Below are 57,122 nucleotides of genomic sequence, written 5' to 3'. Positions count from 1 at the left end.
TTGCGCCCCTATCTTGTGCCGCGCGTAAAACAGGGAATTGTAGGGAGTAGCCGCTATGCCGTGCGCTTACGCCAAGGGATTAAAGAGGCCGCGAGCGATCGCCAGCCGGTATTGATTTTTGGTGAACCGGGTCTGGAAAAGGACAATATTGCTGCGCTAATTCATTATGGCTCGCGCGATCGCCGTCAACCTTTGATTCGTTTTAACTGTGGCACCCTATCCGCCAATGGGGCAGAACTCTTTGGCAAAGCCACGAAACCGGGTCTCCTTGACTGGGTCGCAGAGGGCACCCTGATCCTCAACAATGTCCATGAATGGCCTGCCCACCTCTATCCGCAACTGCGCCGCCTTGTGGCCGAACAGACCTATGAACCCGTCGCCGACCCCCCCATATCCTCCCGCCGCTTTCCGGGGCGATTGATCTTGATTGCCGAAAAGAAAGGCTGCGATTGCCAAAATCTGGTGCACCACCAAATTAAGGTACCCCCACTGCGGGTGACAAAAGCAGATATTGAAGCCTTGGTGAATTACTATATTGCCCTCTACTGCCGGCAACGGGGCATTCCTAAGCCTCAGATTACCCCCGAAGCCCTACGCCGGCTGCAAAGTTATGATTTTCCCGGCAATTTGCGGGAGTTAGCGAGTCTGGTGGAGCGTGCCCTTGTGCAAGCAGACGGGGCGGAGTTACTCACTGAAGAAGTCTTTTGGCCGGAGCGATCGCGCCAACGGCGATTTCGTTGGAACCTACTCAATGCCTATCCCCAATTGCGTGCTTTTCTACGCAGTCCGTGGTGGCCCGATCGCCTCAACTATGGCCTGACCCTTTGGCTTTTTCCGCTGATTGTCGCCATTGGCCTCTGGGGACCCCAAGATCGCCCACACAACTTTACCCTGAACCTCTTCTGGGCGTGGTGGTGGCCGGTCTCATTGCTGATCTTTCCCTTTTTGGGGCGCATTTGGTGTGCGGTCTGCCCCTTTATGATCTACGGCGAAGTCCTGCAAAGGCTATCCCTCAAGATTTGGCCGCGCAAGCTGCGCCCTTGGCCGCGTCAACTGGCGGAACGCTGGGGGGGCTGGGTGCTCTTTGGCCTCTTTGCCGTGATTCTCCTGTGGGAAGAATTGTGGGATTTACCCAATACGGCCTATCTCTCCAGTTGGCTACTGATCTTGATTACAGCGGGAGCCGTGATTTTTTCTCAGCTCTATGAACGTCGCTTTTGGTGTCGCTATCTCTGCCCCATTGGTGGCATGAATGGCCTCTTTGGCAAACTCTCCATTCTTGAATTGCGGGCACAGCAGGGGGTGTGCGCTGCCAGTTGCCAGACCTACCAATGCTACAAAGGCGGTCCCGCCCTTGGGGAAGGTCAAGAAACGGGGGGCTGTCCCGTCTATTCCCATCCCGCTCAATTGACGGATAACCGCAATTGCGTTTTGTGTATGACCTGTCTCAAGGCTTGCCCGCATCGCTCGGTGGAAGTGAATCTGCGTCCGCCGGCTATTGATCTCTGGACTAGTCATGAGGCCACGGCGGCTGAAGTTTGCCTGCTGTTTTTGCTCTTGGGGGCGGTGGTATTGCACCGTTTACCGCTGCTTTTGGAACGGCTAGGACTGACGGAAGCTCATTTTTGGTTACAGGGGATGATTGCAGTGGTGGCGCTAGCTCTGCCGGGACTCTTGGCATGGGGTTGGCATCAGATACACCGACAAGGCTTGGTTCCCTTTGTGCGCTTGGCCTATGGGTATCTACCTTTGGTGCTGGGTGCCAATTTGGCCTATTATTTGCCCCTTGGTCTAGGGGAGGCAGGGCAGTTGTTGCCCGTAACCTTTGCAACCTTTGGTCTTGATGGCACGAGTTTGCCCAGTTGGCAAGCCCATCCAGCGGTGATCGGGTTCCTGCAAACGACCACACTTGTCGTCAGTACCCTTGCCAGTTTGCTCCTCAGTCAAAAGATTGCGCGATCGCCCCTACGACAGATGTGGCACCCTTGGCTAGGCATTCTCGCTCTCGCTTGGGGAATTGCCTATTTACTTTGATGGGCTGGGCTGGATTCGCAAAACTGCATCAAAGGCGTGGCGTGTCAAAAAACAGCAGCTTAGTGATTAAGCCAGCAGCCAGCACTAGCAGCGTCACCAAGAATCCCCACAAACGAGCATCGGTTCCATCCTGCCGTTTGACAATTTGCTGCAATGTGGTCTCTACTGTGTCAATGCGCTGCCCCAATTGTGTCTCTACGGCACTAATACGCTGCGACAATTGCGCCTCGACGGCACTGATGCGCTGTTCCAGCTTGGCCTCAACAGCATTGATACGCTGCTCTAGCTTCGCCTCAACAGCATTGATACGCTGCTCTAGCTTCGCCTCGACGGCATCAATTTTGTTCTCAAGTCGTTGGAACCTCTCGCCACTGGTGGCAATGTGAATATCTAGCTTTTTCTCTATGGCCTGAAGACTAGCCTGCATCCCTTGGATGGCATCCAACACTTGACTCAATTCCGATCGCGTTACAGGTTCACTCATGATTGCCCCTTTGCATCAATTCCTTTCCTGAACGTCCTAAGCGACCATCGCCCGCCTTTGAAAACTTTGGACCAAAATATGACCAGTTCTGCCCCTTTATTAAGCAAGCAACAGCAACAAATAGTTCACTTACGAAAAACATAGCAAACCTGAAACCCCTGATATTCTTTGGCTTCAGGCTTTTTTATCTGTATGGGCCGGGCTGGATTCGAACCAGCGTAGGCGTAGCCAACGGATTTACAGTCCGCCCCCATTAACCACTCGGGCACCGACCCTTTCATCGCGATTTTTTAATATACCACATCAGGGGGGAGACTTGAGCTTCCCGTTTTGAGAAAACAATTCCCTACTCGTCGAGGGTGTAGCTTTGCAGGTTTTCTAGGGGTTGCACTTTGAGGAGACGTTCGGCGCGGCGAATCTCGCTGTCGCTACCTTGAATTAGGATCAGGTATTTGCCCCGCTGCAATCGCTTTTCAAAGGGGATGCCCGACTTACCCGTAATCACCACTTGGAGACCACCACCTACGGTGAGACTACCGAGAGCGCCAGCGATCGCCCCAAAGATGCCCCCCAAAAGACTATTGTTGAGGCGATCCAGCATCGGCAAAATGTCAATTTGAGTCGCTTGGTTAAAGGTAAAACCGGCAAAGAAGCCAAAAGGAACAAGCCAGATCAACATCCGTTGCATTTGCTGCCGTGCCACTTGAAAGGGATCGGTGAGTCCCAACTCTGACCACTGTTTGTAACCTCGACCCAGCAGAGCTACTTTTTCCATCGGGAAGCCGTCCTTTTCCAGCTGGGTATAAACGGCCTCGGCCTGGAGGCGATCGCCCAAGGTGGCAACCAAGTAATTTTTCATAGGAATTAGGATAAAAGAAATCTCTCGCTTGTTAGCGAACCTATGTTGCCCCTATTGTCCCATTTTCGCCGCACCTTTGCCGATCTCGGCCTGATTCTGGCGGCCAGTGCCATCGCCAGCACGGTGGTGATTGGGATTCGTCAAATGGGTTGGCTACAACCACTGGAATTGGGTGCCTACGACCGCCTGATGCAATTGCGCCCCATGCCCGGCCCCGATCCGCGACTATTGGTGGTGGCAGTCACCGAAGCCGATATTCAACGTTACCGCTCCCTATCGCTGCCGGATCAGATCTACGCCCAAGCTCTAAAACAACTCCTCAAACATGAACCCCGTGCCATTGGCTTGGATATTTACCGCGATTTTGCTGTACCGCCGGGGCATGAAGCGCTAAACCGCCTTTGGCTGAATTCTGATCGCCTCTTTGCGGTCACGAAACTAGGGGATGCTACTCACCCAACCATTCGTCCGCCGGCTGCCCTCAGTGCCGATCAGGTGGGATTTAATGATGTCACGGTTGATGCCGGTGGCATTGTCCGTCGCAGTTTACTCTTTTTGCCGGACGATCAGGGGAATACACTGTACTCCTTCTCATTGCGGCTAGCGCTGCGGTATCTGGCGGATGAGGGAATTGAGCCTCGCAGCAGTGATGCCGATCCCAATGTAATGCAGTTAGGACAAAGCATTTTCACACCCCTGCAACCCAATGATGGTGGCTATGTGGGGGCAGATACAGCGGGCTATCAGGTTATGCTCAACTATCGCGGTGATCAGCGGGCAGTGACGTGGGTACCTTTGGAGGATGTGCTTAATGGGCGGGTTGCTCCTGCATTGATTCGCGATCGCGTGGTTCTCATTGGCAACATTGCCGAAAGTGGCAAAGACTTTTTCTATACCCCCTTTAGTTCCGGCCTGCGGGACAATCAGCGCATGGCAGGGGTGTTTATCCACGCCCAAATGGTGGGGCAATTCATTGATGCGGGTTTGGGCGATCGCGCCGTCATTTGGTTTTGGCCCAACAGTGTCGAGAATGTTTGGATTGTTCTTTGGGCATTGATTGGTGCCATCCTTGCTTGGCGAGTGCGCCATCCTCTAGCCTTAGCAACGGCAGTGGCAACGGCTCTACTACTTCTTTTGCTCACCTGTTACGGCCTATTTCTCAAGTTGGGCTGGGTGCCCCTTGTACCGCCGGCATTGACCCTCCTCCTTGGCAGTGGCGGGGTAGTCAGCTATACCGCACAGCAAGCCCAACAGCAACGGCAAATGGTGATGCGCCTCTTGGGTCAAAGTATCTCCCCAGAAATTGCCGCCGCCATGTGGGAACGGCGCGATGAACTCCTCAAGGATGGTAAGTTGCCCGGCCAACGCCTGATTGCCACACTGCTTTTTACTGATTTGAAGGGGTTTAGCACCATTTCTGAAGGTATGGAACCGGAGGAACTCTTTAACTGGCTCAATGCCTATCTAGAAAAAGTGGCGGATGTGGTACAAAGCTACCACGGCGTGATTAATAAGTTCACCGGTGATGGCATTATGGCCGTGTTTGGCGTGCCCATTAAACGAACCAGCCGCGAAGGAATTGCCATTGATGCCCGCAATGCCGTGGATTGTGCCTTGGCCTTGGGACAACTGCTAGAGGAACTGAATCGTGAATGGGCGGCTCAAGGGCTACCGCAGGTGATGATGCGGGCGGGGATCTACACAGGTCCGATTGTGGTCGGCAGTCTCGGTAGTAAAAATCGCCTCGAGTACGGTGTGATTGGCGACAGTGTGAATACCGCCTCGCGCCTTGAGAGTGTGGACAAGCACCGCCAGCCTAGCCCCTGTCGGATTTTAGTGGCACAGGAAACCCTGGAGTATCTCGGCGATCGCTACGAGGTCGAGGCATGGGGACCTTTGGAACTCAAGGGCAAAGAGCGCAAAATTCAGGTCTTTCGGATTCTTGGCCTACGCAAGGGACTGGCGATCGCCCCCAATCAGCCCACCGCCATTGAAGTGGAGATCTAACGTCCGGGAATCAGGGAACTACTGAGCCGTTGGATGGCACGGCCGGCAATATCGCGATAGCGCAACTCACCACAGAGGACTTGACCCAGCCGCTGGGTAGCGGAGGGGCGTTTCATGGCAAGGTGGTAGCCGACCTTCGGCATGCGATGGAAGAGTGCTGCGAGGCGTTGCGCCCACACTAAATCCGCTCCCCATTCCTCCTGCAAGGTTTTGCTGTAGGTGGCCAAGGCATCCACTTCACCAGCAAGAGCCGCATCAATGGCTTCAGCAGCCCGCATGCCACTGTAGAGAGCCGGACGAATGCCTTCGGCGGAAAAGGGATCCACAAGACCAGCGGCTTCACCCGCAAGGAGGGCATGGGGGGTATGGAGTGGTTGCTGACCCTCCCATACCCGCAGGGGATGGTATTGAATGGCATAATCGGCCAACTGCAGCCCATGGGCAGCACAATACTGTTGCAAAATCGGTTCCCAATTGGGGCGATCGCTCCCCCGTACAACAGCAACCCCCACCGTTCGCTGATCTCCCTTGGGAAAACTCCAGAGGTAGCCATTTTTCACGAGGCCAAATTCAAAATGCGCCGCGCGATCCCCCCCTAGATTGGGAATGGTCAGCACCGCCGCAGTGCGCACCACTTTGGGCTTAAACCCCAGCCACTGAGCCACTTGACTATTGGCACCATCGGCAGCAATGAGATACCGCCCGCCATAGGTCGTGGTTGCCGTGTGGATCTGCCAGTGATCTGCTTGGAAGGTAATCCCAGTAACCTCGGTCTGATCTGTAACAACCGCACCCTTTTGTTGTGCCTGCTGCAACAGGTACTGATCAAACACCGTGCGATCAACAATCCAGATGGGTTCGGGAATGCTTAACTCGGCTTCAATGGCATCCCTGAGCTGCCAACTGTAGCGCACAGTGCGGGTGGTATCGGCAATGGCGGGCTGAAAATCAAAATCAAACCACTGGGCAATGGCGGGTGAAACCCCTCCAGTGCAGGGCTTTGAGCGGGACAAGGCCAATTTTTCTAGAACCAAAACCTGACGTCCGCGGCAAGCGAGATGATAGGCGGCTGACCCGCCGGCAGCACCCCCACCCACCACAATACAGTCGTAGATTGCCTGCATACAGTTACTCACGGGAGGCAAAAGCGCCCCCACGATAGCGGTTTCCTCAGGGGATAGCAACCCCCAATTCTAGCGATCGCCAGTGTGTTCCAGCTGCCGCGATGGACAAGGAACCGTGCCATAGCTACAGAAGACACAACAGTCCCCCGCCTTGGGTTTGAGGTGGGCATGACATTGGGGACACTCCCAGAGCACGACACAGGCATCGCTGGGCATCCATTCCGCTTGCTTCGTGTGACAATGGGGACAGACCAAGGTGCTGGAAAACACAACTGACGGTTGACTCATCTTCCTCAGCAGAGACTCAAAGGGTAATGACTTGATCGAGTCCGCTTCCTGCAAGGCTAGCATAAAACTGCGGAAAGCAGCCACACACTACCCCTTCAACCATCCCCTTGGCTTTGACAGAACCGGTGCCACATTCGTCAAATGTTCCTTCGGCCAAACCACGGCGCACCGCACACTGATCACAGGCCATGAGTAAAATCCCCTGTTCCTTGGCAATGCGGGCTAAGCGCTCACCAACGGGATCCCCTAAACGCAAACAAAAGAGATTATCATCAAAAAACATCATACCCACCACTTCAGCGCCATGATCGCCCCGCTCCAGCTGCGGTAAAACCATGGTTGCCAACTTAAAGGTGCTGGCCATGTCAGTGGCAAAAATATAGGCAACTTTCATAGAACCATTCCTTTTGATTCAGCAAAAGCACATTAACTTTGGGCTTGGGAGCGCCGCCGCCGACAGCGCTCAGAACAGTACTTGACCTCCGGCCAGCAATTTGCCCATTTTTTGCGCCATTGGAAAGGCCGCCCACAGACCAGACAAATTTTGCTAGGAAGGTCTCCCTTGCGCCGTTGCTTGGCCATGATTGGGGGTTATGCGTCAGTGACACAGGCAGCCAACTGGGTCAGCAGGGTTGGATGATCCAAATTTTGGCCAATGAGAACCAGTTGATTTTTGCGATCGCCTTTCCATTCCTCATCATCGAGGCTAAAGCGCTTACCACTGAGGTGAAAGACGTGGCGGCGGGGACTTTCCTTAAACCAAAGGATGCCCTTGGCACGAAAGACGGATTCGGGGAGTTGGTGATCCAGAAAATACTGGAATTTGCGCAGTTCAAAGGGGCGATCGCTCTGGAAAGACACGGAAGTAAAGCCATCCTCCTCAAGGTGATTGGAGTGATGATGAGGGTGATGATGGCCATGATCACAGTGTTCGTCACACTCATGGTCTTGGTCGTGATCAGAGTGTTCATGCTCGGGATGGAAGTAGCGATCGCTCTCAAACAGCCCCACACTCAAAATCAAGGGCAGGGGCACTTGCGCCTTCACCGTGCGAATGATCCGCGCCCCCTCCCGCATCTCGTGAATTCGCCGTTCTAACTCCTGCAAGCGTTCCTCAGTGACGAGATCTGCTTTGTTGAGGAGAATAATGTCACCGTAGGCAATTTGGCTTTGGGCAGCGCTGCTATTGAAAAGATCAAGACTAAAGTTCTCCGCATCCACCACCGTAATAATTGAATCCAAACGGGTGAGATCCCGCAGATCTGTTCCTAAAAAGGTCAGAGCCACCGGCAGCGGATCCGCCAAGCCCGTTGTCTCCACCACCAAGTAGTCCACCTTGTCGGGGCGCTCAAGCACTCGATAAACCGCATTCACCAAGTCATTGTTAATCGTGCAGCAGATACAGCCATTGGTGAGCTCCACCATGCCCTCATCTTGGGTCACCAATAGCTCATTATCAATACCAATCTCCCCAAATTCATTGACAAGGACGGCGGTCTTCAGTCCCTGTTGATTAGTCAGAATATGATTGAGGAGTGTGGTTTTACCACTACCGAGAAACCCGGTAATGATAGTTACCGGTAGGCCGTGCTTCATTGCCTCCATTTTGGCGGTTGTAGGCAGGGAAGAAGTCGTCATAGGCAGGCTGTTACGGGCGAGAATTATTCTCAAATTATAGCCGCTGCACCTCCCTCAAGGGGGGAGCGATCGCTGTAGGCTAGAAACAGGACTCAATTGCCACCAACAGCCGTTACCGTGGGTAGGACAATGTCCAAAACGCTCCTGCGTATCTCCCCATGTCAAGCAAAATAGGGTAACCTGTTGAGGCCTAACGATTAAGTTAAATATGTCGAACCAGCCGTTGCAACGCCGCACTAAAATTGTCGCCACCATTGGTCCAGCGGTTAGCCATCCCGATAAACTGCGCGCCATTATCCAAGCGGGAGCGACTACCCTGCGCCTGAATTTTTCCCATGGTACCCACGACGATCACCAGCGCAGCATCCGCCTGATTCGCCAAATTTCCTATGAGTTGGGGCAACCTGTGGGCATTTTGCAGGACTTGCAAGGCCCCAAAATTCGCCTCGGGCGGTTTGAACAGGGCTCCATTTCCCTCAAACGGGGCGATCGCTTTACCCTCACGAGTCGCTCTATCATGGGCAATCAGCACATTAGCTCCATTACCTATCCCCCCTTGGCTCAGGAGGTTCCCGCCGGCGCCACAATTTTGCTCGACGATGGCCGCGTGGAAATGTTCGTGGAAGAAGTGGATAAGGAGGCGGGTGAACTCCACTGCCGAGTGGTTGTTGGCGGCACGCTCTCCAATGCCAAGGGTGTGAACTTTCCGGGGGTTTACCTCTCGATTAAAGCCCTGACAGAAAAAGATCGTGAAGATCTGATGTTTGGCCTCAATCAAGGGGTGGATTGGGTGGCCCTCAGCTTTGTTCGCAATCCCCAAGATGTACTGGAGATCAAAGAACTGATTGCCAACGCTGGGAAGCAGGTGCCGGTGATTGCCAAAATCGAAAAGCACGAGGCGATCGAGCAAATGGATGCCATCCTCTCCCTCTGCGATGGTGTCATGGTGGCACGGGGAGATTTGGGGGTGGAACTGCCCGCCGAAGAGGTGCCGATTCTGCAAAAACGGCTGATTGCTGCCGCCAACCGCTTGGGCATTCCCGTGATTACGGCCACCCAAATGCTGGACAGCATGGTGAAAAGCCCTCGCCCCACCCGTGCCGAGATTTCCGATGTCGCCAATGCTATTCTCGATGGCACCGATGCCGTGATGCTCTCCAATGAAACGGCCATGGGGGAATACCCCGTCGAGGCAGTGAAGATGATGGCCACGATTGCCGCCCGCATCGACAACCAACCCCAACTGCGGCAACCGCCCGTGGCTGAGTCCATAGCGGTGCGTTCCATTCCCAATGCCATTAGTCAAGCGGTGGGACAGGTGGCAGCACAGCTTCATGCCAAAGCCATCATTACCCAAACCAAGAGCGGCGCTACAGCCCGCAATGTCTCCAAGTTTCGTCCCCAAATTCCGATTTTGGCGGCAACGCCCCATATCGAGGTGGCACGGCGCTTGCAGTTAGTCTGGGGGGTCGAACCACTGCTGACTCTGGATCATCCCTCGATGCGGCAGTCGTTTCAGGCAGCCATTAATGCGGCGCAGGAGCGGGGCTTCCTAGAGGAAGGGGATCTAGTGGTGATGACCGCTGGCACGCTGCAAGGGGTCTCTGGCTCCACGGATATGATCAAGGTGGAACTCGTCACCTCGGTGATGGGACGCGGCTGTGGCATTGGTCATGGGTCGGTGAGTGGCCCGGCGCGGGTGGTGCACGCAGGAATGCCAGTGCGCACGTTTAATAGTGGCGAAATTTTGGTAGCCGAGCGCACCAGTGCTGAATTGGTGGAAGCCATTCGCAAAGCGGCAGGCATTATTACCGAGGAGGATAGCCTCACCAGCCACGCGGCGGTCCTAGGGTTGCGCTTGGGCATTCCGGTGATTGTTGGGGTCAAAAATGCCACCCGCCTGATCCGCGAGGGCACGATTCTCACTATGGATGTGGAACGGGGCTTGGTCTATTCCGGTGCCCGCAATGGGGTCGAGCGATCGCCCGAGTAGGAGTGGAACAGGCAATGATTTTTTTTCAGGCCAACACCTATCTCACGGATTTGGTGACGCGGACGCTCCAAGCGACATGGCAACACTTTCCTTGGCTGGGACAAGAGGACATTGCCCTGACCTTATTGGTGTATCCACCCCCCATTCCCGTGAATACGGGCGGAGCGCTGACCGCAGCAGAATTTTGGCGGTATTCGATTCCCGGCGCCCATTATCGCGGCGATGTACCGATGTACCCGGCCAGTGTGGTGAAGTTGTTTTATCTGGTGGCCTGTCATGAGTGGCTCCATAGTGGCATGCTTCAGCCGGATGCGGAATTAGCACGCGCCCTGCGGGATATGATTGTGGACTCCAGCAATGATGCCACGAGCCTCGTGGTGGATATGCTCACGGGGACGACCAGTGGCCCGGTGCTGCCACCGGAACCTTTTCGCACATGGCAATACCAGCGCAATATCGTCAATCGCTATTTTCAATCCTTAGGGTGGCCAGAGCTAACTAATATCAACGTGAATCAAAAAACGTGGTGTGATGGCCCCTATGGACGAGAGCAGGAATTTGTCGGGCGCGATCGCCAGAATGCCAATCGTCTGACAACCAATGCAACCGCCAAGCTGATCCATAGCATTGTGGGGGGCGTAGCCGTCTCTGCCAGTGCCAGTCAAGCAATGATGGAACTGATGGAGCGTTCCCTCGATCCAGAGCTTTTGGCCGAGGATCCAGAAAACCAAGTACAGGGCTTTTTGGGGGAAGGGCTACCGCCGGGGGCAAAGTTGTGGTCAAAGGCGGGACTCACCAGTTGGGTGCGCCACGATGCGGCCTATATTGAACTCCCCAATCATTGCCCCTATACCTTGGTGGTTTTTACGGAAAATTGCACCGCCAGCAAGAATACGGAGGTACTGCCCTTCCTTTCCCGTCAGATTGCTAAGGGTATTCCGACCCTAGAGGGCACCGGAGTACTGTAGGCCGCTGACGACACCTGCTGCCAAAATGTGGCCAAAGCTGGTAGTAGCCAGCAATTCCGGCAGACCAAAGCCTTCAAAGAGGGCGGGCAAGGAAACGGGTAAACCGGGGCCTTTTCCCCGTGATTGAATGGCATAGCGGCCAATGGCGATCGCAAACAGGTTGCAGAGGATCACCACCAAACCCACAGACGGCGTCCAAGTGGTATCGGGGAGCGTGGCTAACACCATGGTTCCTCCTAAATGGGTACAATTGCCCATGAATTATACGGAACGGCCTGATCGCCCACCGCTAGTTCTTTACAAAATGGTGCATCTCGTTACAAATGCTTAACTCAACTGTCCCTGCCAAAATTACTGTCAAAATTTGTGGCTTGACTCTACCCGAACAGGCGATCGCGATCGCCCAAATGGGCGTCAGTGCCCTGGGGTTTATTACCGTGCCCCATTCCCCCCGCTATGTCCCCGCAGCAACCATTGCCGAGATTTGTCGGCAGTTGCCCCCCTCAGTACTGACTGTTGCCGTGGTTGCCAATCTCGATTTAGCAGCATTAGCCCATTTAGTCACAACCACAGGGGTACAGGCACTGCAGCTTCATGGCAGCGAATCGCCCGAGTTTTGCCAACAGGTGCGCCATACTTTCCCTAATATTGTGTTGATCAAAGCCCTGCGGGTGCGATCGGCAGCCAGCCTCGCTGAGATTCCCGCCTACGCCCCGATTGTGGATCGTATTCTTTTGGATGCTTACCATCCGCAGCAGTTGGGAGGCACGGGACAGCCCTTTGACTGGACGCTCCTCAAAGCGTTACACGTTCCTTGCCCTTGGTGGCTGGCGGGGGGTATTACGCCCGAAAATTGTCGGCAGGCGATCGCCCAAACCCAACCCCAAGGGATTGACCTAGCCAGTGGTGTGGAAAGCCAACCGGGAATCAAGGATTTAGGACGCGTAGCAGCGTTGCTGAGCAACCTAGGGATAAATGCAAATCATTCCCTGCACCCTGAGGGCACCCGTTTCTAGCCGCAACTCCTGAATGGCCACCCCCTCACCCAAATCAATGGCCACCGTGGGATGAGGGTCACCTTCCCCTTGCCAATGCACCTTTTCTAAGCAGAGGGTTCGCTCATCCTGCAAGCGCACCTGGGTCATCAAATGCCAATCCGCCTGCTCCCCTTGGGCATTCACCATCGAGAACACCAGTTTGAGGCACCCAGCACCCAATTCTGCCTGCGTACGCCGCAATTGCCACTCTTGCAGATTGACCCCTGCTTTGCCCAAGCCGCGCTGATCGAGCAATTTCAGCAGTTCCCGTAGGCCGGATTGCAGGAGCGGCGCCCCCAAAGAGGCGTTGAGATCGGCTTGGTTGAGAATTAGTTCCCCGCGTACCGGCACTGGTGCCAAGAGTTTTAGGGGTTTGCCTCGCAACACTTGTCCTAGATTAATCTGAATCTGTTCCGCTTGGACGGCTGCTTGGCGCAATTGAATACCGCGATAACTGGCTCTTGCTGCGGCAATGCGCACGTGGGGTAAGTATCCCCGCAAAATCTGGCGATCGCCCCCTTGAATTTGAATTTCCAAGCCTGTTGCCTGCTCCAACTGCGCAGATAACCACCAGTGCAACGCCGGTTGCAAGACTCGGGGAATTAGTCCGCGTTCAGAAGCGGCACCAAACGCCTCAGCCATTTCTGGCGACGTTAACGACATACGTACTCCTCACACACTTTTTGGGTGATACCTAGGCCAGCCTATGGGGCTAGTTCGCTGATTTTAACGAAACTGGACGTAGGTTTGGTCTGGCCAGAGGCAACTTTCCTAATTTGCTAGAACTGGGGTAGTGGAAACGCGATGAGAGGCTGCTCAGCCATGCTGACGATCGCCCTACAACCGGTGCTGGAACTAACCGATGAGCAGTTTGCCGCAATTTGCCGCCAAAACCCTGATCTGCGGCTGGAGCGATCGCCCCGTGGAGAATTAATCATTATGCCCCCCACAGGTGGAGAAACCGGCAGGCGCAATCTTCAAATAGCTGTTCAACTGTACCTCTGGAATCAGCAATCCCGATTGGGCGTTGCCTTTGACTCCTCGACGGGATTTAAGCTGCCCAATGGCGCCATTCGCAGTCCCGATGTTGCTTGGATTCCAAGCGATCGCTGGCACGCCTTGACCCCCGAACAACGGCAAGGATTTGTACCGCTTTGTCCCGATTTTGTGATTGAGCTACGCAGTGATGATCTGCGGCCACTCGCAGCCAAAATGCGCGAATATCTGGACAATGGTTTGCACCTAGGCTGGCTGATTGGCCCGCAAAATCAACGGGTAGAAATCTACCGTTCTCAAATGCCCCCTGAAGTCGCGATCGCCCCTCGGCACCTCTTTGGGGAAGACCTGCTCCCCGGATTCGTGCTGGATTTAACGGAGATTCTTCCCTAGGAAGAGAGGGCAACCAATAGTTGGGGATCAACCTTGAGGCGGATAGCTAAGGTTTGTAGGTGACGGCGATCGCCCTCGCTGAGGTGCCTGCCCTTCTGCCGCAGTTCACCCATCAGGGTATAAAGCTGTTCCTGTGCCCGATCCAGATTCAGGTTCAAACCTAAGGCATCGCCAATGGTGATCAAGTCCTGCAGCAGGGGACTCAACTGGCTAAGGGTGTCACTGTCGAGGTGGTGGGCAAGATAACGCAATCCAGTGCTAATTTGCTGCTCAAGGAGTCGCTGTTGCTCTTGAAGGCTAAGGTGACAACCCAACAACCGTGCTTCACGGGCGATCGCCGCCAATTCTGCTAAATGGTTTTGTAGATCCGCCAAGGGCAAATCACTGAGATCGCTCAGGTCTTGCTCTAAACCCCGCAAATGGCTAATGGCACGATGGGTCAACGCCACCGCTGCCGCGACTTGCAATTCTTGGGGCACACTCAGGCCATCCCGCTGAAACCCCATCAGGATACCGTAGTTATCGCGATAGACTTGGGTATAAAGCTGATCCAAGCGCGTAAGGGTTTCCCGCGCCAGCACCCCCATGAGACGGTGTCGTTCCTCAGCAAAGAGATCATCCAAGCTGTAGGCTACCCCCCCAAAGCGTTCCGTAATTGCCACCACCACCCGTGCTGCACTCCCCTGTTGGAAGGCTTGCAGGAGATGGGTCTTGATCTGGCTATATTCCCGCCGCCCTTGGAAGGGTTGAATCCCACAGTGGAAATCCCAGCCCCCCAAGTGCAAGACAGCAAAGATCAGCAGTTGGGACTCGGTTGTCATCGTCGAGGTGAGTTGAATCTGGCCGATCGCCAAGGTCAGGCTGCCCATGCGTTGGAGATGATAATCCCCCTGCTCGATCTCATAGCAGTAGAGCTGGTGTTGGCGGGGGTAGCTGTTAAAGAGGGAACTCATAGCATAGTGGGCGGCCACCTGCTGCAAGCTAATTTGAGCCGTTTTCACCAACTGGTGATAGACTGCTGCCCCATTGCCAAACTGGGGCACATTGCTGGGGGCAGCGGCCAGACGCTCAATAAACTCCGGTTCCAACTGCACCCCTGCCACATCTCCCGCCAGTTCGATCGCCCGTGCCGCATAGCGGAGAATTTGTACCCCCTCAGGCCGCGAGAGTTCATCAAAGAACCAGCCACAACTGGTAAACATCAGCAGGGCATGGTGCTGCATCTCCAGCAGACGCAGGGCATCAATTTGCTCGCTTTGACTCAGGGGGCGGCGTTGGTGATGTGCCAAAAAACGATGCAGGGTCTCCGGGGCGCGATCGCCCAGCACCTGAATATAGGCATCGCGGGCAGCCCAAACATCCTGAAATAGCTCGCCCCCAAGCGTTTCATAAATGTCAATTAGCTCATCCCGCAGCCAGTTCAGCGCCTCCCGCAAGGGGCGTCGCCACAGTTGCTGCCACTCGCCTCCGCCACCGCAACCACAATTGTCCTGCCAGCGATCCACGCCATGGGCACAACTCCACGCCGTGACGGGTTTGAGTTCCACCTCCCATGTGGGCGGGAACAGGCTGAGGTAGTAGGCAAAGTTAGTGATCTGCCAGCCTCGACGGGGAATTTCTACCTTAAAGGCATAGGCGAGGGCTTTTTCGCCACCATACTTGTGATGGCCAAAGGTCTCGCCATCGGTGGCAACGGCAATGATTTGACTGGGGCGATGATCACCGCGCACGGCCTGTCCCAACCGTCCTGCTAGAAATTGCGAGCTAGTGAGCAGATCGCTAAAGCCCATGTCCCGCGAAATGGGGCCATCGTAGAAGAAGATATCCAAGTAATCCCGCTGGCGATCGCCCTCCGGCAAATAGCAGCGATAGGGACGGGTCGGATCAATTTGGCTGCCACTGACTTCAATCCACTCGCTTTCACCGTCGGCAAGAATGGGACGACAGCGTTGGGCTTGGGAAGGTGCCAAAATCGTAAAGCGAATCCCCTCCTGAATCAGGGCGGCTACGGTGTCATAGTCAATGGCCGTTTCCGCCAGCCACATCCCCTCCGGCTCGCGGCCAAACCGCCGCCGAAAGTCCGCCTTGCCCCACCGAATTTGCGTGAGTTTGTCGCGGTAGTTGGCCAAGGGCAAAATCATGTGGTTATAGACTTGGGCGATCGCGTTGCCGTGGCCATTGAAGCGCTGACAACTGTGGCGATCAGCCTCAATAATGCGCTGATAGACCTCAAGATCGTAGCGTTCGAGCCAACTAAAGAGCGTCGGGCCAATATTAAAGCTGAGGTATTCAAAGTTATTGACAATATCAATGACCTCACCGCGATCGTTGAGAATCCGCGCAAAGGCATTGGGGCGATAGCACTCGTAGTAAATACGCTCATTCCAATCGTGGAACGGCTGGGCACTGGGTTGGTGTTCAATGGCATTGAGGTAGGGATTTTCGCGGGGGGGCTGATAGAAATGGCCATGGATGGTTACGTACACCCCAAGGGCTTGCAGTTGATCAGCAGCAGGGGAAAACACGGTCGGCGTCACATCTGTTGGATTCAGCATGCAGATCAACCACAAGACAACACATTCACTTTCCTTGATCATCGGCGATCGCCCCAAGGGCTAGGCCGCCTGTGAGGAAACTTTAACCTCCGCAAGATTCAGTTACGCAGCGCCTAGGGCACCACCAAGACCGGACAGGGCGCCAAATTAATCACGCGGTTGCTGACACTTTCTTGAAACCCCTCTGGGGTCAGGCCCGTTCCTCGGCAACCCATAATAATCAAACTGGCATTGATCTCATCGGCCACATCACAGATCACAAAGGCCGGTTTGCCGCGCCGTAGCAAAGTTTCCGCCGCAATCGCGTGTTGGGCAAAGGCCTCCTTAGCACGATTCAAAAATTCTGTAATCGCTGCCTCTAATTCCGCATCCGGTTCAGGGCTTTCCTCCACTGATAGCAAAAACAACTGACTCTGAAACAACTTCACCATCTCCACCACGGTAGGTATGGCTTCTTGGGTGTCACGGCTACGGTCAATGGGAAAAAGAATGGTTTTGAACATAGAGTTCACCTCATTGGAGTCAAGTGGAAGGGCACGCCCTTGGGTAGAATGAGGGTCAGGTGAGGGTTCTGTAACGGGTCACTCCATCGCTGGCTGGGATTGTTATGCCCCTAGTACTATCATCCATGTTTTAACGCATTTAGGAGGCTCTAGCGTGTCTAAAAAATCTGTAGCGCAGTTATCGGCTGCCGACTTAGAAGGAAAGCGTGTCCTCGTGCGGGTGGATTTTAACGTTCCCGTCGATGAGAATGGCGTCATCACTGACGATACTCGCATCCGCGCCGCACTGCCCACCATTCAAGACCTGATCAGCAAAGGTGCCAAGGTGATTCTTGTCAGCCACTTTGGCCGTCCCAAGGGTGTGGATGATAAACTGCGCCTCACTCCTGTGGCTCAGCGGCTCTCGGAACTGCTCCACAAACCCGTGGCCAAGCTCGATGACTGCATTGGTGATGCCGTGGTGGCCCATACCCAAGCAATGGCCAATGGGGATGTCTGTCTCCTCGAGAATGTGCGCTTCCATCCGGGGGAAGAAAAAAATGATCCTGAATTTGCCAAGCAACTGGCGGCCTGTGCAGAAGTCTATGTCAACGATGCCTTTGGCACTGCGCACCGCGCCCATGCCTCAACTGCTGGGGTGACGCAATACCTCAGTCCCTGCGTGGCGGGCTTTTTGATTGAGAAAGAACTGGAATATCTCCAAAACGCCATTGAGCATCCCCGCCGTCCCTTGGCTGCGATTGTGGGGGGATCGAAAGTCTCTTCTAAAATTGGCGTGATTGAAGCCCTTTTAGAAAAAGTGGATAAATTGCTGATCGGCGGCGGCATGATCTTCACCTTCTACAAAGCGCGGGGGCTGAATGTGGGCAAATCCCTCGTGGAGGAAGACAAGTTGGAGCTAGCCAAACACCTCGAAGCCAAAGCCCAAGAAAAAGGGGTGGAGTTGCTCTTGCCCACAGATGTCGTGGTGGCGGATAACTTTGCCGCCGATGCCAATAGTCAAGTGGTCAGTATCGAAGCGATTCCCGATGGCTGGATGGGTCTGGATATTGGGCCTGCTTCCGTCAAGCGCTTTCAAGAGGCGCTCAAGGATTGCAAAACAGTGATCTGGAATGGCCCAATGGGGGTGTTTGAGTTTGATCAATTTGCCAAGGGCACAGAGGCGATCGCCCGCTGTTTGGCTGACCTCACCAGTGAGGGCGTCTCCACGATTATTGGCGGTGGCGATTCCGTAGCTGCTGTGGAAAAAGTGGGCGTTGCCGATCGCATGAGCCACATCTCCACCGGTGGTGGCGCCAGCCTTGAACTCCTCGAAGGCAAAGAACTTCCTGGTATTGCCGCCTTGGATGATGCCTAGGGGATAGATCATCGCCAATACGCTGTGATCAAATCCTCCGAATCCAAGCATTAAATTCATGAAATTTGTGAATGCCCCATCGTCTCAGCCATGGGGCTTTTTTGTTCTCTGGGGCGATATTCAGACCTTGGGACACCGTGATTTGTTAATTTTTCTAACAACTGTCACTGCCCCAAACTATCCCTGCAAAGAGGATGGAATAGGCTAAAAGACTGATGAATCAAGGGTTTGAGAAATTTCTAATGGATAAAAGTGGCTGAAAACCACATATCTTAAAGGTTTCAGGGTTCCAGTTGGGGTCTGGCTATTCTAGAATGAGGCTTGAAAGCAAGCAGAGGCAAGGGTTTCGTGCCTTTCACCCATTTGTTCCTCAATTAACAACCTTTAATGTTTCTGTGGAGTGATCCCCATGAATAAAGCTGAACTCGTGGATGCTGTGTTTAGTCGTGCCCATAGCACCAACAACGTCACCAAAAAGCAAGTTGAGGCCATTATCTCAGCCACCGTTGAGGAAATCATGGAGGCCGTGGCCAAGGGAGAAAAAGTGACACTAGTGGGCTTTGGTGCCTTTGAACCGCGGGAGCGCAAAGCCCGTGAAGGACGCAACCCGAAAACCAAAGAAAAAATGCAAATCCCAGCAACTACCGTTCCCGCCTTTTCAGCAGGGAAACTTTTCAAAGAAAAAGTTGCACCGCCGGCGGCTCCTGAACCGGCGGCCAAGGGCAAGAAAAAATAGTCTGAATGCCCCCCCGCCACGGTGGCAATTTAGCTTGGGCGGCAGCGATCGCTGGCTGTGCTCCCGATGCAATTTTGGATTTCTCCGCCAGTCTCAACCCCTGGGGACCTCCTGACTCAGTGATAGCCGCCCTTCAGGCGGCGCTGCCCACGATTCGTGACTATCCCGATCCCGATTGCCGTCCCTTGGTGGATGCCCTTGCCGCCCTGCATCAACTACCGAAGGATTATTTTTTGGTGGGCAACGGCGCGGCGGAGTTATTGACTTGGGTAGGTCGCGAGTGTGGCGATCGCCAGCAGATTTATCTTATTACTCCTGCCTTTGCTGACTACCGGCGGGCACTGGCGGCTTTTGCTTGCCCAATTGTGCCGATTCCCCTAGCCCAGGTGCAAAGCGGCTTTGGGGCGATCGCGCCTGCCCTAACCCCTGAAGATGCCATCCTCATTAACAATCCCCATAACCCCAGTGGGCAGCTCTGGTCGCGGAATCAGCTCCAGCCCTTGCTAGAGACGGGTGCCCTGGTGGTGGTAGATGAGGCCTTTATGGACTTTTTGCCGCCGGCGGCGAGCGAGTCTCTCATCGCGGCTGTACCTGAGTACCCCAATTTAATCATCCTGCGATCGCTGACGAAGTTCTATGGTCTGGCGGGTCTGCGTCTCGGCTATGGGGTGTCGGCTCCAGAACGTTGGCAACGCTGGCGATCGTGGCGCGATCCCTGGAGTGTGAATTGCTTGGCAATCATTGCCGGTGTCACAGCTTTGGGCGATCGCCCCTTTCAGGAACAGACTTGGGCATGGTTACCGCCAGCGCGTCATGCCTTTGCGGCGGCCTTAAATAATATGCCCGAACTGAAGGTGGTGACCGAGAGCAAGGCAAACTTTCTACTCCTGCAAGCAACGGACACCATTTTGCCCCTGCAAACCTACCTCCTCCAGCAGCATCACATTTTGATTCGCGATTGTTGCAGCTTTCCCGAATTGGGCGCTTCCTACTTCCGAGTGGCGGTGCGCCGTGACAGCGAAAATCAGCGGCTCCTCGAGGGTTTGCGGGCTTATTACCAACGCCGGTAGGAATTGCATCCCCCAAAGCCAAGGTGGTATAGTAGCGGTACTGAAGGGGGCGTGGCGGAATGGTAGACGCTGCGGACTTAAGCAATTGAGCCTTAGTAGAGAAATCTATTAAGTGAATGCTCTCAAATTCAGGGAAACCTACGTTTGTCCATAGGGCAAATAGGGCAATCCTGAGCCAAGCCGTTTCCCATGGATCATTCCTCCAGAAACGGAAGGTGCAGAGACTCGACGGGAGCTACCCTACCGTAGATCCTCTACGCGGGTAAAGGGAGAGTCCAATCCTCAACACCCAAGGGGTGGTCGCGAAAGCGGCAGGAGGATGAAAATCCGTTGACCTTAAACAAGTCGTGAGGGTTCAAGTCCCTCCGCCCCCACCAAACCACTTCAGGGTCATCATTCCCAAGGGTTGACCCACTTTTCAAGGCGCGATGAAAACAGAGTACCAGCAACGACAGCAGCAGTTTTTAGAGAAATTGGGCACGGGTGTCGCTGTTTTCTGTAGTGCCCCGCGCGCCATCATGCATAATGATGTGGACTACAACTTTCGCCAAGAAAGTAACTTTTATTACCTCACGGGCTTTAATGAGCCAGAGGCCGTTGCTGTTTTTGCGCCCAACCACAGTGAGCATCGCTATGTTCTCTTTGTGCAGCCCAAGGATCTCAGCCAAGAGATCTGGACAGGGGCACGCCTTGGGGTAGAAGCAGCCAAGGAGCAATTAGGCGCCGATGCGGTGTATCCCATTGGCGAGCTAGAGCAGCACCTGCCGCGCTATCTGGAAACCGGCGACCCCCTATACTACCACTTTGGTCACCATGAGCGCTTTAATCAACTGATTCTCAAGCACTATCAACAGCTTTTAGCAACCCTACCCAAGCGGGGCACAGGGCCGCGGGCGATCGCCGATCCCAGTATTCTCTTGGCACCGATGCGGCAAATTAAATCAGCAGCAGAATTGGCCTTGATGCGCCAAGCGATCGCCATCACTGTCGAAGCCCATCAGCGTGCCCGCGAAGTGGCTGCCCCCGGACGCTGGGAATATGAAATTCAGGCGGAGATGGAGCATCTCTTTCGCCGATGGGGGGGCGATGGTCCTGCCTACCCTTCCATTGTGGCTTCAGGGCCAAATAGTTGTGTGCTCCACTACACAGCCAACCAACGCCAAATGCTAGCCGGTGACCTGCTGTTGATTGATGCAGGTTGTGCCTATCACTATTACAATGCCGATATCACCCGCACTTTCCCTGTGAGTGGCCAGTTCAGTGGCGAGCAAAGAGCCATTTATGAGATTGTGCTTGCTGCCCAAAAGGCGGCCATTGAGCAGGTGCAACCGGGGAATACCTACAACCAAATCCACGATGCGGCAGTGCGGGTGATTGTAGAAGGTCTAGTAGAGCTTGGTCTGCTGCGGGGAGCGATTGACGATCTGATCAACGAAGGCAAAGAGAACAATACCCAGAAATATCGCACCTTCTTTATGCATGGCACCGGCCACTGGCTGGGTCTCGATGTCCATGATGTCGGTCTTTACAAGCACAACAAAGAAACATGGGTTACCCTGCAACCGGGTCAAGTGCTGACAGTGGAGCCGGGAATCTATATTCACCCCGAAGCAACTCCTGCCGAGGGTCAACCTGAGATTGGCGATCGCTGGCGCGGCATTGGCGTGCGCATCGAAGACGATGTCTTGGTCACCACCGAGGGGCACGAAGTACTGACAGCAGCGGCGCCCAAATAATAGAGAGCAGGAAGTCCTCCTCATTTAGTCCTTGACAGCAAGTCCCCGTGGAAAAAACTGTCAAATCCAAACGCCGCGTTGCTGACCATGGTGAAGTACTCACCCCCCAGCACATCGTGCAGGCTATGCTAGATTTAGTCCAGCCAGAAACCGAACGCATTAACTCGCGTTTCTTGGAACCCACCTGCAGTACTGGCAACTTCTCGGTAGAAATCCTCGCACGGAAGCCTGTTATGCCAAGGTTTAACTTGAATATGAGCGCTAGGCGGTGCTGGCAGTGGCATCAATTTATGGCATCGACATCGTAGAGGACCAGAAGTGTTGAAAGATAGTTTGAGAGGCTAGAAAAAAGGGAAGAAATGTCATATTCTTCCCTTAAAAGAAGAAAAAAACAATCAATTGGCCTTAATATGGCATCTTTTGCAACTCTTGTCAAGTCCATTCTCAATCGGCTCAGCCCCTGTGACTACCCCGTGCTGAACTCTCAATTGTTCTTCAAAATCTGGTTGACCTACGTTCTCGACCAAGGGTTAACCAGTATGAGAGCCTTATTTTATCGCTTGAATCATGCAGGGATTACAGTGGATATGTCAACGTTTTCCAAAGCCAACAAAACTCGGACAACCAGCTTATTTGAGGGGATTTACACTCAACTGATGTCTCAAGCTCAAAAGAGACATCGTACTTCAAGCATGACGCTGTTTCCTATCGATTCAACCATCATTACCCTGACCAGTAAACTCTTTTGGTTCTATAAATATCATCAAGTGAAGTTAATTACGGGATTTGATTTAACAGAGAACATCATAGGTAAAGCGGTGATTTCTTTTGGGGAGAGACATGACTTGAGCTTTCAAGAGGAGATTCTAGAAATGATCTCTGAGAATACTGTTGTAATCATGGATAGAGGGTTTGCGAGCTGGCAATTTTTAGAGCGACTGAGTGAGAGGAAGTGCTCATTTGTTGTACGTATCAAGAATAACATGAGAATGAAGCTCAATCATGAGAGATATCGCGTGGTTCAATTTTTTGACGAGAATCAAACGGAGTTTCGTATAGCGACAAATCTAAAGGAGCTGAGTGATGAGGAAGTGAGTGAGTTATATCGGCATCGGTGGGCGATTGAGAACCTATGGAAATTTCTGAAGATGCATTTATCATTAGACAAGTTGATTACGAAGAGTTTGAACGGGGTGATAAATCAGATTTATATGGTTTTAATTGCCTATTTAATTTTAGAGCTGGTGGAGATACCTGAATACTTTGGGAAGAAGCTATTAGACAAATTGCGATATTTGCAACTGGAACTCAGTCGTCGCTGCTCGATAGTGCATTGGAGCTTTGATTGGCAGCCAGAGCTACTGGTCACTTAAAATGTTAAGTTTTGTTGCAGGATTCAACACTTCTGGGTATTAACCAAAATCCTTGCTCCATGGTGCCAGAATCAGCACTCCTAGGTCAGCTAAAGGCGAGTAACAAATTATGAATTAGCCGCTGCTGTAGCCCAACCTAGACCGCCAGCTCCTAGAGTAGTAGTGAACTGATTCGGGAACGGAAACTATGGGTGAACTCTTTGGCCTGCTGTTTCTACTGGGGTTTGGGGGCTGGGCTATTGGTAGCTCTGTGCGCATTGTCAATCAGGGCAATATGGCCTTGGTGGAGCGGTTAGGCAGCTATAGCCGTCGCTTGGAACCGGGGCTAAATTTTACAGTGCCGCTCCTTGATCGCGTGGTCTTTGAGCAAACGACTCGGGAAAAGGTCTTAGATATTCCGCCGCAGCAGTGTATCACCCGTGACAATGTGACGATTACGGTGGATGCCGTTGTTTACTGGCGGATTATTGATATGGAGCGCGCCTACTACAAGGTGGAAAACCTGAAGATGGCAATGGTGAATCTGGTGCAAACGCAGATTCGAGCAGAAATGGGGAAGCTAGAGCTGGATGAAACCTTTACCGCTCGTACTCAGGTGAATGAGAATCTCCTGCGGGATCTCGATATTGCTACAGATCCGTGGGGGGTGAAGGTGACCCGTGTGGAACTGCGGGATATTGCCCCCTCGAAGGCGGTTCAAGACTCAATGGAACTGCAAATGTCTGCGGAGCGCAAAAAACGGGCTGCGATTCTCACCTCTGAAGGGGAGCGGGAAGCAGCGATCAACTCGGCTCGAGGTAAAGCGGAAGCTCAAGTGTTAGCCGCCGAGGCCGAACAAAAAGCCACTATTCTGGCAGCGGAAGCAGAACAAAAAGTGGTGGTGTTGCGTGCCCAAGCTGAGCGCCAAGATCAGATTTTGCGTGCCCAAGGAACTGCAGAAGCAATGAAAATTATTGCCGCAGCACTGCGCGAAGATCCCAAGGCCAAGGAAGCGCTCCAGTTTCTCCTTGCTCAGGGCTATTTAGATATGGGACGCACCATTGGCCATAGTGATAGCAGTAAAGTACTATTTATGGATCCCAGCAGTATCCCGGCAACGATTGAGGGTGTGAAGTCCCTGATCGAGCAGTCCCCCCGCGAGGTATAGTCCATGGCACAATTTCAGGCACAGGTTTTTGTTACGCTGCGACCATCGGTGTTAGATCCCGCAGGCGTCGCGGTACAGGCGGGGATTCATCATCTGGGCTATACCAATGTGCAAGCGGTGCGCATTGGCAAACTGGTGGAACTCACTCTAGAGGCCAGCGATCGCGCCACTGCCGAGGCACAACTCACCCACATTGCCGATCAACTGTTGGCCAACCCCGTGATTGAAACCTTTCGCATTGAATTGCAGGAGCTGGCAACTGCCGCAGGATAGGCACGATGTTCAACTGGTGGGATGATCTATTAGCCAGTATCGAGGCGGGCATCAAGGCCGGGATTGAATCGGGATTAGAGTCCTTGGCGGAGACCCTTGCCCCCTTGCTTCAGGTACCGGAACCCGCAGCCCCCTTCCAACGGGTTGCCCTTTTTCGGGCGGGTGTGGATCAGCCTATTGCTGGCTCTGGTCTCAGGGTTGAAGGCGCCGCTTGGTATCTGGAGTCCCACTGGCCGCAGACGATTCCCCTCTTTGAACTCCCGGAAGCCCACCTGTGGTTGGAAGTGCCCTCTGCCCAAGGGGGCGATCAATTGCTCCTGTGCCGTGCCTTAGTGAAAACCGGAGCATTGCCTGAGGGGGGACAACTCTTCCTCAGCCGCAGTCAACCCTTTGGTTGGACATTTTCGCGCACGGTTTCTCTCGTGGGCGATCGCGACTGGCATCTGTGTGAAGTGCCTTTTCACCTCAAACCTGAACCCCAGACCCCCGGCTTGATTAAAATTGGGGTGGAATTCATGGGACGCGGTGTCATTTGGCTACGGGATATTGAGCTACTCCATGCCCCAGCCAAGTTAAAGCCGATTACTGACGTGATGGATGGATTGCTGTGAGTCATGCCCTAAACGTGGGGATTGTCGTTTTTCCCGGATCCAATTGCGATCGCGATGTGGCCTATATCACGAGTGAGATTCTCCAATGGCCAACGCAACTGCTGTGGCACGAAGAAACCCATCTGAGTGACTATGATTTGATTGTGCTACCAGGGGGCTTCAGTTTTGGTGATTATTTGCGCTGTGGGGCGATCGCCCGCTTCTCACCAATTATGTCCGCCGTCAAAGACCATGCCGCCGCTGGCAAATGGGTGCTGGGCATTTGTAATGGGTTTCAAATCCTGACCGAGGCCAAACTGCTCCCCGGTGCTCTAGTGCGCAATCGGGACTTGCATTTTATTTGCGATCGCGTGTATTTGCGCCTAGAAGCCAAGGAACGCCCGTGGCTACAGGCCTATGGCGATAAAACGGTGATTCGCTTGCCCATTGCCCACGGTGAGGGCTGCTACTACGCCGATGCCGCCACCCTCGCTGAACTGGAAGCCAACCGCCAAGTCCTCTTTCGCTATGCCGATGCCCAAGGGAATGTCACCCCTGAGAGTAATCCCAATGGTTCGCTCAACAATATCGCCGGTATTTGCAATGCTGCTGGCAATGTGTTAGGCATGATGCCCCACCCTGAGCGCGCCGCTGACCCCGCCTTGAGCCACTCCCCCAGTGACCATACTTTAGACGGCTTGCAGTTATTTAAGTCCCTCTTGAATGCCGCCGTTTGCTGTTGAGGGTTCCATGTGTACTCGCATTCTCTGGCATACCAATGCCCTAGGGGTCTTTGTGGCGCGAACCATGGACTGGCCCACCACCACTGAACCAAAGCTAATCATTTTTCCGCGTGGGCTTCAGCGTCAGGGCAATCATCTGGGCACCGCTGCTCTTGAAATGGCAAACCCCGCCCGTTGGCAGTCCCGCTATGGCAGTGCCGTTGTCAGTATGTACGGCTTGGGAACCGTCGATGGCTTCAATGAACAGGGCTTGGCAGTGCATCTGCTCTATTTGACAGCAACGGACTTTGGCACACGGCATCCACAAAAGCAGGGGGTACACGCCGGACTCTGGGGGCAATACCTGCTGGATAATGCGGCAACAGTGCAGGAAGCCCTTGACCTCATGGCTCAGATTCAACCAGTGATGATCACGGTACAGGGCTTTGCCAGCACGGTTCATGTAGCGATCGCGGATGCCAGTGGCGACTCGGCCATTTTGGAATATCTCAACGGTGAACTGGTTATCCACCATGGACGCCAGTATCAAATCATGACCAACGATCCCCCCTATGATGAGCAGTTGGCCTACCGTGCCCAGTTTGATTTCACCAATGCCACACGCCAAACACCGCTGCCGGGGAATGTGGATCCCAGCCATCGCTTTGTGCGGGCTGATTATTTCTTGCAGGTGCTGCCCGAACCCCGCAATCAACGGGAAGCGATCGCCAGTGTGTTAGCGATCGCCCGCAATGTCTCTGTGCCCTTTGGTGCCCCCAATAAAGTGCCGGGAAGTCTCTACAACACTGAATACCGCACCGTTATGGATTTAACCCACCGCTATTACGTTTTTGAGCTAACCACAGCGCCCAACATCCTCTGGTTTCCCTTAGAGAAGTTTGAGTTACACCCTGAGGCACCGGTGATGATGCTAGATCCGAACCATCCTGAGTTGGTGGGGGATGTGGCGGCACAGTTTGCTCCCGTTGTAGCTGCCCCCTATTGAACTGTAGCTGACCTCTTTTTAGTCGCCTCAAGAGAAAGAAATTAAAATAAAGTAGCAGAGTATTGAGAAAGCTATGAATACCCCAAGAGCCGCTCTACCCAGCCTTTAGTTCGTTGATGAGCATTGCGACCTGTACTTGGAATCACTAAAGAGGGGAAGAGAAGCCTTGAAATGTTTCACTGCTTTGGATTTTGATGCATATATCAAGTTGTGTTGAGGCAAGCCGATGTTGAATGTAACGGTTGATGAGATTCAGCGTGATCCTCTCAAGTATCTGGATCAAGTAGAGGCAGGTGAGACCCTTATTATTTTTAGATCTAACCAGCTGATTGCTGAACTTAAACCTCTTAAACCTATTGGCAAGAGTAAGCAATTGCGACCATTTGGTTTATGTGCGGGCGAGTTTACCGTTCCAGATGATTTCGACGCTCCTTTGCCGGAAGAGCTGCTCAACGCATTCGAGGGTACAGCCCTTTTCTAAAATATGGGGGTCATCGAGAGGCTGTAACCCTGTCATAGAGGAGCTTTAACTTTCCTAGGTAAGTTCAATTCTTTTGAAAAGAGCTGTAAATGAGAATTTTGTTAGATACGCATATTTTCTTATGGTTCATTAGTGGTGATATCCAGTTATCAACGGATCTTCGGGATATAATTTCGTGATCCAGACAATGAGGTTTATCTGAGTATTGACAGCCTTGGTCTTGATGAAAATAGTGTAATTCAACTGGCTAAGCTAAACTGCCACCCTTGCATCGCGATCCGTTTGACAGAATGCTCATCTGTCAAGCATTACAAAACGGTTTGACCCTTGCGACAGTGGATACAGCAATCCGTGCCTACTCAGTCGATGTCATGTAGCAGTACAGCCCAACTTCACTGATACCCCTCTTCGGTCACCTTAGGAAAAAGAAATTACATACGTAGAGTTTTGAAGCCTTCAAACCATGCTACTGACCCGCTATAAGCAAAAAGAGGGGCAACTCAAATGCAAAGTCATTATTCTCTAAACCATCAGACGGTAATGCAGCTTTATCAACTCACGGCCACGGTGAACCTCTACGACGCCCCCACAGGCGATCGCTTGGCGACCCAAGGGGCAGCAGGACGCTTGCTCTGGGCACCTGCTTTGGGGGCTGAACGTACCTACGTGCAACTTGCTGAGGATGAATACTGGGGCTGGCTGGATCCACAGGATTACCGCCATCTCACACCCGCCACTCAGCCCTATCAACCCATTACCCGCGATCGCGCCTATATTGAGGCTGTCCTTGAGGAGGTGATTGCCTTTTGCTTGGCGGCACAGCGGGTTCCCCATGCATACCTCTGGGGCGGAACCGTTGCCCCCAACTACGATTGCTCTGGCTTGATACAGGCTAGTTTTGCCCATCAAGGCATTTGGCTGCCGCGGGATGCCTATCAGCAGGAGGCTTTTGCCACGCCCCTAGGAAGCAACTCCATTGAGGAAACCTTACCCCAGCTTCAGCGGGGTGATCTCGTCTTTTTTGGTACCCGTGAAAAGGCGACCCATGTGGGTCTCTATCTGGGGCAGGGAGAGTATATCCATAGCTCTGGCAAAGAATATGGCCGCAATGGTATTGGCATTGATACCCTCTACGCCAGTGAGGATCCCGTCAGCATCGCCTATCGGCAGCAGTTTCGCGGCGGCGGCCGCATTGACTATAGCTATCTGCCTCTTGACTAGCGACCCATCCCCAGTTTTTGCGCTTTTTGATAGACCTTGCCTTCCGTGAGGAGGGAAGGAGCAATGACGATCTCCACCTGTTGCATTTCCCGCAGATCCTTGGCGCCAAGGGTGCCCATGCTGGTTTGCAATGCCCCAAGGAAGTTATGGGTACCATCGTCCAACTGAGCGGGTCCCCGCAGAATCTGCTCAAGGGTGCCAGTGGTGCCGACATGAATGCGCGTCCCCCGAGGCAGCACCGGACTAGGCGTGGCCATGCCCCAGTGATAACCGCGACCAGGGGCTTCTTTGGCACGGGCAAAGGGGGATCCCATCATCACCGCATCTGCGCCGCAGGCAATACACTTGCAGACATCGCCACCCGTGACAAGGCCCCCATCGGCAATCACAGGCACATAGCGTTGCGTCTCTTCAAAATAGGCATCCCGTGCCGCTGCACAGTCAGCGATCGCCGTGACTTGAGGCACCCCCACCCCAAGCACACCCCGAGAAGTACAGGCTGCCCCCGGCCCAATCCCCACTAGAATTGCTGCCGCACCACAGTGCATAAGACTGAGGGCCACCTCATAGGTGACGCAATTCCCCAAAATGACGGGCATTGGCATCCGCTCACAAAAAGCAGCAAGGTCTAAGGGGTCTGTCCCCTCAGGGGCAAGGTGAGCCGGTGAGACAACCGTGGCTTGGACAAAGAGCAAATCGGCCCCTGCCGCTGCCACAACCTCACCAAAACGACTGGCTCCCGCTGGGGTTAAACTGACGGCAGCAATCCCCCCTTGGGATTTGATTTCTTGAATGCGTTTTTCAATGAGGTGGGGCTGAATCGGCTGGGCATACAACTGCTGCATCAGGGGCACAAATTCATCAACACTGACGCTGGCAATGCGTTCGAGAATCGGTGCTGGATCTTCGTAGCGGGTTTGAATTCCCTCAAGGTTGAGGACACCCAGTGCCCCCATTTGGCTGAGTTTGACGGCCATCGTGACATCCACGACCCCATCCATGGCACTGGCAATAATCGGAATTTCCCGTTCAATGGTACCAATGCGCCAGCGGGTATCGGCCAGTTGGGGATCAAGGGTGCGGTTGCCGGGGACAAGGGCAATTTCATCAATACCGTAGGCGCGACGGGCGGTGCGATGTCCCCCTAGTTGAATCGTCATGGTGTTCCTCGCAGTAGGTGGGCTAAATGATCAAGTACGGTGTCTAAGTTGTTGTTGGCAGTGCAACAAATTTACAAAAATTTACAACACCTCGACAAGCCATGCCTTGGCGCTAGTTCAATGGTGGGTTGGGCGATCGCCGAACCGGGCGAAAGGAGGTCGGACGCGGCGAACTAGGACGCTGAGGGCGCTGGGGACGGGCTGGCCGTGCCTTGGCTTTCTTGGGCTTCTTGATTTTGCGGGGGGGCAGGATACCGACGGTGGTTGCCTCCTGAACTACTAGACTGGTTCCCTGTCGCTGCACTTGAAAGTCCCAAAAGTAGCCCGGCGACTTCATGGGTACCATTCCCACTAGTTTCAATTTGAAGGCTTTGGGTTTTTCCCCTCGCCGACGCGGCAACTGTTGAATTTTAACGACGACAAAGTTCTTTTCTTGGGAGTTGAAGATCACTTCTCCGCGTACAGAAAAGTAGCCGTCATTGACGCCGGGATCCGCTGCTGTGGCATTGGCCTGTTGCAGGCGCTCCGGTTCCCATACGCCCACAATTTGCAGGTGCAGTTTCACCGCTTCTTTGTCAACGTCGCGGGTGCGGGGATAGACCACCCAGAGGTGGGGTTCATTCAGGTCGAGATATTTTTTAATCAGGTTCATCACCTGCCCCAAGAGGACGGTTTCAATTTCCACGCCATCCTCGGTTATCATCACCCCGCGGTTGAACTCCGCCTCCGAAGCGGGTACATAGCGACCGCGTACAACCCCGATCGCCCGATATTGCATCCGTTCACTGGGGGGTGGGATCGGCTGGAGACGGGAAGGAAGATCTTCTTGCTCAGAAATCGCTTCTTCAGGAGCAGTATTGACCTTGGGCGGTGAGCTACCCGCTGCCGCAACACCGAGAATTTCTGGGCGAGATTTGGTTTCTAACTCAGGGGAAGGCGTTGGCGGAGTCGCTGGGGTCTTCTTGGCGCGGGGGCGCTTGGCCGGGGGTTCAGCAGTCATGGCAATTCTCGCAAACAGGCTAAACACCAACTGAGCGCCTGTTCAGATGAACAGGCCACGGCAATTCTCAATTGGGGTACTCTCAATTATGCGTTGCCGCTGTGAGCTAAGCAACACTTTTGTTCCTGCCAAAAGTTGTGAGAACTATGAGCTGGATGCAACGCTCTCGATTTGGACGATCGCCCCAAAATCGCCAATAATGGCTGCACAATTGCGCAACAGACCAAGGAGCGCTAAGCGATTGGCACGCACGGCTGCATCCTCGGCCATCACTAGGACACTTTCCTCGCCATCGAAGAAGCGACTGACAATGGGGGCAAGGGAGACTAAAGCAGCCACAATTTCCCCATAGGCACGCTGCCCCTGCGCCTGTTGCACCCTTGGCAAGAGGTCCTTGAGAGCGGCATAGAATTCCTTTTCAATGGGGGCTGCGAGGTGCTTGGCCTTGACAGCGCGGATATTCAGGCAGTCTGTTCCTAGGGTGCCCTGACGTGCCAAACGCGCGGCACGATTGACGGTGGGGTAAATGGCCATGAGTTCACCGGATTGGCGCAGTTTTTGGAGAAATTGGGCGCGATCGCGGGCATCAACCACATCCCTAAGGGCACGAGTCTGCAACTCCGCCTGATCCTCTGGAATGACGGCATTCACCAAGTCATACTCAATGCCGAGTTCTTCTTGCAGTAAGGTTCGCAGCCGTTGGCTAAAAAACTGCCGCAGTTCCTGCTCTAAGTCAGCGGCACTGAGCTTGGCGGCAAATTGGCGACAAAAGGCTTGGGCAGACTCCTGTAGCAGAGCGAGGAGATCCAAGTGATGTTCCCCCTGCCAGAGAATGGTGATCACGGCATTGGCAGCCCGCCGTAGGGCAAAGGGATCTGATGACCCCGTGGGACACAGGCCGATGCCAAAGAGGCAGACTAGAGTATCCAAGCGATCGGCGAGTCCCACCACCTGACCTGTGAGACTTTGGGGCGGGCGATCGCCCGCAAAACGCGGCAGATAATGTTCAAAAATCCCCGTGGCCACCGCTGGCGCTTCCCCGGAGACCGTGGCATACACTTGCCCCATGTAGCCCTGCAGTTCCGGAAATTCCCCCACCATCTGCGTTACTAGATCCGCTTTACACAGGCAGGCCGTGCGTTCAATGGCAGCAACGTCCGCAGCCGCACAATTTAAGGCGGTGGCAATTTGGCGAGCTAGTGCGGTTAGCCGTTCCACTTTGTCGGCCATGGATCCCAATTCATCTTGGAAGGTAACCGTGGCTAGTTTGTCACGATAGTGCTCTAGGGGCTGTGCCGTATCCACCTTGTAGAAGAACTCGGCATCCGCTAGGCGAGCACGAATCACCCGCTCATTCCCAGCACGAATCAAGGGGGTGGCCGCAGGGTCGCCATTGCTAATCGTGATGAATACAGGGAGCAGCGCTTGGCGAGTGGCATCGGTGTACACGGGAAAATACCGCTGATGGGACACCAATACGGTGGTAATCACCTCAAGGGGCAGGGCAAGAAACCGTGCTTCAAAACTTCCCAAAACCGCCGTTGGCCATTCCACGAGGTGGGTGACTTCCTCCAAAAGGGGCACCTCTAAATCCACCCATCCCCCCGCTTCCGCAGCAAGGGCAGCAATTTGCTCGCGAATCCGTTGCTGGCGAACCTCTGGATCCACCAAGACTCCCGCCGTTTCAAGGGCAGCTTCATAGTCTTGGGCATGCTTGAGGACAATAGCCCCTTGAGAAAGGACACGATGGCCATAGGTGGTGCGATCGCTGGCAATGCGCACGGAATGGCTCTCCAAGACCAAGGGCAGCACCTGATCCTCCCACAGCAGCACTAGCCAGCGAATGGGACGCGAAAACCGCAAATCCCCATCCCCCCAGCGCATGAAGCGGGCACCCTCAAGGGCGGCAATCCACTGTGGTGCCAACTCGGTCAATCGTTGGGGCGTCGGTTGGCCGGGGCGAACTTGCTTGAGATAGACCACCTCCCCTTTTTCCGTGGGACGGATTTCAATTTCCTCAAGACGACCTTGGCGCGATCGCAGGAACCCCAATAGAGCCGGGGTAGGTTCCCCCTCGCGAAAGGCCACGCTGGCCGCTGGCCCTTTGATTTCAATTGCTTGATCGGGCTGCTGGGGCGGTAACCCCTCAATCAGTACGGCTAAGCGGCGCGGGGTTGCCCAGACTTTGACTCCCCCCTCCAGTCCCTGTTCCTTGAGGGTTTGGGGAATCAGGGTGTGCCACTGGCGCAGGGCACTACTGACAAAGCGGGCGGGGAGATCCTCGGTTCCCACCTCCAAGAGGAACGTATGCGGTGATGACTTGGGCATGGTGACCATGGGCTAGACAACGGAGCTACTGCGGGCGGCTTCGGCCTCGTCGGGATGAATACCAAGGCGGGTCAGGTTAATGCGGCCTTTGCTGTCCACCTCCCGGATTTTGACCACAATTTCATCGCCAATTTTCACTTCGTCCTCGACTCTGCCAACCCGATACTCCGCCAACTGGGAAATGTGGATCATCCCCTCCTTGCCGGGGAGAAACTCGACAAAAGCACCGATGGGAATAATCCGCGTCACCTTACCCAGATAGACATCACCGGCGTTGAGCTTTCGCGTCAGACCCTCAATGGCCGCCCGGGCTTGCTTGGCGTTGGTTTCATTGGGGGCAGTAATGGTGACCAGCCCTTCTTCACTAATGTCCACCTTGACGTTGTATTGCTCAGAGATACCGCGCACGGTTTTACCCCCGGGACCAATGACAAGGCCAATCATATCGGGGGGAATTTGCAACGTCAGCAGTCGTGGCGCACTGGGGGGCAGTTGGGGACGGGGTTTGTCCAGCACCGCCAGCATTTTCTCAAGGATATGGAGCCGTGCCGGACGTGCCTGTTCGATTGCCTGTTTGATCACCGACATCGGCAAGCCAGTAATTTTCATGTCCATTTGCAGGGCGGTAATGCCGCTATCGGTGCCGGCCACCTTGAAATCCATGTCGCCAAGGAAGTCTTCAATCCCCTGAATGTCGGTGAGGATGCGCACCTCATTGCCCTCCTTGATCAGCCCCATGGCCGCCCCACTGACGGGTTTACGGATCGGTACCCCGGCATCCATCAAGGAGAGGGTGGAACCACAAACGGATCCCATGGAGGTAGAACCATCGGAAGAGAGCACCTCCGACACGACGCGAATCACATAGGGAAACTCCTCTTTGGGAGGAATGACCGGTTCGAGGGCACGCTCGGCGAGGGCACCATGGCCAATTTCCCGCCGCCCGGGCGATCGCAGGGGTTTGACTTCACCCACAGAGTAGGGGGGAAAGTTGTAGTGGTGCAGATAACGTTTGCTGTCCTCGGGATGCAGATCGTCAAGGGCTTGGGCATCGGCAGGAGAACCGAGGGTGGTCACAGACATCACCTGCGTCAAGCCACGATTAAAGAGGGCACTACCATGAACCCGCTCTGGCAGAACCCCCACCTCACACCAAATGGGACGCACTTCATCGAGACGGCGGCCATCCACTCGCACCCCTTCTTCAATAATCTGCTGCCGCATGAGTTTTTTCGTCACGGCCTTAAAGAGGGTAGGCAGGGCTTTGGGGTTTTCCGCTGCCGCCACAGCCACTGGGTGATCTTCGGGCAGAGCCGCAATGTCTTGGGCGATCGCCCCTTGCACCTCATCGAGGGCAGCATCGCGAACATTTTTGTCCTTTTCAAAGCGTTTGAGAATGGCTTTGACCGGTTCAACGGCGCGATCGTAGATGAAGTTTTCCAAGGTGGGGTCGATCGCTGGCGGTTCCACTTTGACGATATCAAGACCCAGTTCCTTGAGGAGATCCCGCTGCGCTTGAATCAGGTCTTGGATGACCTCATAGCCAAAGTCAATGGCTTCAATCATGTCAGCTTCGGGCAGCTCATTGGCACCGGCCTCCACCATCACCACGCCATCGGGAGACCCGGCCACGACCAGATCTAAGCCACCGCGCTCAATTTCTTTGTAGGTGGGGTTGATAATAAACTCATCCCCCACAAGGCCCACCCGCACCGCTGCCATTGGACCATTAAAGGGAATTTGCGCCAAAAGAACAGCGATCGAGGCTCCCGTTACCGCCAATACATCGGGGGGAACATTTTCATCCAAGGAAACCGTCGTGGCTACTACTTGCAGATCATCGCGCAACCATTGGGGAAAGAGGGGGCGCAGCGGCCGGTCAATCAGGCGACCAATAAGAATCGCTTTTTCGGGGGGACGACCCTCACGCCGTAAAAAACCGCCGGGAATCCGCCCAGCGGCATAGAGGCGCTCTTCGTAATCCACCACAAGGGGTAAAAAATCAATGCCTTCGCGAGCAGCGGCACGATTTGCCGTCACTAGGACAGCTGTTTCCCCCGAACTAATGAGAATGGAACCGGCCGCTTGGGGGGCAAATTTTTGCAATACTACCTTAATATCCCGTCCATCTAGGGGGATAATCTTTTCTAGACCCTTCATTGGCGTTCTATTTTGTCCTTCTTCCTATTCCTTTCTCTCTACTAGGATAGCCGCTTCTGCCACTCATCCGCTAAAGTTCAAGGATTAGCCGTGTGCCCCCAAGGACGGCAAGACTGGGGGTGGCTGTCCAGCTTTGGGTTAATAAAATTTGTATCAGTTCTGCCGATCGCCGGCTGCTGGGGCTGTCCTGTAACCCCAAATAGAAACTGGCAGAGTGGTGGCTATCTTGACCGAGCACTTTCAGCAGATCATCGGCGTAGTGAATGGCTTTTTCCATCTGGGTTTGCAAGTTAGTCCATAAATCCACATTGCGGAGGTTGCTCAGGGTTTCGGCCACCACATCTTGACGGTGTTGAATTAGGATGGTTCGCGGCTGTAGCTCTGGCGGCAAATCCGCAAAGAAAATGGCCGGGCCATAGCCAATGAGATGCACCATCTCCATCCATTTCGTTTGCGGCAGCAGCAATTGCCGCACAATGTGGCAGGCAAGGGCAGTAATAATTAACCCTTGACTATGGGCGACAAGGTACAATTCGGCTCCCGCCTGTAACCCCTTGACGATTTCATAGGCCAACCGCAGGGTGGGACGCGGCGCACCGGCTGGAAAGGCACCGTAGAGATACTGGGCAAAATCCCCCCAACCTAATTTTTGTAGGAACGATAGGTCAAGGAGTTTCGTTAAGTCAGCGGTGCTGTTGATATCGAGGGGGCGCTGTTGCAGTTGGCTCGGTTGGGCGATCGCCAGAATATCCGCATCATCAGTCAGATCTTGAGTCACCAGTTGGCCAAGAAGTTTAGCATACTCATAGCGGCGATCCTTGCTGGGGTCTGGGGCTGGGGTCTGGGGCCAAAAACGGTAGAGTTCTGCCTTACCGAGGAAACTTTCCAAAAGATCTGCTTGGAAGCCATGGGTCTGATTGTGAATGCCGCGAACTTCTAAAGGATAAGTCGCTGTGAGTTCGGCAAGGCGGTTCAAATCCCGCAGTTGCTTGGCAGCATCGCTCCCTATCCCATTCACATGGAGTAAACGCCGCCGTAGGGGGACGCTCAGGGGGTTGTCGGGCAAAATAATCGTACCGTCTAGGGGAGAGGTCATAGGGAATTTGGAAAGTCTAATGAGAGAATTTGGTGAAACTCAATAAAAGGCGGCTAAATTGTGATCATCGTCACAGTCATTCTATCGGGGGATGGGTCATACTAAATAGTGACTCAGTACTATCCGAGTCATCAACAGGGAACACACAACGAGCCGACAGACTGTAAGTAAGTTTGTCGGTTTTTTTTTTGGAATTTCAGGCATGCCCCACAAAAAGATCACGGTTCGTTTAGATGCTGAACTCTACGGCCAACTCCAACGCTGGCAAGTGCAGCAGGGATGCGGTTCCCTTAGTGAGGCAATTCGTAAAATTTTGCAACAATCTCTTCAGCCGACGGAGATGGCCTGTCCCACGGTTTTGCAGCGCCTGAGTACCCTAGAACAGCAAGTGGCCGCCCTTGAACGCCAACTGTGCCCGCCTCAACCCACTATCGAAACGCTGACGATCGCGGAGCTAGAGCGACTGACTCGCCCACAACTGGTGGCCTTAGCGCGGGACTTGGGCATCTATAGCTATAAGCTGAATAATCCAGCGTTGCGGCAAGCCATTTGGGCAGCGAAACAAGCGATCGATGGGCACAAGCGGCAATGATATGCTGACGAAGGTGACTCAAGTGTAAGTGAGATGGCTAGTCCGTCAGAATCGATAGATCGCTCCCGTTTGTGGTGGGCGGCGATTAAGCTTCCCATGTACAGTGTGGCTGTGATGCCGATTTGGCTGGGCACAGCGGTGGCGATCGCCGAAACGGGAAGGGTGCATTGGTGGCCGTTTAGTTTGTTTCTAACAGCAGCCGTACTCATTTTGGTCTGGCTGAATCTCAGTAATGATGTCTTTGATGCCGAAACGGGGATCGATCGCCACAAGTACCATTCTGTAGTCAACCTTACAGGCAAAAAGCAATTGATCTTTTGGCTGAGCAACCTCTGCTTACTTTTGGGGCTACTGGGGATTGTGGCCATTAGTTGGCTGCAACAGGATGCAACGGTTTTAGGGTTGGTATTACTCTGCTGCGCCCTAGGCTATAGTTACCAAGGTCCACCCTTTCGTTTGGGCTATTTGGGTTTGGGAGAGCCGATTTGTTTTATCTGCTTTGGGCCGCTGGCGATCGCTGCTGCCTACTATAGCCAAGGGCAAACCTTTAGCCCTAGTATTTGGCCAGTGGCTATCCTCAATGGTCTGACGACAACGCTGATTCTCTTTTGCTCCCACTTTCACCAAGTGGCCGATGATCTAGCCGCTGGCAAACGTTCGCCGGTCGTGCGCCTAGGGACGGCTCGCAGTGCTCAACTGGTCTATGGCGCCTGTGGCGTCTTTTATGCTCTCTTAGTGGCCGCTGTCCTCTGGGGAATGCTGCCGTGGCCAACACTGCTGGCTTTGAGTTCACTGCCTTGGGCGATTTATTTGTGTCAGCGGATGGCGCAATTTCACAGTGTCCCTGAGCAGATCAAGAACTCGAAATTTATTGCGGTGCAACTGCACTTTTGGAGTAGCTTGCTCTTGGGATTGGGTTACTTGCTCTGAGCTGGGGGGCGATCGCGATTCAGCGACCATTGGTACTCCACAGTGCCACCCCTCAATTGCCATTCCTCCTCAAACTGCTTTTGTAGCCGCAGGGCTTTGCGTAGATGAATAGCAGCGCTATGGAGTTGCTGGTAACCACTGGAGTGGGGAGGGAGGGCGGGCAACGAGACCTGTTCCAAAATTTGCAGCACTAGCTCGTAATGGATGTGGGCAGGAACAGGAATCTCATCTGAGGGGGCAGAAGAAAGAGTCACCAAGGCAGACACCTCCAAGGAACGACTATCTAGATTTCAGCTTTCTAGCGGCGGCGGGGACGGCGATAGGTCAACCGCTCGGAGCGATCGCGCTCGTAGGCAATCAGCCGGCCATAGATTTCGTGCTTGGTTAAGTTTAACGAAAAAAAGACATGCCGCCGCGGATTGCCAAAACCCTTACGGGTAAAAAACTTTACTGCGGGCGTGTTGGCCGGATCGGTATCCACCAGCATAAATCGCGCCCCCTCCTCAATCATCCGCTCGATGAGCTTATCCACCAGCTTATCGGCAATGCCCCGCCGCTGATAGTGGGGATGCACCCCCAGCCAGTTAATGTAGCCATACACCCATGGGGCTTTGCTAATAATGGTGCCCAAGATGAACCCGACCACCTGAGAATCCGCCTCGGCCACCAGACAGTATTCGGGATCGGTGTTATAGAAACCAATGACCTCCCACTCATCCCAGATGCGATAGAGCGAGGGATACAGATCACTGGTGAAGAGTTCCTCGCCAAGGTGAAACACGGGGGCAATGTCATCAATGCCCATCTCGCGAATAATGATGTTAGTGGGTTCAGAGCGCTCTTCTTCTTTGGCGGGAACGATTTCTAAATCAACTAAATTGTGGTCAATGGGATCATCGGTGTGCAAAGACATACAAAGGCGAGTACCGAGCTATTTCTAGCTTAGCCTATGTCCAGCGGGGTCAATTCGTGAACCTTAGCGCACTTCCACGACTGCCTCTAGGGGATAGCGTACCTTGGGCAAAGTCGCATAGTTGTCATCGGCCGCTCGATAGCCCGCTGCACATAGAACGACGGCATGATAACCTTGGGTAGGTAGACCGAGAAGGCGATCATATTCTTGGGGCAAGAAACCCTCCATCGGGCAGGTGTCAATGCCCAGCAGCGCCGCCGTCACCATAAACTGACCCAAAGCAATATAGACTTGGCGGGTTGACCATTCATCAACATTGAGGGGGTAGGGGGGTGAGTGCAAAAAGCCCTTGACCAAGTCCCCATACTTTTGCAGATTTTCCACTGCGGTTTGGTGGACTTCCGCTTGCCGTGCAAGGTAGCGATCAACGTCCGTAGCATTGAGATTGGTTTTAATGGCAAATACCACTAAGTGGGAGGCATCCACCACCTGTCGTTGATTCCAAGTGTGGGGGAGCAGGGCTTGGCGTAGCTCAGGCGTCTCAATGACGTAAAACTTCCACGGTTGCAGGCCAAAGGAAGAAGGAGCCAGTACCAGACTTTGTAGAAGTGTTTGCCACAGATCCGCAGGAATTTTGCGATTGGGGTCAAATTTCATTCGTGGCGTAGCGCCATTGCAGTTGTTGCAAAACCGTTGTTGGTGAAATCGGTGCTTCAGTCATTCTGTTCCCTAGAGAATTGATTAGAGCGATTACCCGAAGGGTACGCTACGCGATCGCGAGAACCACTCGCCGCTCATTTTGACAAACTATTAAAGGCGAGGTCAACTGCCCTGTAGATCAATTGCCCACTATTGCCACTGAATATCGGCATCCATCGCAGTCATGGCAGAGGTGAGTTTTTCAACCAGTTCCTTAACAGGGAAAGCGCCGACATCTCCCGCTGCACGGATGCGGATACTCACAGTCTCGCTTTCGACTTCCTTGGCACCCACAATGCCCATCACAGGAATTCTCTGGGTTTCAGCATTGCGGATTTGTTGACCTAGCGATCGCCCGTACGATTCACACTCATGCGGATATCCCATCAGCCGAGGATCAGGTGCCCCTACCAATCATGGAGCAGGTCTTTAGGCATGGGGCAGCCTTCTTACAAGCATTGCCCCGCTAATCGCAGGAATGGAAACGCAGTTTTGAGTGGTGGAAAAATCCTGCGATTTTAAGGGGGCAACGGTGCGCTGGCAGCAACAACAGATCCTCAGTTGGTAAGACGAGCCCCTCGCAATTGCTGGGCGGCGGCCACCATGTTTTTCAGTGAGGGAATTACTTCCTCCCAGCGACGGGTTTTCAGACCGCAGTCTGGGTTAACCCAAATCTGGTCACTGGGTAGATGGGCGATCGCAGTCTCCAGCTGCTGAACCATCTGCTCAACAGTGGGAACTGCCGGACTATGAACATCATAAACACCATTGCCCACCTGCTTTTGATAGCCGGCATCAGTAATTTCAAACAGCGTTTCATTGTTACTGCGGCTATTTTCAATGGACAACACATCTGCATCTAGGCGCTCGATATGTTGAATAATGTCGCCAAACTCTGAATAGCACATGTGGGTATGAATTTGGGTTTCTGGCTTAGCCACACCAGCCGCCAACCGAAACGCATCGACAGCCCAAGCCAAGTACTCCTGCCAACGTTCCGGCTTGAGGGGTAATCCTTCCCGTAAAGCGGGTTCATCAATCTGGATAATCTTTGCCCCAGCAGCTTCTAAATCGGCCACTTCATCCCGTAGAGCCAAGGCAATCTGCATCGCCTGTTCGCTACGCGGAATATCGGTGCGGGTAAAGGACCAGTTAATCATGGTCACAGGGCCCGTCAGCATGCCCTTGACGATTTTCTGGGTCAACGATTGCGCCACCTTAAACTCTCGCACCGTCATTGGCTCGGTTCGCGCTACATCCCCATAAATAATGGGTGGACGCACACAGCGACTGCCATAGCTTTGCACCCAGCCGTGTTCAGTAAAGGCAAAACCAGTGAGCTTCTGGCCAAAGAATTCCACCATGTCGGTGCGTTCAAACTCACCATGCACCAATACATCTAGGCCAATTTCTTCCTGCAATCGAATGCATTTGGCAATTTCAGCATCAATTGCTGCTTGGTACTCCGCAAGGGTAATTTCTCCGCGCTTGAGCTTCACCCGCAATTGCCGCACTTCTGGGGTTTGCGGAAAAGAACCAATGGTAGTTGTCGGAAAGAGCGGTAAGGTGGGCTGCAGTTGGCGGCGTTGTTCATAGGGCATAGCCCGTTTCAGATCGTTGACGGTTAAATTGCGCAACCGCTGTTGTACCACTGGATTCACAGGCCTAAATTCCTTAAAGGCCTGCCACTGGGCTTCAATCTCTGCCAATTGGGGGTGCTGGGCAAGGGCTTTGGGACTCTCCTGCAGCGTCTGTGCCAATAGCACCACCTCATCCAACTTTTGTTCGGCAAAACTCAACACCCGCCGCAATGGCTCTGGTAACTTCACTTCTCGTGCTGCATCGTAGGGGACAAATTGTAAAGAGGCTGAGGGGTGCAACCGGATATTAGTTGTGATACCCTGAATCGCTGCTAAGGTTGACACGACAGGTTCTGGGCAAATTTTCCAAATGTTTCGGGCATCCACAATACCCACTCCCAGCTGTTTATCCGCAGGGAAACCATACTGCTGCAATAATGCCAAGTTCTGCCCACGGGTAAAATCTAGACTAATGCCGGCTACGGGCAACGTCACCACCCAAGGATAGGCAGCGCCGAGATCATCAAAGTAGGTCACTAGGTAAATCGGCAAGCCAACTTGACAGAGCGCATCAAATGTTGATTCATACAATTCCCTGAAGTTGTTGGTGTCCCCAAAAACCAAGGCAGGTTCGTGGATTTGTACCTCAACCACCCCTAGGTTCTTCAATTCAGCCAACAGGATAAGATAGCGCTCCACTAGGCAAGACAACGCTTCCTCTAGATTCATCTGCAGCCGACTCAGCCGTAGCAGGGTTAAAGGCCCTAGCACCATGGGAACGGCGCGATCGCCCAAGACCCTTTGGGCACGACCGATGATCCCCAGAAAATCACTAAAGTCCGCTGCCTGAAGAGGCTGACTCATTTCGGGAACCAAGTAGTGATAGTTGGTGTCAAACCATTTGGTCATCTCAAGGGCTGGAATTCCCTCTCGACCGCGAGCCATTGCAAAGTATTGCTCCAACCCTGTAAAGGCTTGATACCGCTGTGGGATGAGGCCGAGGCGGACACTCCAGTCGAGAACGGGATCGTAAAAACTGGTATCGCCAACGCCAATGCGATCAATGCCAGCCTGCAGTTGCGTTTGCCAATTTGCCAATTCAATCTCTTGAACTGTTTGTAGCAAATTTTCTTGATTGTATTTGCCATTCCAAAAGGCTTCCAATGCCTTTTTCAGCTCACGATTTTTACCAATGCGGGGGTAGCCTAGCGTTGCAGTTTGAATGGTCATTGTTGCAGTACCCTGAGTTTTGACAGTTCTCTCAATAGACAATGAAAGCTGGCTGTTTTCAGTCCAACAAGCAGTGCACTTCCAGTATCATCAGCAGAACCTAGCGTGGGTCACTGCAAGAGGAGCCCTTGTCTAGGTGCTTGTAGGTACTTGAAAATCTCCAAAATCACTTGTGCTACAGTAACGGCAGGAACCTTGCCAGAAAAGGGCGGTAGGGGGGGTCTTTATCTAGGCAAATTAATGAAAATTGAAGCATGAAGAACATCATCTGTACCTCGCAGATGTTGGCATAACGACATTCACAACTCGGCGGGCATTCTGACTGAGAGAGTAGTGCCTCTCATCACAGCTGCGGGACAGCGGCAGATTTGCACTGCACTTTCCCCCTTGCGTCTGATGGCTGATCCCCACCAGAACCGAGTGAGTACATTCAAGGCTAACACAAGTTATGAGTTAAGGGTAAGAGCACGGCGGTCTATTGGTATGAAAAGCTGCCCCTAGGTTGACTGCTGCCGTTATTGTGCAACTGCTGAGGCTAAAATGAGAAATAGTTATCATTTTTCTCAGCAGCGTTCTTCTAGGTAAATATGCCCTCCGCCTGCCAGCCTTTACCGGCTTCCCTCGATCGCATTGTTCAGCGGTTCCAACAGATCTCAGATCCAAAGCGGCGCTATGAATACCTGCTGAGCTTTGCAAAGCGCCTGCCGCCATTTCCTGAGGAGCAGAAGGTCGCCGCCAACCGCGTGCCCGGCTGTCTCTCCCAAGTGTACGTGACAGCCTCTTTAGAGCAGGGCAAGGTGATTTTTCAGGGGGATTCTGACGCTCAAGTGACGAAGGGATTAGTGGGGCTATTGGTTGAAGGGTTGAGTGGGTTGACACCTGCAGAAATCCTGCAGTTAAAACCTGACTTTATTCAGCAAACCGGACTAAATGTCAGCTTAACCCCCTCGCGAGCCAATGGCTTTTACAACATTTTTCGAACGATGAAAGCCCTAGCGTATCACTTGGCCGAGACTTCGTGTCACACTTAAAGCCTCAGCTGATGGGACTACAGCAGCAAAAGCTGGACTGGTTGCTAGAGAACACCTTTACGAAGGAGGATAATCCCTTAGTTGTAGGATGACGCAGCAATCCCCGCAACGGGGACATTAAGCTTCGTTTAAGGATTTAACACTTCTGCTTGTACCCCATATTAGAGAAGGTATGTACTTAGGAATAACAACTCGAATAAATAAAGCACAAATAAGAATTAATATTTGTAAAAGCAAGTTTTCTCCAGTTTCTACCTGTAAACGGAAGAAATCACATAAAACTGATAATTTATCAGTTGATGAAATACCGCCAAGCATAAATTCTCCGGCAATAAAATCGCATCCGTGAAACTTACAGCCATTTTGAATAGCAGTTTTGATAAAGAAGGAGTCTGCGCCAACTGGAAATCTATAGGAATAGTATCCTAGTTGCCTATGAAGATCGGTTTTAATTAGAGTACCAACAGCATGGGAAGATATGTAGGCTCCGGCTGAAAGCAACCACGGTCTTCCCTTATTAGGGCGCCTTAATCGTTTACCTAACCACACATGTGCTGATAGTATATCTGCTTTCGTAGAGCAAGCAGCTTTTCTAAACAACTCTATTGCATTCTGTTCTAGTACATCTCCAGCACCTAAAACAAGATAATAATCTCCACTTGCAATTTTAAGTGATTTATTGATCGCATGATATAAACTAAAATCTGGTTCTGAGATAATTTTGATATTTAAGCCCTTTGTAGACTGAATAATACTAATGGTATTATCAGTTGAAGCACCATCTCCAATAATCCATTCAAAGTTTTTATCCGTTTGATCTTGAAGGCTTTTAATGGTTCGAGTAATCGTATCTTCGACATTGAGAGTTGCCGTAATAATTGATATAAAAGGATAGGTCATAATGCAGAAGTGTTGAATTCTGCAACAAAACTTAACATTTTAAGTGACCAGTAGCTCTGGCTGCCAATCAAAGCTCCAATGCACTATTGAGCAGCGACGACTGAGTTCCAGTTGCAAATATCGCAATTTGTCTAATAGCTTCTTCCCAAAGTATTCAGGTATCTCCACCAGCTCTAAAATTAAATAGGCAATTAAAACCATATAAATCTGATTTATCACCCCGTTCAAACTCTTCGTAATCAACTTGTCTAATGATAAATGCATCTTCAGAAATTTCCATAGGTTCTCAATCGCCCACCGATGCCGATATAACTCACTCACTTCCTCATCACTCAGCTCCTTTAGATTTGTCGCTATACGAAACTCCGTTTGATTCTCGTCAAAAAATTGAACCACGCGATATCTCTCATGATTGAGCTTCATTCTCATGTTATTCTTGATACGTACAACAAATGGGCACTTCCTCTCACTTAGTCGCTCTAAAAATTGCCAGCTCGCAAACCCTCTATCCATGATTACAACAGCATTCTCAGGGATCATTTCTAGAATCTCCTCTTGAAAGCTCAGGTCATGTCTCTCCCCAAAAGAAATCACCGCTTTACCCATGATGTTCTCTGTTAAATCAAATCCCGTAAGTAACTTCACTTGATGATATTTATAGAACCAAAAGAGTTTACTGGTCAGGGTAATGATGGTTGAATCGATAGGAAACAGCGTCATGCTTGAAGTACGATGTCTCTTTTGAGCTTGAGACATCAGTTGAGTGTAAATCCCCTCAAATAAGCTGGTTGTCCGAGTTTTGTTGGCTTTGGAAAACGTGGACATATCCACTGTAATCCCTGCATGATTCAAGCGATAAAATAAGGCTCTCATACTGGTTAACCCTTGGTCGAGAACGTAGGTCAACCAGATTTTGAAGAACAATTGAGAGTTCAGCACGGGGTAGTCACAGGGGCTGAGCCGATTGAGAATGGACTTGACAAGAGTTGCAAAAGATGCCATAGTAAATTGATTTTTTCTTCTTCTTTTAAGGGAAGAATATGACATTTCTTCCCTTTTTTCTAGCCTCTCAAACTATCTTTCAACACTTCTGGTCATAATGAGTTAACCTCTAGCTACTGCCACTGAATCTCGGCATCCATTGCATTCATTGCCGATGTTAGTTTCTCGATCAGTTGTTTAACCGGCAAGGCGCCGACATCGCCTGCAGCACGGGTGCGAATACTCACAGTCTCGCTTTCGACTTCCTTGGCACCCACAATGCCCATCACGGGAATTTTCTGGGTTTCAGCATTGCGGATTTGTTTACCTAGGCGATCGCCCGTGCGATCCACACTCACGCGGATGCCCTGCTCTCGCAGTTGAGCGGCCACACGTTCGGCATAGGGGCGTTGCTCATCTCCCACGGGCAACAGGCGCACTTGCTCGGGTGCCAGCCAGAAGGGGAAATCCCCTGCATACTCCTCAATGAGAATGCCAATGAGCCGCTCCAGCGAGCCAAAGGGGGCACGGTGAATCATCACCGGTCGGCGGCGGGTATTGTCCTCAGCAACGTATTCCAAATCAAAGCGCTCAGGCAAATTGTAGTCCACCTGAACCGTTCCCAGCTGCCACTCGCGACCGAGGGCATCCTCAAAGATAAAGTCGAGCTTGGGGCCATAGAATGCCGCTTCACCAATCCCCAAAAAGTACTCCATGCCCAACTGTTCTACGGCTCGCTGAATGGCTGACTCCGCCTTTGACCAAGCCTCATCGGAGCCAATGTACTTGTCGGATTTGGGATCGCGGAAGCTCAACCGTGCCTTGAATTTATTTAAACGCAGACAGCGGAAGACCGAGAGAATGAGGTCAACCACATTCAAAAACTCGACATCCAACTGCTCTGGGGTGACAAAGAGGTGGGAGTCATCAACGGTAAAGCCTCGCACCCGTGTCAAGCCCCCCAATTCCCCGGACTGCTCATAGCGATAAACCGTACCAAACTCCGCCAACCGTAGGGGCAAGTCACGGTAGGAGCGCAGCTCACTTTTATAGATTTGAATGTGGAAGGGGCAGTTCATTGGCTTGAGGACAAAACCCTGCTCGTTGGCTGCCGCCTCAGCATCTTCGGCCATCAGGGGAAACATATCCTCTTTGTACTTTTGCCAGTGGCCAGAGGTCTTAAATAGATCCACACGGGCAATGTGCGGACTCACCACCGGTAGATATCCCCGCTTCATTTGCTCTTTTTTGAGAAACTCCTCGAGGGTTGAGCGCAGAATCGTTCCCTTAGGAGTCCACAGGGGTAGCCCTGGTCCTACAGGATCAGCGAAAATAAAGAGACCCAGCTCTTTGCCCAGTTTGCGGTGGTCACGGCGCAGGGCTTCTTCTTTGCGGCGTTTATATTCCGCCAGTTGTTCTGGGGTTTCCCAAGCAGTACCGTAGATGCGCTGCAGTTGGGCTTTGGTTTCATCGCCGCGCCAGTAGGCACCGGCAACACTTTCAAGGGCGATCGCCTTGGGGTTAATCTCACCGGTGTTTTCCACATGGGGGCCGGCGCACAGATCCCACCACTCATCGCCGAGGTGGTAAATCGTAATTGGCTCTTCGAGGTCTTGGAGAATTTCTAGCTTATAGGGTTCTCCCAGTTCGCGGATACGCCGCTCAGCTTCCTCACGGGTTACTTCCTCACGGATCACTGGTAACTTGCGTTTAATGATCTTGACCATCTCCTTCTCAATGAGCTTCAGGTCTTTTTCACTGAAGGGTTCGGGGTGGTCAAAATCGTAATAAAACCCATTCTCAATCCAAGGACCAATTGTAACCTGCGCCTTGGGAAACAGCTTCTGGACTGCCATGGCCAGAATGTGGGCACTGGTGTGGCGAATCCGCTTCAGCTGCTCCGACTCACTGGTTTTGGGGAGGTGGATAGGGGCAGCAGACTCTGGCATAGGGTGTGACGTATCGAACAAATCTTTGGTAGGGGTGAGACTTCTATTGTGACATTCTCCTGCCCTCAAGGGTGGGTCTTTGACCCCAAATTTTTGGGTTCAGGGACGCTTTGCGGCAGTGTAAGGCGAGTGGTCAACTCCAAAAGACAGGGCTATGCTAAGGTTGGAATCACGTGGTGGTCATGCCACTGCCGCCCTCTATTCACAATCTCTTCTATAGGAATCTTGTATAGGAATGGAGTGTTTCCGTGACTAGCCGCAAAGTCCTTGTCATTGACGACAGTAAAGTAATCCGGATGCGGGTCCGTGAAATGTTGCCAGAGGGCGACTATGAGATTCTTGAGGCCAAGGATGGCCGTGAGGGGCTGCAACTCATTGAGCAGTCTGAGCCGACGTTGATCATGCTGGATTTTCTGCTGCCGAAGGTGAGCGGCTGGGAAGTCTATCAAGAATTGGAGAAAAATGATCTCCTTGGCGCCATCCCCCTCGTAATTATGTCAGGGCGCAAGGAAGAGGTCACCGAAAAGCTCCAAGAACCCTTTGAGTGGTTTGAGTTCATTGAGAAACCCTTTGAAAAAGAACAACTCGAAGCAGCGATTCAAGAGGCCTTTCGCAAAGCTCGTAAGCCCAGACCCGTCAAAGCAGCAGCACCTGCGGAAGTAGCGGCTCCCGTTGCTGTGGATCTCACCCCCATCTATGACAAACTGGCCGCCCTTGAAGGTGCCATTCAAGCTTTGCAGGCGCAATCTGTCAAAGCAAATGACTTTGCTCAACTCCAAGCAACGGTTGCTCAACTGCAACAGCAACTAGCGGCAACAGCTAGTGGTGGGGATGACAATCGCCTCGCCGCTTTGGAAGCGGAAGACCAGCGGTTACACCACGAAGTCGAGCAATTGAAGCGAGCCATCCACCAAATTGTGACGGCATTGCGGCGATTGCAAGGGGGGCACTAAGCTACTGCCACTCAATTTCCCGGCGACCGGCAAGGGCACGGGCAAGGGTCATTTCATCGGCATAGTCAAGATCACCGCCCACCGGTAGGCCAAAGGCAATGCGAGTCACCTTCACAAAAGGCCGCAGCAGCTGCCCCACATAGAGAGTGGTCGTTTCCCCTTCAATACTGGGATTGATAGCCAAAATCACTTCTTTGACCTGTGCTTGGCTTACCCGCTGAATCAGAGGTTGAATGTGCAGTTGTTCGGGCGTAATGCCCTCTAGCGGAGAAATGAGTCCCCCCAAGACATGGTACTTGCCGTGGTACTCACGGGTTTTTTCAATGGCAATGACATCGCGGGAGTCCGCCACAACACAAATGGTGTGATCGTCCCGCTGGGGGGAGGCGCAGATGTCGCACACGGGTTCCGCAGAGAGGTGGAAACAAACGGAGCAGAGTCCCACCTGCTGTTTGGCGTCAAGGAGGGCTTGAGCCAAGGCTTGGATATCGGCTTCGGGACGTTTGATCAGATGGAGGGCAAGACGTTGGGCGGTTTTTGGGCCAATGCCCGGCAGGCGTTGCAACTGCTCAATGAGACGAGCAAGGGGACGGGTATAGACACTACTCATGGGGCAGCTAGGCAGGCACAGCAGCGGCAAGGGGGGCGATCGCGCTCAGGCGCAGTTTGGGATGATCTGCCATTGTCTGTTGCAGATTCCACTCATTCTTAAAGAGCAGCACCGGCCGTCCCCAACTGTCTTTGACGGTGACAGCATTAAAGATGCGGCCAATGGCTGCAAGGGCTTCCCAACCATCCAGTACCCAGCGCGCAACGGTATAGGGGAGAGGGTCAAGACGAGTTTCCACACCGTATTCGTTTAATAGGCGAAACTGCACCACTTCAAATTGCAATTGGCCAACTGCCGCCAGAATCGGTTCTCGTTTCGATTCATCGGTAGAGTACATGATTTGCACGGCACCCTCTTCCCGTAGCTCATTCACCCCTTTTTGGAAGGATTTGAACTTGGAGGGGTTGGGGTTGCGCAGATAGGCAAAGAGTTCTGGGGAAAAACAGGGAATGCCTTCATATTCCAATTTGGGGCCGACATAGAGGGTGTCGCCAATGGCAAACATGCCTGGATTATTCAGGCCAATCACATCGCCCGCATAGGCCGTTTCAAGGGATTCGCGACCTTGGGCAAAGAGTTTTTGGGGGCGAGAAAGGCGGATGGTTTTGCCGGTGCGAGCATGGTTGACGGTCATGTCCTTTTCAAATTTGCCGCTACAGACCCGCACAAAGGCGACGCGATCGCGATGTTTTGGATCCATATTGGCCTGCAGCTTAAACACAAAGCCAGTGAAATGCTCTTGCGTCGGATCAATCGCCCCGCGATCGCTCTTGTAGGCCATGGGTGGCAACGCATAGGTCAAAAAGTGCTCTAGAAACAGGCGCACGCCAAAGTTGGTCATGGCACTGCCAAAGAAGACAGGAGTCATTTTCCCCTGATGCACCAGATCAAGATCTAGCTCCGCCCCCACGCCATCGAGCAGTTCTAGTTCATCCTTGAGTTGGTTGTATTCCAAGCGATAGGACTCAATGTAGGGATCAATGGCAGGATCCCCAAGGGCAATGACCGTTTCAGCCGCAGCACGGCTACCGTGGGTGGTGCGCTCAAAGAAGTGAAAATTCTGCCGCAGGCGATCATAGACGCCGCGAAAGCGATCGCCCATTCCTAGCGGCCAGTTCACAGGATAGGGAATCAGCCCCAGCTCCTGTTCAATTTCATCAATCAGTTCAAGGGGTTCCCGCCCCGGCCGATCCAGCTTGTTGATGAATGTAAAAATCGGCAGACCCCGCAGTTGGCATACCTCAAAGAGCTTGCGGGTTTGGGGTTCTAAACCCTTGGCCGCATCCACCAGCATCACGGCATTATCAGCCGCCGCAAGGGTGCGATAGGTATCTTCACTGAAGTCTTGGTGGCCGGGGGTATCCAAGAGGTTAATCTGATAGCCTTGGTACTCAAACTGCAAGACCGTCGAGGTAATCGAAATCCCCCGTTGTTGCTCCATTTCCATCCAGTCAGAGGTGGCTTGCCGCTGTGCCCGTCGTGCTTTGACGGCTCCCGCCTCGTGAATAGCCCCACCGTAAAGCAGTAACTTTTCCGTCAGCGTCGTTTTCCCGGCATCCGGGTGAGAGATAATGGCGAAATTACGACGTCGTTTCACCTCTTGGGTGATTTCATGGTGTAAGTCACTGGTCATGGCAGAATTTGTAGCAGCTTTTCTAGTGTAACAGATGGACTTTAATGACAATTAATAATGATAATAATTCGCCGCTGATTCTGGTCACCGGGGGCGCGGGCTATATTGGCAGCCATACCGTTTTGGCACTGCAGCAAGCCGGCTTTCAGGTTCTGATTTTAGATAGCCTTGAGCGAGGGCACCGCGATTTGGTCGAGTCTGTTCTTAAAACAGAACTCATTGTGGGTCATATTGGCGATCGCTCCCTCTTAGATTGGATTTTTCAAACCTATCCCGTGACGGCAGTAATGCACTTTGCTGCCTATATTGAAGTGGGCGAGTCTGTCCGCTCCCCCGATCGCTTTTATCAAAATAATGTTTATGGTGCCCTGACCCTCTTACAGGCCATGGTCGCCGCCGAGGTGCCTTACTTTGTTTTTTCCTCCACAGCCGCCGTCTATGGCTTGCCCTCAGAGGTGCCGATTCGCGAAACCTGTCCCTGTGCTCCCATTAACCCCTACGGGCGCTCCAAGTGGATGGTGGAGCAAATTGCTGCCGATATGGGCAGAGCCTACGGCCTCAAGTCGGTGATTTTCCGCTATTTCAATGCCGCGGGTGCGGATCCCGACTCCCGCTTAGGGGAAGATCACCATCCAGAAACCCACTTGATTCCCCTAGTGTTGCAGGCGGCGATGGGACGACGCCCCCACATCTGCATTTATGGCACAGACTACCCTACTCCCGATGGCACCTGCATTCGCGACTATATCCATGTCGTGGACCTAGCCCAAGCCCATGTGCTGGGATTAAAGTACCTCCTGAGTGGCGGCGACTCGCAAATTTTTAACTTGGGGAATGGCCAAGGCTTTTCGGTGCGGCAAATTATTGAAGCCGCTCAGAGGGTCACAGGTTGTTCGATTCCAGTCGTTGAGGGCGATCGCCGAGCAGGAGACGCCGCAATCCTCGTTGCCAATAGCGATCGCGCCCGTCAGATTTTAGGTTGGCAGCCGCAGTATCCTGACATCGAGCAAATCATTGATCACGCTTGGCGATGGCACCAGTACCGCCACGGATCAGGCACAATTGTGGCAATATAGCTATTCCAATCAAGAATGAGACATTATCCAGCACAATACTTGCGAATCACCTCATCCATAGAACGGTTTGACCCTGCATACCTGCGCGCTCGCTTCAGCCCACTCACTTCAGCCCACTAAAGTCATGCTCAACCACATTCAAATCAGGAGAGGATTTCGGTAAAAATAACACCGCGTGACCCGCCGCTTTTACCACTGCCTGCATCCCCCCTTGCGGATGAATCGGTGCATTATCCATAATCAACTAATCAACAGCGATGGTTTCTCTAACGCCGGCAAACAGTACTCACTCAGCCAGCTCACAAACCCTCACCCATTCAAATACCCGCAAAACAGCATTGGGGCTATAAAGTCTTTCTGGTGTCTATACCGTCTTGCCACTAAACGCTCTACTTTTCTGACACTTCCCAACTCTCCATCAATCCGTTAGCCTCGCGCTGACCACCCCTACTCACAGGCCACCTGAGAGTCAAACGCTGTCTCATCATCCGACACAGCCTGAAATATAGGGGATGATTGCGGCAACATAGACAAGAGACCTTCTGTGAAAACCACTATGGGTTGTAGCATTCTCCTTTCCTTTGTGGGTCATCAAGATCCGTACTCTGAGAAAACCAACCAAGAAGGCTCCATTGTTTCACTGGCAAAGTTTTTAGCCCAACAGCAGCCGATCAAACGGGTTCTATTGCTCTACACAGAAGACTTTCAACAACGGGCGATCGACACCAAGGACTGGCTTCACAGTGAGCTGCAAATTGGCGAGGCGGCAATTCACCTAAAAGTGGTCAGCAGGGAACTCTCCGCAGACCCAATTAACCCTGTCATCGCCGTCCAAGAGGCCAAGCGCGCACTACACCTAGCCAAGTATTATCAAGGCTCCAACGACTGGCTAGAACTGAATGGTTCCTCTGGTACCCCCGCCATGAAAGCGGCTTGGGGCATTTTACAGGCGATCGAGACGCAACACCGACTCCGGCTATGGCAAGCCCGCAATCCCCAAGAAATTCGACCGGGTCAAAAGCGAGTATTTGCGGTGGACTTAAATGTCTTTCGCCAAGCGTTAGATCGTCAAGGGATTCAACAGCAGTTGGATAGTTATGACTACCAAGGGGCTGAAATTTCCCTCAAGCATAGCTCTATTGAGGCTCCTCTGGCCTTAGCACTGATTCGCTATGGTAAATATCGCCTTGCCCGCAACTACCACCAAGCCTTTGATGCCATCAACCCCTACAAAACTAAGATTGAAAAGCTCTGGCTTCAGGAAATCGCCCAACTGCGGCAGAACAATCGCCACGCCCTCTTTCGGGACACTTACTTTCAAGTTGTTGGCCTATTTACGGTGGGGCGCTATGCAGAAGCCCTAATCTTGGCCATGAGTTTGTACGAAAACTTATTGCAATACTTTGTACAAGAGACGGTGGGTCTTGACATTACAACTGATGGAGCAACGCGAGAACGCAGCTTGAACTTGCTGCAACACCACGATCACGGTCGGCTTTGGCAATACCTCAGAAGCTACCAGCGCAAAAATGGCGATCGCCTGTTCCTTGATGTCGTGACGCGGGAGCTTTTGCTAGCAGTTTTAGAGTATGACTCCCAAACAATGGATCTTGCTCCTCACTTCCAGCGGATCGAGGCCTACTATCAGCAACGCAATAACGTTGTCCATCAACTGGCAGGACTGTCCGAGGTTGAAGATATGCAAGAAAAGGTGCTGAATGCCCTGAGACAGATATTAAGCAAAGTGTTGCCCGAAAAGCAATTGTCTTGCGATCCTTTCAAGGCCTTAAACTGCGTGATTGTTACTCACCTATCCCGCTGAAGCGACTCCATTAGCCTGATAAGGATTTTGTGCCACGATTGTGATGACCTCAAATCCCCCGCGATCGCCCCTCAGGTGATTTTCAAAGCCACGCGGATTGGGTAATTGATTATTAGGATCGTAAACAAAACAAATCAATTTTCTAAAACTCATTTCACTATGGCGGTACGCTTCAAGGTCTATTGCTAATTCGTCAAATAATCGATTGCGCCCTCTCTGTGCTGAGACTACCCCTCTCTGTGCTGAGACTACCTTGACCTCAATTGCCACCTTCTCATCAACAAGCATAAAGTCAATCAATCGACCATGGGAGTAGGGCTGAGGAATAGGGTACTCCCGTCTAATATCCGAGTTGGGAAACGTACTTCTCAAGAGCCTTTCAAGGACAACTTGCACATCTTTCTCTTGGAAATTACTGGGAAGCTGTGAATGCGCTCTACTGTAGAAATTGCGACATAGATCAAGAATTTGCTCTAGGGATTCTCGCTGGGAGTGATCTAAACTGACATCTGTTTGATCCCTTGGGGCGATCGCCCTTTGAGGTTGCTGACTGAGGAGAGCTTGCTGATTCTCGCGAATGGAAAACCAAGCCGCACTGAGACTAATTGAGACACCGCCGGTGGCTACAGCCATATTGCCATAGCCAATGCCCACGCCTGCACAACCCAAACCGAACAAAACTGCCAGATCAGCCCACAGGCATTTGGTCGAGTAGCCGAGGATGCGCAAAATTTTTTCTCGCAGCATAGGTTAAATAGACGATTTTTTGGTTAGTTTACATAGCTCTGTCCATAGAAGCAAGATGTAAACAATAATTTATGATTTACTAATTCCAATAAAGACTAATTCCAATAAAGACTAAAAGCAAAAAGCCCACCCCGAGAGGCAGGCTGACCCATTCCATGAGTTATTTGTTCTTTCTAACCGCACAAGGGCTGCTGAAGAACGGATATGCCTAAGAGCGCAGCGACGACCTAGAGGCTATTCAAAAAGCCAATCAGACCGTGACCCGTAATCACTTCCAAGGCCAGCAGGGAGATAAAGCCAATCATGGCCAAGCGACCATTGAACAGTTCTGCATAGGGAGTAAAGCCGGCTTGCGGTTCACTCATCACGTACATTTTGGGTTCAATGGCAAAGTTGTTCATTTTGCCTTGATCATCAATGATGCTACCACCTCTCATTTTTGTCCTCCGTTTGTTACAAAGTGTTTTATGTTCTTAATATAACTTAACACTTCTGTGGGGGAATGGCAAGGGCTAACGGATTTTCTTAAGATTTGCAGTCTCTTCGGTTGTTCTTTGCGGTAAAAACACGGTTTCAGTACGCCAGTGTGCTAAAGATTGGGGTGGGAATCGCCCACTGGTATTCATGAGCCGCTTCTCTTTCCTCGGTTTTCACCCCTTCAGACGCCAATTACCCCGAGATCGGTCGGGCGTGGCGAAGTTTTTGTTGCAACCGCCGCAATGGTTACGTCTGGCGCTGCGTTTGCGCGGCTCGGTCATTCCGGCCATTCTTTCGGAAGTCCTCTTTTGCGGTGGCTTTGGCGTCTTGGTGACGGTGATCGACCTTTATGTGATCAATGTCCACTGGCCAGTGCTAGGCAGTCTCATTCCCTCGATTGTGCTGGGGTTGCTCCTCGTCTTTCGCACCAACACTGCCTATGAGCGCTTTTGGGAAGGCCGCCGCCAGTGGGGCAACATTGTGAATAATTCCCGCAGCCTAACCCGCTTGATGTGGACTGCCATTGACGAAAATAGTCCGGAGGATCACCAAGCCAAAATTGATGCCGTTCATTTAGTGGGGGTGTTTGCGATCGCCACCAAGCAACACCTGCGAGGAGAATCCTTTGCCGAACTGGAACCCCTGCTCAAGCCCCATCAATACAAAGAGCTACAAACGGTGCAAAATGTCCCCTTGCGCATTGCCCTGTGGATTGAGGACTATCTGCACCAACAACACCGCCGAGGGCACCTGTCCCTATATCAACTCACCTACATAGATGAACTGTTGGTGCAATTGGTGGATGCCATGGGTGCCTGTGAGCGAATTTTGAAAACACCGATGCCCCTTGCCTATGCCATTCATCTCAAGCAGCTATTATTTCTCTATTGCTTGCTGCTACCCTTTCAACTGGTGGATAACCTCGTGTGGTGGACAGGCCCAATGGTGGGACTCATTGCTTTTACCCTCTTTGGCGTTGAAGAAATTGGCATCGAAATTGAAAATCCCTTTGGCCGTGACCTCAATGATCTGCCCTTGGATGCAATTTGCCTAACAATGCAGCAGAATATCAATGACCTCATTAGTGCGCCGACCCATCGCCATCGCTCCCCCCAGCCCTTTTCTTAACCGATCCTTAGGGGTAATTGATCATGACTGCAACTGTGGTTTCCCCGCCGCCAGCAAGGGTTCATTACGAAGTGGTGCATCACCTACCGGGGCGAGTGCGGTTGCGGATTCCCCGCCTGCAATATGACGATCGCTATGGGCGGCAACTGCAAGCTCTCTTTGTTCAAGAAGACAGTGTGCAACAAATTCGCCTTAACTTGCCCGCCGCTAGCCTGATTGTTCAATACAGTCCTGAAGCTGACAATCCCCTTCACCGCTTTGGCCAATTGATTCAGGCCGCAGCAGATGAGCGTTTACCCTTACCGGGGATGCTGCCCATTGATAAGTTGGTGTACTCCCCTTGGAACACCGCTTACTTTATCGAGAAAATGGCGCTACCCACCTTGGCGCTGGCGATCGTGGCGCTACTACCAGTACAAACCCCCTTCTACCCTGCCATTGTCGCCACTGTGATTGTGATTGTGGCACTGCCCACCTTCCAAGAAGCCCTAGAGAGCCTCGAACACCGCCATCTCAACGTCACCCAACTGGAATCCCTCTGGACGATTCTGCATACGCTGCAAGGGGAATACATGGCGCCGGTGTTAGCTGCCTTTATGGGGCAAGTGGGGGGGTCACTGCGGGATATGACCGCTCAAGTGGGGGAAAACCAAGTCTTTGACCCCCTCGATCAACAGCGCACCTATTGGGTAGAGCGGGGCGGCACTCGCCAAAATGTCTCTGTGCGCGAGCTACAGGTGGGCGATCGCGTGATTGTGGCCGCCGGATCTGCGGTGCCCGTGGATGGTACCGTGCTCTGGGGATCCGCCGTGATTCAGCGGCAGTTTCTCACGGGAGAGTCGGATCTACTGCCCTGTGAACCTGAGCAAACGGTGCTGGCCTCTTCCCTTGTGGTGCGGGGACAAATTTGCGTTGTTGCTGAAGCCGTTGGTGAAGAGACGCAGGTGGGCAAAACGCTGCAACTGGCTCGCCAAGCGCCGCAACTGGATACCCGCATTGAAAACTACGCTGAGGAAATCTCGAACCAAGCCATTTTGCCGGCAATGGGCGTGGCTGCCATTGTTTATGGGGTTACCTTGGATGCCCATCGGGCGATCGCCCCTCTGCAATTGGATTTTGGCTCAGGGATTGGCATTACCATTCCCACTGCGATTTTGGCAGCCCTCACCCATGCGCCCCATGTCGGGGTGTATTTTCGCAATGGCCGCGCCCTTGAACTGCTCTCACGGGTTAATGTCATTGTTTTTGACAAAACCGGCACACTGACGGAAGTGAAGGGAACCATTGTGGGGGTCAATCTCCTCAAGCCCGGCCTGAGTGAACAAACGCTGCTCTATTGGCTGGCAACTGTGGAACAGTCAATCAATCACCCCTTTGCCCTTGCCATCCTTGAGTATGCGGCTGAACGCGGGATTGAGGGGGGAACCTATAGCAACTGGGTCTATGAGCCGGGTAAAGGAGTTGCGGCAACCGTCGAGGGGCAAGAGATTTTGGTGGGCACCCCCCAACTGATGCGCGATCGCCAAGTGCCCATTG

Annotated in this window: 52 protein-coding genes, 1 tRNA gene, 4 pseudogenes and 1 riboswitch (2 of these 58 cut by a window edge); of the genes and pseudogenes, 27 read left to right on the top strand and 30 right to left on the bottom strand. The window is 52.8% G+C overall.

Going from position 1 to position 57,122, the window contains the following annotated elements; all coding sequences use genetic code 11:
- On the top strand, positions 1–2,034 hold the 3' portion of the coding sequence (locus M0644_RS04935; protein ID WP_286626863.1) for a sigma 54-interacting transcriptional regulator. The gene continues 435 nt to the left of window position 1, outside the view; the window shows 2,034 of its 2,469 coding nt (coding positions 436–2,469); its start codon lies off the left edge, out of view; its stop codon occupies positions 2,032–2,034.
- Positions 2,035–2,062: 28 nt separating this feature from the next.
- On the opposite strand, the gene M0644_RS04930 is transcribed toward M0644_RS04935, so the two are convergent.
- The 3 genes from M0644_RS04930 to M0644_RS04920 all read right to left on the bottom strand — a co-directional run bounded on the left by M0644_RS04930 (position 2,063) and on the right by M0644_RS04920 (position 3,377).
- Complete coding sequence (locus M0644_RS04930; RefSeq protein ID WP_190278231.1) at positions 2,063–2,518, bottom strand: hypothetical protein; 456 nt, start codon at positions 2,516–2,518, stop codon at positions 2,063–2,065.
- 193 nt (positions 2,519–2,711) lie between these two features.
- Positions 2,712–2,793 (bottom strand) — tRNA-Tyr (locus M0644_RS04925).
- Positions 2,794–2,864: 71 nt separating this feature from the next.
- Positions 2,865–3,377, bottom strand: coding sequence for a hypothetical protein (locus M0644_RS04920; protein WP_149818693.1), 513 nt, complete (start codon positions 3,375–3,377; stop codon positions 2,865–2,867).
- Positions 3,378–3,419: 42 nt separating this feature from the next.
- Here M0644_RS04920 and M0644_RS04915 point away from each other — a divergent pair, with 42 nt between their 5' ends.
- Positions 3,420–5,384 (top strand): adenylate/guanylate cyclase domain-containing protein, encoded by a 1,965-nt coding sequence (locus M0644_RS04915; protein ID WP_286626859.1) that lies wholly within the window; start codon positions 3,420–3,422, stop codon positions 5,382–5,384.
- Here the strand turns inward: M0644_RS04915 and M0644_RS04910 are convergent.
- The 5 genes from M0644_RS04910 to M0644_RS04890 form a co-directional block, all read right to left on the bottom strand.
- A complete protein-coding gene (locus M0644_RS04910) occupies positions 5,381–6,508 on the bottom strand; it encodes a geranylgeranyl reductase family protein (RefSeq protein WP_286627161.1) in 1,128 nt (375 codons plus the stop codon). The genes M0644_RS04915 and M0644_RS04910 overlap by 4 nt on opposite strands.
- A 69-nt stretch (positions 6,509–6,577) precedes the next feature.
- Positions 6,578–6,796: a GDCCVxC domain-containing (seleno)protein gene (locus tag M0644_RS04905; protein WP_286626857.1), complete on the bottom strand. Its 219-nt coding sequence runs from the start codon at positions 6,794–6,796 to the stop codon at positions 6,578–6,580.
- 16 nt (positions 6,797–6,812) lie between these two features.
- Positions 6,813–7,190 (bottom strand): SaoD/DsrE family protein, encoded by a 378-nt coding sequence (locus tag M0644_RS04900; protein WP_149818687.1) that lies wholly within the window; start codon positions 7,188–7,190, stop codon positions 6,813–6,815.
- Positions 7,191–7,222: 32 nt separating this feature from the next.
- The gene (locus tag M0644_RS04895) at positions 7,223–7,378 is read right to left on the bottom strand and encodes a DUF2256 domain-containing protein (RefSeq protein WP_149818685.1); all 156 of its coding nucleotides are present in this window, start codon (positions 7,376–7,378) and stop codon (positions 7,223–7,225) included.
- 9 nt (positions 7,379–7,387) lie between these two features.
- Positions 7,388–8,434: a GTP-binding protein gene (locus M0644_RS04890; protein ID WP_286626855.1), complete on the bottom strand. Its 1,047-nt coding sequence runs from the start codon at positions 8,432–8,434 to the stop codon at positions 7,388–7,390.
- A 208-nt stretch (positions 8,435–8,642) separates the two neighbouring features.
- On the opposite strand from M0644_RS04890, the gene pyk reads away from it, so the two are divergent.
- Both pyk and M0644_RS04880 read left to right on the top strand, forming a co-directional pair.
- Entirely contained in the window at positions 8,643–10,427 is a 1,785-nt protein-coding gene (gene pyk / locus M0644_RS04885; RefSeq protein WP_286626854.1) for a pyruvate kinase, read from the top strand.
- Positions 10,428–10,441: 14 nt separating this feature from the next.
- The gene (locus tag M0644_RS04880; RefSeq protein WP_286626853.1) at positions 10,442–11,395 is read left to right on the top strand and encodes a serine hydrolase; all 954 of its coding nucleotides are present in this window, start codon (positions 10,442–10,444) and stop codon (positions 11,393–11,395) included.
- Here the strand turns inward: M0644_RS04880 and psaK are convergent.
- Positions 11,372–11,623, bottom strand: coding sequence for a photosystem I reaction center subunit PsaK (gene psaK / locus M0644_RS04875; RefSeq protein WP_226972017.1), 252 nt, complete (start codon positions 11,621–11,623; stop codon positions 11,372–11,374). The two genes, M0644_RS04880 and psaK, sit on opposite strands and share 24 nt — an antisense overlap.
- A 95-nt stretch (positions 11,624–11,718) precedes the next feature.
- On the opposite strand from psaK, the gene M0644_RS04870 reads away from it, so the two are divergent.
- Entirely contained in the window at positions 11,719–12,411 is a 693-nt protein-coding gene (locus M0644_RS04870) for a phosphoribosylanthranilate isomerase (RefSeq protein WP_149818675.1), read from the top strand.
- Here M0644_RS04870 and M0644_RS04865 read toward each other — a convergent pair.
- Positions 12,361–13,095, bottom strand: a complete 735-nt coding sequence (locus tag M0644_RS04865; RefSeq protein ID WP_149818673.1) for a DUF2993 domain-containing protein — start codon at positions 13,093–13,095, stop codon at positions 12,361–12,363. The two genes, M0644_RS04870 and M0644_RS04865, sit on opposite strands and share 51 nt — an antisense overlap.
- Positions 13,096–13,236: 141 nt before the next feature.
- On the opposite strand from M0644_RS04865, the gene M0644_RS04860 reads away from it, so the two are divergent.
- On the top strand, positions 13,237–13,821 hold the full coding sequence (locus M0644_RS04860) for a Uma2 family endonuclease (protein WP_286626851.1): 585 nt from the start codon (positions 13,237–13,239) through the stop codon (positions 13,819–13,821).
- Here the strand turns inward: M0644_RS04860 and M0644_RS04855 are convergent.
- Together M0644_RS04855 and M0644_RS04850 are read right to left on the bottom strand one after the other, a co-directional pair.
- Positions 13,818–16,376: a DUF3536 domain-containing protein gene (locus M0644_RS04855; protein ID WP_286626850.1), complete on the bottom strand. Its 2,559-nt coding sequence runs from the start codon at positions 16,374–16,376 to the stop codon at positions 13,818–13,820. The genes M0644_RS04860 and M0644_RS04855 overlap by 4 nt on opposite strands.
- Positions 16,377–16,489: 113 nt before the next feature.
- Positions 16,490–16,879: a universal stress protein gene (locus tag M0644_RS04850; RefSeq protein WP_149818669.1), complete on the bottom strand. Its 390-nt coding sequence runs from the start codon at positions 16,877–16,879 to the stop codon at positions 16,490–16,492.
- A 154-nt stretch (positions 16,880–17,033) separates the two neighbouring features.
- Between M0644_RS04850 and M0644_RS04845 the strand changes: the two genes are divergently transcribed.
- From M0644_RS04845 to M0644_RS04790, 13 genes and pseudogenes are all read left to right on the top strand, one after another.
- The gene (locus M0644_RS04845) at positions 17,034–18,236 is read left to right on the top strand and encodes a phosphoglycerate kinase (RefSeq protein WP_149818667.1); all 1,203 of its coding nucleotides are present in this window, start codon (positions 17,034–17,036) and stop codon (positions 18,234–18,236) included.
- Between the two features lie 409 nt (positions 18,237–18,645).
- A complete protein-coding gene (locus M0644_RS04840; RefSeq protein ID WP_190278230.1) occupies positions 18,646–18,972 on the top strand; it encodes an HU family DNA-binding protein in 327 nt (108 codons plus the stop codon).
- 5 nt (positions 18,973–18,977) lie between these two features.
- Positions 18,978–20,042: a threonine-phosphate decarboxylase CobD gene (cobD, locus tag M0644_RS04835; protein ID WP_149818663.1), complete on the top strand. Its 1,065-nt coding sequence runs from the start codon at positions 18,978–18,980 to the stop codon at positions 20,040–20,042.
- 428 nt (positions 20,043–20,470) lie between these two features.
- Positions 20,471–21,778, top strand: coding sequence for an aminopeptidase P N-terminal domain-containing protein (locus tag M0644_RS04830; protein WP_286626848.1), 1,308 nt, complete (start codon positions 20,471–20,473; stop codon positions 21,776–21,778).
- A gap of 410 nt (positions 21,779–22,188) precedes the next feature.
- Positions 22,189–23,151: an IS4 family transposase gene (locus M0644_RS04825; protein WP_286626847.1), complete on the top strand. Its 963-nt coding sequence runs from the start codon at positions 22,189–22,191 to the stop codon at positions 23,149–23,151.
- A gap of 187 nt (positions 23,152–23,338) precedes the next feature.
- Positions 23,339–24,298: an SPFH domain-containing protein gene (locus M0644_RS04820; RefSeq protein ID WP_149818658.1), complete on the top strand. Its 960-nt coding sequence runs from the start codon at positions 23,339–23,341 to the stop codon at positions 24,296–24,298.
- A 3-nt stretch (positions 24,299–24,301) separates the two neighbouring features.
- Positions 24,302–24,571 carry a phosphoribosylformylglycinamidine synthase subunit PurS gene (gene purS, locus M0644_RS04815; RefSeq protein ID WP_149818656.1) on the top strand — a complete coding sequence of 90 codons (270 nt, stop codon included), beginning with the start codon at positions 24,302–24,304 and terminating at the stop codon, positions 24,569–24,571.
- A gap of 5 nt (positions 24,572–24,576) precedes the next feature.
- Complete coding sequence (locus tag M0644_RS04810) at positions 24,577–25,182, top strand: hypothetical protein (RefSeq protein ID WP_286626845.1); 606 nt, start codon at positions 24,577–24,579, stop codon at positions 25,180–25,182.
- Positions 25,179–25,904, top strand: a complete 726-nt coding sequence (gene purQ, locus M0644_RS04805; RefSeq protein ID WP_286626844.1) for a phosphoribosylformylglycinamidine synthase subunit PurQ — start codon at positions 25,179–25,181, stop codon at positions 25,902–25,904. Before M0644_RS04810 ends, purQ begins: the two co-directional genes overlap by 4 nt.
- A gap of 7 nt (positions 25,905–25,911) precedes the next feature.
- Positions 25,912–26,889: a linear amide C-N hydrolase gene (locus tag M0644_RS04800; protein WP_149818649.1), complete on the top strand. Its 978-nt coding sequence runs from the start codon at positions 25,912–25,914 to the stop codon at positions 26,887–26,889.
- Positions 26,890–27,115: 226 nt separating this feature from the next.
- On the top strand, positions 27,116–27,370 hold the full coding sequence (locus M0644_RS04795; protein ID WP_286626843.1) for a type II toxin-antitoxin system Phd/YefM family antitoxin: 255 nt from the start codon (positions 27,116–27,118) through the stop codon (positions 27,368–27,370).
- An 89-nt stretch (positions 27,371–27,459) separates the two neighbouring features.
- Positions 27,460–27,747: pseudogene (locus M0644_RS13110) on the top strand (type II toxin-antitoxin system VapC family toxin).
- 127 nt (positions 27,748–27,874) lie between these two features.
- Entirely contained in the window at positions 27,875–28,591 is a 717-nt protein-coding gene (locus M0644_RS04790; protein WP_286626842.1) for a C40 family peptidase, read from the top strand.
- Here the strand turns inward: M0644_RS04790 and M0644_RS04785 are convergent.
- The 5 genes from M0644_RS04785 to M0644_RS04765 all read right to left on the bottom strand — a co-directional run bounded on the left by M0644_RS04785 (position 28,588) and on the right by M0644_RS04765 (position 36,335).
- Positions 28,588–29,751, bottom strand: a complete 1,164-nt coding sequence (locus tag M0644_RS04785) for a GuaB3 family IMP dehydrogenase-related protein (protein ID WP_286626841.1) — start codon at positions 29,749–29,751, stop codon at positions 28,588–28,590. The genes M0644_RS04790 and M0644_RS04785 overlap by 4 nt on opposite strands.
- A 112-nt stretch (positions 29,752–29,863) precedes the next feature.
- Entirely contained in the window at positions 29,864–30,751 is an 888-nt protein-coding gene (locus M0644_RS04780) for a hypothetical protein (RefSeq protein ID WP_286626838.1), read from the bottom strand.
- A gap of 144 nt (positions 30,752–30,895) precedes the next feature.
- A complete protein-coding gene (gene glyS, locus M0644_RS04775; protein ID WP_286627160.1) occupies positions 30,896–33,079 on the bottom strand; it encodes a glycine--tRNA ligase subunit beta in 2,184 nt (727 codons plus the stop codon).
- Between the two features lie 12 nt (positions 33,080–33,091).
- Positions 33,092–35,239 carry a polyribonucleotide nucleotidyltransferase gene (locus tag M0644_RS04770; RefSeq protein ID WP_286626837.1) on the bottom strand — a complete coding sequence of 716 codons (2,148 nt, stop codon included), beginning with the start codon at positions 35,237–35,239 and terminating at the stop codon, positions 33,092–33,094.
- Positions 35,240–35,309: 70 nt separating this feature from the next.
- Complete coding sequence (locus M0644_RS04765) at positions 35,310–36,335, bottom strand: hypothetical protein (protein WP_286626836.1); 1,026 nt, start codon at positions 36,333–36,335, stop codon at positions 35,310–35,312.
- A 202-nt stretch (positions 36,336–36,537) separates the two neighbouring features.
- Between M0644_RS04765 and M0644_RS04760 the strand changes: the two genes are divergently transcribed.
- Positions 36,538–36,927, top strand: a complete 390-nt coding sequence (locus M0644_RS04760) for a hypothetical protein (protein WP_286626835.1) — start codon at positions 36,538–36,540, stop codon at positions 36,925–36,927.
- A 33-nt stretch (positions 36,928–36,960) separates the two neighbouring features.
- On the top strand, positions 36,961–37,857 hold the full coding sequence (gene menA / locus M0644_RS04755) for a 2-carboxy-1,4-naphthoquinone phytyltransferase (RefSeq protein ID WP_286626834.1): 897 nt from the start codon (positions 36,961–36,963) through the stop codon (positions 37,855–37,857).
- On the opposite strand, the gene M0644_RS04750 is transcribed toward menA, so the two are convergent.
- The 5 genes and pseudogenes from M0644_RS04750 to metE form a co-directional block, all read right to left on the bottom strand.
- A complete protein-coding gene (locus M0644_RS04750) occupies positions 37,845–38,111 on the bottom strand; it encodes a DUF5340 domain-containing protein (RefSeq protein ID WP_286626832.1) in 267 nt (88 codons plus the stop codon). The genes menA and M0644_RS04750 overlap by 13 nt on opposite strands.
- Positions 38,112–38,155: 44 nt before the next feature.
- The gene (locus M0644_RS04745) at positions 38,156–38,770 is read right to left on the bottom strand and encodes a GNAT family N-acetyltransferase (RefSeq protein ID WP_149818634.1); all 615 of its coding nucleotides are present in this window, start codon (positions 38,768–38,770) and stop codon (positions 38,156–38,158) included.
- Between the two features lie 63 nt (positions 38,771–38,833).
- Positions 38,834–39,491 (bottom strand): annotated as a pseudogene (locus M0644_RS04740) (NAD(P)H-dependent oxidoreductase).
- Positions 39,492–39,619: 128 nt separating this feature from the next.
- Positions 39,620–39,856, bottom strand: a complete 237-nt coding sequence (locus tag M0644_RS04735) for a His/Gly/Thr/Pro-type tRNA ligase C-terminal domain-containing protein (protein ID WP_286626829.1) — start codon at positions 39,854–39,856, stop codon at positions 39,620–39,622.
- 170 nt (positions 39,857–40,026) lie between these two features.
- The gene (gene metE, locus M0644_RS04730; RefSeq protein WP_286626828.1) at positions 40,027–42,279 is read right to left on the bottom strand and encodes a 5-methyltetrahydropteroyltriglutamate--homocysteine S-methyltransferase; all 2,253 of its coding nucleotides are present in this window, start codon (positions 42,277–42,279) and stop codon (positions 40,027–40,029) included.
- A 290-nt stretch (positions 42,280–42,569) separates the two neighbouring features.
- Positions 42,570–42,715: riboswitch (cobalamin riboswitch) on the bottom strand.
- A 151-nt stretch (positions 42,716–42,866) separates the two neighbouring features.
- Between metE and M0644_RS04725 the strand changes: the two genes are divergently transcribed.
- Entirely contained in the window at positions 42,867–43,310 is a 444-nt protein-coding gene (locus M0644_RS04725) for a SufE family protein (protein WP_286626826.1), read from the top strand.
- 117 nt (positions 43,311–43,427) lie between these two features.
- On the opposite strand, the gene M0644_RS04720 is transcribed toward M0644_RS04725, so the two are convergent.
- From M0644_RS04720 to thrS, 3 genes are all read right to left on the bottom strand, one after another.
- Positions 43,428–44,210, bottom strand: a complete 783-nt coding sequence (locus M0644_RS04720; RefSeq protein ID WP_286626825.1) for a glycosyltransferase — start codon at positions 44,208–44,210, stop codon at positions 43,428–43,430.
- Positions 44,211–44,249: 39 nt separating this feature from the next.
- Positions 44,250–45,257, bottom strand: coding sequence for a transposase (locus M0644_RS04715; RefSeq protein ID WP_399373867.1), 1,008 nt, complete (start codon positions 45,255–45,257; stop codon positions 44,250–44,252).
- Between the two features lie 68 nt (positions 45,258–45,325).
- Entirely contained in the window at positions 45,326–47,140 is a 1,815-nt protein-coding gene (gene thrS / locus M0644_RS04710) for a threonine--tRNA ligase (protein WP_286626823.1), read from the bottom strand.
- Positions 47,141–47,388: 248 nt separating this feature from the next.
- Between thrS and M0644_RS04705 the strand changes: the two are divergent.
- Positions 47,389–47,928, top strand: a pseudogene (locus tag M0644_RS04705) (response regulator); the annotation flags it as partial.
- Positions 47,929–48,094: 166 nt separating this feature from the next.
- Here M0644_RS04705 and recR read toward each other — a convergent pair.
- Together recR and prfC are read right to left on the bottom strand one after the other, a co-directional pair.
- Positions 48,095–48,703, bottom strand: coding sequence for a recombination mediator RecR (gene recR / locus M0644_RS04700; protein ID WP_286626821.1), 609 nt, complete (start codon positions 48,701–48,703; stop codon positions 48,095–48,097).
- Positions 48,704–48,710: 7 nt separating this feature from the next.
- Positions 48,711–50,336: a peptide chain release factor 3 gene (gene prfC / locus M0644_RS04695; protein WP_149818617.1), complete on the bottom strand. Its 1,626-nt coding sequence runs from the start codon at positions 50,334–50,336 to the stop codon at positions 48,711–48,713.
- Positions 50,337–50,380: 44 nt separating this feature from the next.
- Between prfC and galE the strand changes: the two genes are divergently transcribed.
- Positions 50,381–51,412 carry a UDP-glucose 4-epimerase GalE gene (gene galE, locus M0644_RS04690; RefSeq protein WP_286626820.1) on the top strand — a complete coding sequence of 344 codons (1,032 nt, stop codon included), beginning with the start codon at positions 50,381–50,383 and terminating at the stop codon, positions 51,410–51,412.
- A gap of 23 nt (positions 51,413–51,435) precedes the next feature.
- Here the strand turns inward: galE and M0644_RS13190 are convergent.
- Positions 51,436–51,802: pseudogene (locus M0644_RS13190) on the bottom strand (transposase); the annotation flags it as partial.
- Between the two features lie 166 nt (positions 51,803–51,968).
- On the opposite strand from M0644_RS13190, the gene M0644_RS04680 reads away from it, so the two are divergent.
- Positions 51,969–53,234, top strand: coding sequence for a hypothetical protein (locus M0644_RS04680; RefSeq protein ID WP_286626818.1), 1,266 nt, complete (start codon positions 51,969–51,971; stop codon positions 53,232–53,234).
- Here the strand turns inward: M0644_RS04680 and M0644_RS04675 are convergent.
- Entirely contained in the window at positions 53,223–53,981 is a 759-nt protein-coding gene (locus tag M0644_RS04675) for a hypothetical protein (protein WP_286626817.1), read from the bottom strand. The genes M0644_RS04680 and M0644_RS04675 overlap by 12 nt on opposite strands.
- 227 nt (positions 53,982–54,208) lie before the next feature.
- Positions 54,209–54,418 (bottom strand): chlorophyll a/b-binding protein, encoded by a 210-nt coding sequence (locus M0644_RS04670; protein WP_149818613.1) that lies wholly within the window; start codon positions 54,416–54,418, stop codon positions 54,209–54,211.
- A 187-nt stretch (positions 54,419–54,605) separates the two neighbouring features.
- Between M0644_RS04670 and M0644_RS04665 the strand changes: the two genes are divergently transcribed.
- Together M0644_RS04665 and M0644_RS04660 are read left to right on the top strand one after the other, a co-directional pair.
- Positions 54,606–55,586 carry a bestrophin family protein gene (locus M0644_RS04665; protein ID WP_149818611.1) on the top strand — a complete coding sequence of 327 codons (981 nt, stop codon included), beginning with the start codon at positions 54,606–54,608 and terminating at the stop codon, positions 55,584–55,586.
- 23 nt (positions 55,587–55,609) lie between these two features.
- Positions 55,610–57,122, top strand: partial view of a heavy metal translocating P-type ATPase gene (locus M0644_RS04660; protein WP_286626816.1) — the 5' portion only. 794 nt of this gene lie beyond the right edge of the window; only the first 1,513 of its 2,307 coding nucleotides appear in the window; its start codon is at positions 55,610–55,612; the stop codon falls past the right edge of the window.

Origin of the sequence: Thermosynechococcus sp. B1, from assembly GCF_030322985.1 — a bacterium.
Classification (GTDB): Bacteria; Cyanobacteriota; Cyanobacteriia; order Thermosynechococcales; family Thermosynechococcaceae; genus Thermosynechococcus.
The sequence above is the reverse complement of the archived record's forward strand: the minus strand, read 5'-3'. Positions and strand labels throughout refer to the sequence as shown.

Coding starts and splice junctions, on each gene's coding strand:
- M0644_RS04855 (WP_286626850.1), bottom strand. CDS start 16,376: ATGCTGAATCCAACAGATGTGACGCCGACCGTGTTTTCCCCTGCTGCT.
- M0644_RS04870 (WP_149818675.1), top strand. CDS start 11,719: ATGCTTAACTCAACTGTCCCTGCCAAAATTACTGTCAAAATTTGTGGC.
- M0644_RS04895 (WP_149818685.1), bottom strand. CDS start 7,378: ATGGCCAAGCAACGGCGCAAGGGAGACCTTCCTAGCAAAATTTGTCTG.
- M0644_RS04800 (WP_149818649.1), top strand. CDS start 25,912: ATGTGTACTCGCATTCTCTGGCATACCAATGCCCTAGGGGTCTTTGTG.
- M0644_RS04900 (WP_149818687.1), bottom strand. CDS start 7,190: ATGAAAGTTGCCTATATTTTTGCCACTGACATGGCCAGCACCTTTAAG.
- M0644_RS04795 (WP_286626843.1), top strand. CDS start 27,116: ATGTTGAATGTAACGGTTGATGAGATTCAGCGTGATCCTCTCAAGTAT.
- M0644_RS04675 (WP_286626817.1), bottom strand. CDS start 53,981: ATGCTGCGAGAAAAAATTTTGCGCATCCTCGGCTACTCGACCAAATGC.
- M0644_RS04780 (WP_286626838.1), bottom strand. CDS start 30,751: ATGACTGCTGAACCCCCGGCCAAGCGCCCCCGCGCCAAGAAGACCCCA.
- M0644_RS04735 (WP_286626829.1), bottom strand. CDS start 39,856: ATGGGATATCCGCATGAGTGTGAATCGTACGGGCGATCGCTAGGTCAA.
- prfC (WP_149818617.1), bottom strand. CDS start 50,336: ATGACCAGTGACTTACACCATGAAATCACCCAAGAGGTGAAACGACGT.
- thrS (WP_286626823.1), bottom strand. CDS start 47,140: ATGCCAGAGTCTGCTGCCCCTATCCACCTCCCCAAAACCAGTGAGTCG.
- M0644_RS04880 (WP_286626853.1), top strand. CDS start 10,442: ATGATTTTTTTTCAGGCCAACACCTATCTCACGGATTTGGTGACGCGG.
- metE (WP_286626828.1), bottom strand. CDS start 42,279: ATGACCATTCAAACTGCAACGCTAGGCTACCCCCGCATTGGTAAAAAT.
- M0644_RS04910 (WP_286627161.1), bottom strand. CDS start 6,508: ATGCAGGCAATCTACGACTGTATTGTGGTGGGTGGGGGTGCTGCCGGC.
- M0644_RS04680 (WP_286626818.1), top strand. CDS start 51,969: ATGGGTTGTAGCATTCTCCTTTCCTTTGTGGGTCATCAAGATCCGTAC.
- M0644_RS04765 (WP_286626836.1), bottom strand. CDS start 36,335: ATGACCTCTCCCCTAGACGGTACGATTATTTTGCCCGACAACCCCCTG.
- glyS (WP_286627160.1), bottom strand. CDS start 33,079: ATGCCCAAGTCATCACCGCATACGTTCCTCTTGGAGGTGGGAACCGAG.
- M0644_RS04890 (WP_286626855.1), bottom strand. CDS start 8,434: ATGACGACTTCTTCCCTGCCTACAACCGCCAAAATGGAGGCAATGAAG.
- M0644_RS04850 (WP_149818669.1), bottom strand. CDS start 16,879: ATGTTCAAAACCATTCTTTTTCCCATTGACCGTAGCCGTGACACCCAA.
- M0644_RS04715 (WP_399373867.1), bottom strand. CDS start 45,257: ATGTCATATTCTTCCCTTAAAAGAAGAAGAAAAAATCAATTTACTATG.
- M0644_RS04760 (WP_286626835.1), top strand. CDS start 36,538: ATGCCCCACAAAAAGATCACGGTTCGTTTAGATGCTGAACTCTACGGC.
- M0644_RS04865 (WP_149818673.1), bottom strand. CDS start 13,095: ATGTCGTTAACGTCGCCAGAAATGGCTGAGGCGTTTGGTGCCGCTTCT.
- M0644_RS04830 (WP_286626848.1), top strand. CDS start 20,471: ATGAAAACAGAGTACCAGCAACGACAGCAGCAGTTTTTAGAGAAATTG.
- galE (WP_286626820.1), top strand. CDS start 50,381: ATGACAATTAATAATGATAATAATTCGCCGCTGATTCTGGTCACCGGG.
- M0644_RS04785 (WP_286626841.1), bottom strand. CDS start 29,751: ATGACGATTCAACTAGGGGGACATCGCACCGCCCGTCGCGCCTACGGT.
- pyk (WP_286626854.1), top strand. CDS start 8,643: ATGTCGAACCAGCCGTTGCAACGCCGCACTAAAATTGTCGCCACCATT.
- M0644_RS04745 (WP_149818634.1), bottom strand. CDS start 38,770: ATGTCTTTGCACACCGATGATCCCATTGACCACAATTTAGTTGATTTA.
- recR (WP_286626821.1), bottom strand. CDS start 48,703: ATGAGTAGTGTCTATACCCGTCCCCTTGCTCGTCTCATTGAGCAGTTG.
- M0644_RS04860 (WP_286626851.1), top strand. CDS start 13,237: ATGAGAGGCTGCTCAGCCATGCTGACGATCGCCCTACAACCGGTGCTG.
- M0644_RS04790 (WP_286626842.1), top strand. CDS start 27,875: ATGCAAAGTCATTATTCTCTAAACCATCAGACGGTAATGCAGCTTTAT.
- M0644_RS04665 (WP_149818611.1), top strand. CDS start 54,606: ATGAGCCGCTTCTCTTTCCTCGGTTTTCACCCCTTCAGACGCCAATTA.
- purS (WP_149818656.1), top strand. CDS start 24,302: ATGGCACAATTTCAGGCACAGGTTTTTGTTACGCTGCGACCATCGGTG.
- M0644_RS04810 (WP_286626845.1), top strand. CDS start 24,577: ATGTTCAACTGGTGGGATGATCTATTAGCCAGTATCGAGGCGGGCATC.
- cobD (WP_149818663.1), top strand. CDS start 18,978: ATGCCCCCCCGCCACGGTGGCAATTTAGCTTGGGCGGCAGCGATCGCT.
- M0644_RS04725 (WP_286626826.1), top strand. CDS start 42,867: ATGCCCTCCGCCTGCCAGCCTTTACCGGCTTCCCTCGATCGCATTGTT.
- M0644_RS04720 (WP_286626825.1), bottom strand. CDS start 44,210: ATGACCTATCCTTTTATATCAATTATTACGGCAACTCTCAATGTCGAA.
- menA (WP_286626834.1), top strand. CDS start 36,961: ATGGCTAGTCCGTCAGAATCGATAGATCGCTCCCGTTTGTGGTGGGCG.
- psaK (WP_226972017.1), bottom strand. CDS start 11,623: ATGGTGTTAGCCACGCTCCCCGATACCACTTGGACGCCGTCTGTGGGT.
- M0644_RS04820 (WP_149818658.1), top strand. CDS start 23,339: ATGGGTGAACTCTTTGGCCTGCTGTTTCTACTGGGGTTTGGGGGCTGG.
- M0644_RS04770 (WP_286626837.1), bottom strand. CDS start 35,239: ATGAAGGGTCTAGAAAAGATTATCCCCCTAGATGGACGGGATATTAAG.
- M0644_RS04825 (WP_286626847.1), top strand. CDS start 22,189: ATGGCATCTTTTGCAACTCTTGTCAAGTCCATTCTCAATCGGCTCAGC.
- M0644_RS04840 (WP_190278230.1), top strand. CDS start 18,646: ATGAATAAAGCTGAACTCGTGGATGCTGTGTTTAGTCGTGCCCATAGC.
- M0644_RS04670 (WP_149818613.1), bottom strand. CDS start 54,418: ATGAGAGGTGGTAGCATCATTGATGATCAAGGCAAAATGAACAACTTT.
- M0644_RS04905 (WP_286626857.1), bottom strand. CDS start 6,796: ATGAGTCAACCGTCAGTTGTGTTTTCCAGCACCTTGGTCTGTCCCCAT.
- M0644_RS04930 (WP_190278231.1), bottom strand. CDS start 2,518: ATGAGTGAACCTGTAACGCGATCGGAATTGAGTCAAGTGTTGGATGCC.
- M0644_RS04920 (WP_149818693.1), bottom strand. CDS start 3,377: ATGAAAAATTACTTGGTTGCCACCTTGGGCGATCGCCTCCAGGCCGAG.
- M0644_RS04915 (WP_286626859.1), top strand. CDS start 3,420: ATGTTGCCCCTATTGTCCCATTTTCGCCGCACCTTTGCCGATCTCGGC.